56 protein-coding genes and 1 pseudogene are annotated in these 56,472 nt (G+C 67.4%); 38 read left to right on the forward strand and 19 right to left on the reverse strand.

Annotated elements, in window-relative coordinates; genetic code table 11:
* Window positions 1-205: pseudogene (locus ON22_RS32060) on the forward strand (DUF1707 SHOCT-like domain-containing protein); the annotation flags it as partial.
* An 87-nt stretch (window positions 206-292) separates the two neighbouring features.
* On the opposite strand, the gene ON22_RS32065 reads toward ON22_RS32060, so the two are convergent.
* The 5 genes from ON22_RS32065 to ON22_RS32085 are packed head-to-tail and all read right to left on the reverse strand — an operon-like array spanning window position 293 to window position 5,620.
* Window positions 293-1,405, reverse strand: a complete 1,113-nt coding sequence (locus tag ON22_RS32065) for an ABC transporter ATP-binding protein (protein ID WP_033242712.1) — start codon at window positions 1,403-1,405, stop codon at window positions 293-295.
* A gap of 33 nt (window positions 1,406-1,438) precedes the next feature.
* Window positions 1,439-2,311, reverse strand: coding sequence for a carbohydrate ABC transporter permease (locus ON22_RS32070; protein ID WP_033242713.1), 873 nt, complete (start codon window positions 2,309-2,311; stop codon window positions 1,439-1,441).
* Window positions 2,311-3,276, reverse strand: coding sequence for a carbohydrate ABC transporter permease (locus ON22_RS32075; protein WP_033242714.1), 966 nt, complete (start codon window positions 3,274-3,276; stop codon window positions 2,311-2,313). The genes ON22_RS32070 and ON22_RS32075 overlap by 1 nt, the downstream gene beginning before the upstream one ends.
* 2 nt (window positions 3,277-3,278) lie before the next feature.
* Window positions 3,279-4,631 (reverse strand): ABC transporter substrate-binding protein, encoded by a 1,353-nt coding sequence (locus tag ON22_RS32080; RefSeq protein WP_051158357.1) that lies wholly within the window; start codon window positions 4,629-4,631, stop codon window positions 3,279-3,281.
* Entirely contained in the window at window positions 4,631-5,620 is a 990-nt protein-coding gene (locus tag ON22_RS32085) for a sugar-binding transcriptional regulator (protein ID WP_231508277.1), read from the reverse strand. The genes ON22_RS32080 and ON22_RS32085 overlap by 1 nt, the downstream gene beginning before the upstream one ends.
* Before the next feature lie 223 nt (window positions 5,621-5,843).
* Between ON22_RS32085 and ON22_RS32090 the strand changes: the two genes are divergently transcribed.
* A complete protein-coding gene (locus tag ON22_RS32090; RefSeq protein ID WP_086007840.1) occupies window positions 5,844-7,349 on the forward strand; it encodes a mannitol dehydrogenase family protein in 1,506 nt (501 codons plus the stop codon).
* Window positions 7,350-7,498: 149 nt separating this feature from the next.
* The gene (locus ON22_RS32095; protein ID WP_156052228.1) at window positions 7,499-7,759 is read left to right on the forward strand and encodes a hypothetical protein; all 261 of its coding nucleotides are present in this window, start codon (window positions 7,499-7,501) and stop codon (window positions 7,757-7,759) included.
* 35 nt (window positions 7,760-7,794) lie between these two features.
* Here ON22_RS32095 and ON22_RS32100 read toward each other — a convergent pair whose 3' ends face one another.
* Window positions 7,795-8,358 carry a TetR/AcrR family transcriptional regulator gene (locus tag ON22_RS32100; protein WP_033242718.1) on the reverse strand — a complete coding sequence of 188 codons (564 nt, stop codon included), beginning with the start codon at window positions 8,356-8,358 and terminating at the stop codon, window positions 7,795-7,797.
* A gap of 105 nt (window positions 8,359-8,463) precedes the next feature.
* Here ON22_RS32100 and ON22_RS32105 point away from each other — a divergent pair, with 105 nt between their 5' ends.
* From ON22_RS32105 to ON22_RS32120, 4 genes are all read left to right on the forward strand, one after another.
* The gene (locus tag ON22_RS32105) at window positions 8,464-9,384 is read left to right on the forward strand and encodes an NmrA family NAD(P)-binding protein (RefSeq protein ID WP_033242719.1); all 921 of its coding nucleotides are present in this window, start codon (window positions 8,464-8,466) and stop codon (window positions 9,382-9,384) included.
* Between the two features lie 276 nt (window positions 9,385-9,660).
* Window positions 9,661-11,322 (forward strand): TlrC/CarA/OleB/SrmB family ABC-F type ribosomal protection protein, encoded by a 1,662-nt coding sequence (locus ON22_RS32110; protein ID WP_033242720.1) that lies wholly within the window; start codon window positions 9,661-9,663, stop codon window positions 11,320-11,322.
* A 135-nt stretch (window positions 11,323-11,457) separates the two neighbouring features.
* Window positions 11,458-11,829 (forward strand): YciI family protein, encoded by a 372-nt coding sequence (locus ON22_RS32115; protein ID WP_033243027.1) that lies wholly within the window; start codon window positions 11,458-11,460, stop codon window positions 11,827-11,829.
* On the forward strand, window positions 11,817-13,037 hold the full coding sequence (locus ON22_RS32120; protein WP_081595988.1) for an RNA polymerase sigma factor: 1,221 nt from the start codon (window positions 11,817-11,819) through the stop codon (window positions 13,035-13,037). The genes ON22_RS32115 and ON22_RS32120 overlap by 13 nt, the downstream gene beginning before the upstream one ends.
* Window positions 13,038-13,226: 189 nt before the next feature.
* Here the strand turns inward: ON22_RS32120 and ON22_RS32125 are convergent, their stop codons facing one another.
* Both ON22_RS32125 and ON22_RS32130 read right to left on the reverse strand, forming a co-directional pair.
* Window positions 13,227-14,492 carry a DUF2252 domain-containing protein gene (locus ON22_RS32125; RefSeq protein WP_081596004.1) on the reverse strand — a complete coding sequence of 422 codons (1,266 nt, stop codon included), beginning with the start codon at window positions 14,490-14,492 and terminating at the stop codon, window positions 13,227-13,229.
* 295 nt (window positions 14,493-14,787) lie between these two features.
* On the reverse strand, window positions 14,788-15,411 hold the full coding sequence (locus tag ON22_RS32130) for a TetR/AcrR family transcriptional regulator (RefSeq protein WP_033242721.1): 624 nt from the start codon (window positions 15,409-15,411) through the stop codon (window positions 14,788-14,790).
* Between the two features lie 295 nt (window positions 15,412-15,706).
* Between ON22_RS32130 and ON22_RS32135 the strand changes: the two genes are divergently transcribed.
* From ON22_RS32135 to ON22_RS37060, 7 genes are all read left to right on the forward strand, one after another.
* Complete coding sequence (locus ON22_RS32135; protein WP_033242722.1) at window positions 15,707-16,699, forward strand: phosphotriesterase family protein; 993 nt, start codon at window positions 15,707-15,709, stop codon at window positions 16,697-16,699.
* A gap of 41 nt (window positions 16,700-16,740) precedes the next feature.
* Window positions 16,741-17,691 (forward strand): phosphotriesterase family protein, encoded by a 951-nt coding sequence (locus ON22_RS32140; RefSeq protein ID WP_033242723.1) that lies wholly within the window; start codon window positions 16,741-16,743, stop codon window positions 17,689-17,691.
* A gap of 89 nt (window positions 17,692-17,780) precedes the next feature.
* On the forward strand, window positions 17,781-18,893 hold the full coding sequence (locus ON22_RS32145) for an FAD-dependent oxidoreductase (RefSeq protein ID WP_033242724.1): 1,113 nt from the start codon (window positions 17,781-17,783) through the stop codon (window positions 18,891-18,893).
* Between the two features lie 13 nt (window positions 18,894-18,906).
* Entirely contained in the window at window positions 18,907-19,854 is a 948-nt protein-coding gene (locus tag ON22_RS32150; protein WP_033242725.1) for an alpha/beta hydrolase, read from the forward strand.
* Window positions 19,851-20,792 carry an MBL fold metallo-hydrolase gene (locus tag ON22_RS32155; RefSeq protein ID WP_033242726.1) on the forward strand — a complete coding sequence of 314 codons (942 nt, stop codon included), beginning with the start codon at window positions 19,851-19,853 and terminating at the stop codon, window positions 20,790-20,792. The genes ON22_RS32150 and ON22_RS32155 overlap by 4 nt, the downstream gene beginning before the upstream one ends.
* A 23-nt stretch (window positions 20,793-20,815) precedes the next feature.
* Window positions 20,816-22,537 (forward strand): CocE/NonD family hydrolase, encoded by a 1,722-nt coding sequence (locus tag ON22_RS32160; protein WP_033242727.1) that lies wholly within the window; start codon window positions 20,816-20,818, stop codon window positions 22,535-22,537.
* 265 nt (window positions 22,538-22,802) lie between these two features.
* Window positions 22,803-22,964, forward strand: a complete 162-nt coding sequence (locus ON22_RS37060) for a hypothetical protein (RefSeq protein WP_156052229.1) — start codon at window positions 22,803-22,805, stop codon at window positions 22,962-22,964.
* Here ON22_RS37060 and ON22_RS32165 read toward each other — a convergent pair.
* Window positions 22,926-23,201: a helix-turn-helix domain-containing protein gene (locus ON22_RS32165; protein WP_033243030.1), complete on the reverse strand. Its 276-nt coding sequence runs from the start codon at window positions 23,199-23,201 to the stop codon at window positions 22,926-22,928. The genes ON22_RS37060 and ON22_RS32165 overlap by 39 nt on opposite strands.
* A gap of 267 nt (window positions 23,202-23,468) precedes the next feature.
* Here ON22_RS32165 and ON22_RS32170 point away from each other — a divergent pair, with 267 nt between their 5' ends.
* Window positions 23,469-24,272 (forward strand): peptidoglycan recognition protein family protein, encoded by an 804-nt coding sequence (locus tag ON22_RS32170; protein ID WP_081595989.1) that lies wholly within the window; start codon window positions 23,469-23,471, stop codon window positions 24,270-24,272.
* Between the two features lie 35 nt (window positions 24,273-24,307).
* A complete protein-coding gene (locus ON22_RS32175; RefSeq protein WP_033242728.1) occupies window positions 24,308-24,676 on the forward strand; it encodes a hypothetical protein in 369 nt (122 codons plus the stop codon).
* Between the two features lie 160 nt (window positions 24,677-24,836).
* Here the strand turns inward: ON22_RS32175 and ON22_RS32180 are convergent, their stop codons facing one another.
* Window positions 24,837-25,910, reverse strand: a complete 1,074-nt coding sequence (locus ON22_RS32180) for a fatty acid desaturase family protein (RefSeq protein WP_081595990.1) — start codon at window positions 25,908-25,910, stop codon at window positions 24,837-24,839.
* 237 nt (window positions 25,911-26,147) lie between these two features.
* On the opposite strand from ON22_RS32180, the gene ON22_RS32190 reads away from it, so the two are divergent.
* Window positions 26,148-26,888 (forward strand): hypothetical protein, encoded by a 741-nt coding sequence (locus tag ON22_RS32190; RefSeq protein WP_051158360.1) that lies wholly within the window; start codon window positions 26,148-26,150, stop codon window positions 26,886-26,888.
* A gap of 111 nt (window positions 26,889-26,999) precedes the next feature.
* On the opposite strand, the gene ON22_RS32195 is transcribed toward ON22_RS32190, so the two are convergent.
* Window positions 27,000-28,343, reverse strand: coding sequence for an NAD(P)/FAD-dependent oxidoreductase (locus tag ON22_RS32195; RefSeq protein WP_231508279.1), 1,344 nt, complete (start codon window positions 28,341-28,343; stop codon window positions 27,000-27,002).
* Between the two features lie 127 nt (window positions 28,344-28,470).
* Entirely contained in the window at window positions 28,471-29,082 is a 612-nt protein-coding gene (locus ON22_RS32200) for a TetR/AcrR family transcriptional regulator (protein ID WP_033242730.1), read from the reverse strand.
* A 99-nt stretch (window positions 29,083-29,181) separates the two neighbouring features.
* On the opposite strand from ON22_RS32200, the gene ON22_RS32205 reads away from it, so the two are divergent.
* From ON22_RS32205 to ON22_RS32250, 10 genes are all read left to right on the forward strand, one after another.
* Complete coding sequence (locus tag ON22_RS32205) at window positions 29,182-30,588, forward strand: cytochrome P450 (protein WP_081595991.1); 1,407 nt, start codon at window positions 29,182-29,184, stop codon at window positions 30,586-30,588.
* Between the two features lie 112 nt (window positions 30,589-30,700).
* The gene (locus ON22_RS32210) at window positions 30,701-31,108 is read left to right on the forward strand and encodes a Fur family transcriptional regulator (RefSeq protein ID WP_197039640.1); all 408 of its coding nucleotides are present in this window, start codon (window positions 30,701-30,703) and stop codon (window positions 31,106-31,108) included.
* 31 nt (window positions 31,109-31,139) lie between these two features.
* On the forward strand, window positions 31,140-33,371 hold the full coding sequence (gene katG, locus ON22_RS32215) for a catalase/peroxidase HPI (RefSeq protein WP_033242732.1): 2,232 nt from the start codon (window positions 31,140-31,142) through the stop codon (window positions 33,369-33,371).
* Between the two features lie 221 nt (window positions 33,372-33,592).
* Window positions 33,593-34,459 (forward strand): universal stress protein, encoded by an 867-nt coding sequence (locus ON22_RS32220; protein WP_033242733.1) that lies wholly within the window; start codon window positions 33,593-33,595, stop codon window positions 34,457-34,459.
* A 185-nt stretch (window positions 34,460-34,644) separates the two neighbouring features.
* Window positions 34,645-35,676: an ABC transporter ATP-binding protein gene (locus ON22_RS32225; protein ID WP_081596006.1), complete on the forward strand. Its 1,032-nt coding sequence runs from the start codon at window positions 34,645-34,647 to the stop codon at window positions 35,674-35,676.
* Window positions 35,673-36,488, forward strand: a complete 816-nt coding sequence (locus tag ON22_RS32230) for an ABC transporter permease (protein WP_033242734.1) — start codon at window positions 35,673-35,675, stop codon at window positions 36,486-36,488. Before ON22_RS32225 ends, ON22_RS32230 begins: the two co-directional genes overlap by 4 nt.
* Before the next feature lie 5 nt (window positions 36,489-36,493).
* On the forward strand, window positions 36,494-37,648 hold the full coding sequence (locus ON22_RS32235; RefSeq protein ID WP_033243037.1) for a sensor histidine kinase: 1,155 nt from the start codon (window positions 36,494-36,496) through the stop codon (window positions 37,646-37,648).
* The gene (locus ON22_RS32240; protein ID WP_033242735.1) at window positions 37,645-38,265 is read left to right on the forward strand and encodes a response regulator transcription factor; all 621 of its coding nucleotides are present in this window, start codon (window positions 37,645-37,647) and stop codon (window positions 38,263-38,265) included. Before ON22_RS32235 ends, ON22_RS32240 begins: the two co-directional genes overlap by 4 nt.
* A 101-nt stretch (window positions 38,266-38,366) precedes the next feature.
* Window positions 38,367-39,311 (forward strand): zinc-binding dehydrogenase, encoded by a 945-nt coding sequence (locus tag ON22_RS32245; RefSeq protein WP_033242736.1) that lies wholly within the window; start codon window positions 38,367-38,369, stop codon window positions 39,309-39,311.
* Complete coding sequence (locus ON22_RS32250; protein ID WP_033242737.1) at window positions 39,304-40,080, forward strand: SDR family NAD(P)-dependent oxidoreductase; 777 nt, start codon at window positions 39,304-39,306, stop codon at window positions 40,078-40,080. The genes ON22_RS32245 and ON22_RS32250 overlap by 8 nt, the downstream gene beginning before the upstream one ends.
* 9 nt (window positions 40,081-40,089) lie before the next feature.
* Here ON22_RS32250 and ON22_RS32255 read toward each other — a convergent pair whose 3' ends face one another.
* From ON22_RS32255 to ON22_RS32265, 3 genes are read right to left on the reverse strand one after another with little or no spacing between them, the layout of a single operon-like run.
* Window positions 40,090-41,277, reverse strand: coding sequence for a thiolase C-terminal domain-containing protein (locus tag ON22_RS32255; protein WP_033242738.1), 1,188 nt, complete (start codon window positions 41,275-41,277; stop codon window positions 40,090-40,092).
* 5 nt (window positions 41,278-41,282) lie between these two features.
* On the reverse strand, window positions 41,283-41,705 hold the full coding sequence (locus tag ON22_RS32260; protein ID WP_033242739.1) for a Zn-ribbon domain-containing OB-fold protein: 423 nt from the start codon (window positions 41,703-41,705) through the stop codon (window positions 41,283-41,285).
* A 1-nt stretch (window position 41,706) separates the two neighbouring features.
* Window positions 41,707-42,438, reverse strand: coding sequence for a FadR/GntR family transcriptional regulator (locus tag ON22_RS32265; RefSeq protein ID WP_033242740.1), 732 nt, complete (start codon window positions 42,436-42,438; stop codon window positions 41,707-41,709).
* A gap of 131 nt (window positions 42,439-42,569) precedes the next feature.
* Between ON22_RS32265 and ON22_RS32270 the strand changes: the two genes are divergently transcribed.
* The 4 genes from ON22_RS32270 (at window position 42,570) to ON22_RS32285 (ending at window position 46,090) form a co-directional block, all read left to right on the forward strand.
* The gene (locus ON22_RS32270) at window positions 42,570-43,040 is read left to right on the forward strand and encodes a nuclear transport factor 2 family protein (RefSeq protein WP_033242741.1); all 471 of its coding nucleotides are present in this window, start codon (window positions 42,570-42,572) and stop codon (window positions 43,038-43,040) included.
* Window positions 43,041-43,281: 241 nt separating this feature from the next.
* Entirely contained in the window at window positions 43,282-44,313 is a 1,032-nt protein-coding gene (locus tag ON22_RS32275) for an LLM class flavin-dependent oxidoreductase (protein ID WP_051158362.1), read from the forward strand.
* Window positions 44,313-45,752, forward strand: coding sequence for an MFS transporter (locus tag ON22_RS32280; protein ID WP_033242742.1), 1,440 nt, complete (start codon window positions 44,313-44,315; stop codon window positions 45,750-45,752). The genes ON22_RS32275 and ON22_RS32280 overlap by 1 nt, the downstream gene beginning before the upstream one ends.
* 137 nt (window positions 45,753-45,889) lie before the next feature.
* Complete coding sequence (locus ON22_RS32285; protein WP_033242743.1) at window positions 45,890-46,090, forward strand: ferredoxin; 201 nt, start codon at window positions 45,890-45,892, stop codon at window positions 46,088-46,090.
* Window positions 46,091-46,160: 70 nt separating this feature from the next.
* On the opposite strand, the gene ON22_RS32290 is transcribed toward ON22_RS32285, so the two are convergent.
* Complete coding sequence (locus ON22_RS32290) at window positions 46,161-47,393, reverse strand: cytochrome P450 (RefSeq protein WP_051158382.1); 1,233 nt, start codon at window positions 47,391-47,393, stop codon at window positions 46,161-46,163.
* Window positions 47,394-47,531: 138 nt separating this feature from the next.
* Here ON22_RS32290 and ON22_RS32295 point away from each other — a divergent pair, with 138 nt between their 5' ends.
* The 5 genes from ON22_RS32295 (at window position 47,532) to ON22_RS32315 (ending at window position 51,664) form a co-directional block, all read left to right on the forward strand.
* Entirely contained in the window at window positions 47,532-48,305 is a 774-nt protein-coding gene (locus ON22_RS32295; RefSeq protein WP_033242745.1) for an SDR family NAD(P)-dependent oxidoreductase, read from the forward strand.
* Window positions 48,302-49,183, forward strand: a complete 882-nt coding sequence (locus tag ON22_RS32300) for a DUF6282 family protein (RefSeq protein ID WP_033242746.1) — start codon at window positions 48,302-48,304, stop codon at window positions 49,181-49,183. The genes ON22_RS32295 and ON22_RS32300 overlap by 4 nt, the downstream gene beginning before the upstream one ends.
* A 20-nt stretch (window positions 49,184-49,203) precedes the next feature.
* Window positions 49,204-50,034, forward strand: a complete 831-nt coding sequence (locus ON22_RS32305) for a mycofactocin-coupled SDR family oxidoreductase (protein ID WP_033242747.1) — start codon at window positions 49,204-49,206, stop codon at window positions 50,032-50,034.
* 12 nt (window positions 50,035-50,046) lie between these two features.
* Window positions 50,047-50,799 carry an SDR family NAD(P)-dependent oxidoreductase gene (locus ON22_RS32310; protein WP_033243039.1) on the forward strand — a complete coding sequence of 251 codons (753 nt, stop codon included), beginning with the start codon at window positions 50,047-50,049 and terminating at the stop codon, window positions 50,797-50,799.
* Between the two features lie 100 nt (window positions 50,800-50,899).
* Window positions 50,900-51,664, forward strand: coding sequence for a crotonase/enoyl-CoA hydratase family protein (locus tag ON22_RS32315; RefSeq protein WP_033242748.1), 765 nt, complete (start codon window positions 50,900-50,902; stop codon window positions 51,662-51,664).
* 54 nt (window positions 51,665-51,718) lie between these two features.
* On the opposite strand, the gene ON22_RS32320 is transcribed toward ON22_RS32315, so the two are convergent.
* The 3 genes from ON22_RS32320 to ON22_RS32330 all read right to left on the reverse strand — a co-directional run bounded on the left by ON22_RS32320 (window position 51,719) and on the right by ON22_RS32330 (window position 54,645).
* Complete coding sequence (locus ON22_RS32320; protein ID WP_231508285.1) at window positions 51,719-52,684, reverse strand: ADP-ribosylglycohydrolase family protein; 966 nt, start codon at window positions 52,682-52,684, stop codon at window positions 51,719-51,721.
* Window positions 52,685-53,102: 418 nt separating this feature from the next.
* On the reverse strand, window positions 53,103-53,810 hold the full coding sequence (locus tag ON22_RS32325; protein WP_033242749.1) for an SDR family oxidoreductase: 708 nt from the start codon (window positions 53,808-53,810) through the stop codon (window positions 53,103-53,105).
* 214 nt (window positions 53,811-54,024) lie between these two features.
* Entirely contained in the window at window positions 54,025-54,645 is a 621-nt protein-coding gene (locus tag ON22_RS32330; RefSeq protein WP_051158364.1) for a TetR/AcrR family transcriptional regulator, read from the reverse strand.
* A 49-nt stretch (window positions 54,646-54,694) separates the two neighbouring features.
* Here ON22_RS32330 and ON22_RS32335 point away from each other — a divergent pair, with 49 nt between their 5' ends.
* A complete protein-coding gene (locus ON22_RS32335; RefSeq protein WP_051158365.1) occupies window positions 54,695-56,080 on the forward strand; it encodes an oxygenase MpaB family protein in 1,386 nt (461 codons plus the stop codon).
* Entirely contained in the window at window positions 56,077-56,373 is a 297-nt protein-coding gene (locus ON22_RS36165; RefSeq protein WP_157170455.1) for a 2Fe-2S iron-sulfur cluster-binding protein, read from the forward strand. The genes ON22_RS32335 and ON22_RS36165 overlap by 4 nt, the downstream gene beginning before the upstream one ends.
* Window positions 56,374-56,472 lie beyond the last annotated feature (99 nt).

Below are 56,472 nucleotides of genomic sequence, written 5' to 3' on the forward strand. Positions count from 1 at the left end.
GGACTGGGATCACGCCTGGCTGGTCTGGCCGTCGCTGATCGTCACCCTGAGTATCCCCCGGGTGGTCCTGCGGTTCAGCGATGCCGACGAGGAGATCTACGAGGAGTTGAAGGAATCCGATGCGGCCGCGCGCAAGAAGCGGCTGGGCAAGGCCGCCGAGCGGATCCGCGAGCTCGAGACCGGACGCGATCAGGACCGGGACTGACTGTTGGCCGGCGTCACCGCAGGCCCAGGGGCTCGCCGCCTGGGCGGCAAGCCATCATCAGGGTGGTGCCCGGTAACCCGCCGGCTGTCAGTCACCGATTCGCTCGCCGGATACCGGATGGAAGAGGTGGACGGTGGCGTCCGGGCGGACCGCCATCGTCGCGTTCTCCGCGAGTTTCGCCGGTGACCTGCTCGCCGACCGGGCCACGAAGGTGATCGGTAATCCGTTGGGTGCGGGGTTGGATCCGCTGGTGCCGCGTGCGTAGACGTAGGATTCGCTGCCCAGCTCCTCGACCAGTTCGACGACCACGGCGAAGCCGGTGCCGTCCCGGCGTAATTCGAGCTGCTCCGGGCGGATCCCTACAGTGACCGTGTCCAACCCGGCGCCGGCCAGCACAGTCATGGCGGCGCGGGGCAGTTCCAGGGTGGTCGTCCCCACCTCGACTCCGCCGGCGGTGAGGGAGGCGGTGAACAGGTTCATGGCGGGGGAGCCGATGAATCCGGCGACGAAGGCGTTCGCGGGGCGGTCGTACAGTTCGGTCGGCGTGCTGAACTGCTGGAGCCGGCCGGATTTCAGCACCGCCACGCGGTCGCCCATCGTCATGGCCTCGACCTGGTCGTGGGTGACGTAGACGGTGGTGGTGCCGAGGCGGCGTTGTAGTGCGGCGATCTGGGTGCGGGTCTGGACCCGGAGTTTCGCATCGAGGTTGCTGAGTGGTTCGTCCATGCAGAACACGCGCGGTTCGCGGACGATAGCGCGGCCCATGGCGACTCGTTGCCGTTGTCCGCCGGAGAGTTTGCCCGGTTTGCGGTCGAGGTATTCGGTGAGGTCGAGGAGTTTCGCGGCCTCGGCGACGCGGCGTTTGCGTTCTTCGTGCGATATGCCGCGCATTTTGAGCGCGAAGCCCATGTTCTCGCCGACCGTTTTGTTCGGGTACAGCGCGTAGTTCTGGAACACCATCGCGATATCCCGGTCTTTCGGGGCGACCCCGACCATATCTTCGTTGTCGATCGTGATGGTGCCGCCGTCGATATCTTCGAGCCCGGCGAGCATACGCAGGGCTGTGCTCTTCCCGGACCCGGAGGGGCCGACGAGGACGACGAATTCACCGTCGCCGATATCGAGATTCAGTGAATCGACCGCGAGCTGGTCGGCGCCCTGGTAGACGCACGACGCGTTCTTGTACGAGATCTCGGCCATAACGGTTACTCCTGATTCTGCAAGGCGGGGAGGTTATTTGATCGCGCCGAACGACAGGCCGCGCACGAGTTTGTTCTGCGCGATCCACCCGGCCAGTACCACGGGTAGTGCGGTCAGCACCGCCGCCGCCGAGAGTTGCGCCCAGTACAGGCCCTGACCGGTGATGAAGCCGACCAGGAACACCGGGACGGTCTGCGCCTGAACGGCCGTCAGGTTCACCGCGAAGAAGAATTCGTTCCAGGAGAAGATGATGCAGATCAGCGCTGTCGCGGCGATCCCGGGGGACACCAGCGGCAGGATCACTTCCCGGACCGAGGTCCACAGGCCGGCCCCGTCCATACTCGCGGCTTCGAGTAGTTCGCCGGGAACCTCGAGGAAGAACGAGCGCATCATCCACACCGCGATCGGCAGATTCATGGCCGTGTAGAGGATGACCAGGGTCCAGATATTGTCGAGCATCCCGATATCGCCGACGATCACGTACAGCGGAATGATCGCCGCGACCACCGGCAGCATTTTGGTGCTGATGAAGAAGAACAGCGCGTCCCTGGTTTTACGCACCGGCCGCAGGGACAGGGCGAACGCCGCGGGGATTCCCAGCAGCAGGACCAGAAGTGTCGAGATACCGGTCGCGAAAACAGAATTCAGTAGCGTCGTCCCGATACCGCTGTCCAGGACATCGCGGAACTGCTGCAGTGTCGGGGTGAAGAACAGTTTCGGCGGATCGGTATAGGCGTCGCCTTCCTCCTTGAATGCCGTGAGCACCATCCATAGGACGGGAAAGAAGAAGCCGAGCGCGATCACCCAGGCCAGAACCGCCCACACCGAGTCACGGGCCCGGCGCCGGGTGGGCCGCACAGGTGTCGGCGCGGTGTCGTCGATACGTGCGGTCGCCGCGGTACTCATCAGGCCGCCTCCTCGTTCCCGGTGAAACTCTTGAAGATCAGGCGTAGCGCCAGGGTCGAGACGATGATGGTCGCGACCACGGTGACCACGCCCATGGCGGCCGCCTGCCCGATATCGAAGCCGAGGAACGCGCGCTGATAGATGTAGTAGGGCAGGTTGGCGCTGGCCACACCCGGCCCGCCGGAGGTCATCATGTACACGGCATCGAAGGTGTTGACCAGATAGATCGCACCGAGGACGGCACCCAGTTCGATGAAGCGGCGCAGATGCGGCAGGGTCAGCTCGCGGAAGATCGCGAACGCGCCGGCACCGTCGACCCGGGCCGCCTCGACGATATCGCGGGGCATGGACTGCAATCCGGCGAGGATGAGCAGCATCATGAACGGTGTCCACTGCCAGACCAGATTCGCCATCACCGCCGGGAGCGGGAATCGGCTGATCCAATCGATCTCGCCGACGCCGAACGGTTGCAGAGCGAAATTGACCAGGCCGAAGACCGGGTCGAGCATTGTCGTCTTCCAGATCAGGGCGGCGGCGACGGGGGTGACCAGGAACGGGGTGATCAGCAGTGTGCGCACGATTCCGCGCCCGAAGAACTTCCGGTCCAGCAGCAATGCCAGCAGCAGTCCGAGGATCACCGAGATCACGACGGTACCGGCGATCATGAGTACCGTATTCATTGCGACGGTGCGGAATTGGCTGTCGGAGAAGACATCGATGTAGTTGCCGAGGCCGTTGAACTCCTGTGAGCCGGGGCGCACCAGGTTCCACGATTGGGTCGAGTAGTAGACCGTCACCAGGAACGGGATCTGGGTGACGACGATCATGAAGATCAGCGCGGGCAGCAGCGGACCGCGGCGCCGCCAGCCTTCCGCGCGGGAGACGGCGCGGCGTCCCGACGGCGGTTTCGCCTTTTCGGGGCCCGGGTCGGCCGGGGGAGCCTCTGCTGTGGTGGTGCTCGACATGGCTACTGCGCCTCCCGGTAGGTCTCGCCGACGACCTCGGCGTACTGCTGCGCCTGTTCGAGTGCGTCACCGACGCTGATCCGTCCGGCGATCGCGGCGCTGATCTGCTGACTGACCCGGGTGCCGAGATCCTGGAACTCGGGAATCGTCAAGAACTGCACCCCCGTATAGGGGACGGGTGCGACAGTCGGGTTCTCGGGATCGGCCTTCTCCATGGCCGCCAAGGTGGGCGGGCCGTAGGCGGCGGCCGCCTTTTCGTACTCCGGAATCGCATAGGTGGACAGCCGGCTGCCCGGCGGCACCCGCTCCCAGCCGAGTTCGGTGCCGACCATCTCGAGATAGTCCTTATCGGTCATCCAGGACACGAACTTCCAAGCCGCATCGGGTTTATCGCTGGTGGTCGGAATGCCCAGCGACCACGAATACAGCCAGCCGTTATCGGATTTCACCGCGGCGGGAGCGGGTGCGTAGCCGATTTTGCCGACGACCCGGCTCGCCGCGGGATCCTCGAGGACCGAGACCGCGGAGGTCGAGTCGTACCACATGGCCGTGCGGCCCTGGGCGAGCTGTGTTGCGCATTCGCTGAATCCGCTCGTCGCCGCGCCCGATTGTCCGTGGCTACGGACCAGATCGACGTAGAACTGCACCGCACGGACGGTCTCGGGGCTGGTGAGCTGCGCGTTCCAGTTCTCGTCGTACCAGCGGCCGCCGAAGGCGTTGATCACCGTGTTGAGCGGGGCGAGTATTTCGCCCCAGCCGGGTTTGCCGCGCAGGCAGATACCGGAGGTCTCGCCGGGCGCGTCCAGGGCGGCGGCGTATCCGGCGACCTGCTCCCAGGTGGGTTCGGCCGGCATCTCCAGGCCGGCCTGTTCGAACAGGTCCTTGCGGTACATGAGGAACGACGATTCACCGTAGAACGGGACCGAATACATACTGCCCTCGTGGGACAGCGATCGGCGCAGTGTAGGGATGAAATCTTCTTCGTCGTAGCCCGGTGTCCGGTCGGCGTATTCGGAAAGGTCGGTGAGCCAGCCGTTTTCCGCCCACTGCGGGGTTTCGTAATTGCTGATCATCACCACATCGAATTCGCCGCCGCCGGTGGCGACCGATGCGGTGATCTTGGCGCGCGCTTCGTTCTCCGACAGCGAGACGAATTTCAGTTCGATACCGGGGTTCTCGCGTTCGAAGCGGTCGGACAGGGCAATGGCGTCCTGCATCTGCGAGTTCGAGATGATCGCGATGGTCACCGCATCGGCGCCGCCGCCGACGAACGAGCCGGCGCCCGCGCAACCGGACAAGGTCAGCGTCATCGTCGCCGCGATTGCGGCGGCGAGATATTTCGAACGAATCCTCATCAGGGCGCTGCCTCCTTGTGTTCTACCAGCCACCGCGCGGTATCGATATCGGTGACCACGATGTCGGCCAGGCCTGCGTTGAGTGCGCCGAGAATCGCCTCGTGCTTGGTTTCACCGCCGGAGACCAGCACGGCGGCCGGGCACGCGCGTACCGCGTCGAGTGGGACCGATACTGTGCGGGCGGTGAGTGAACTGTCGATATCGGCGCCCTCGCGGGTGTAGAACCGCCCGCCCATCTCGCCGACGGCACCCAGTCTGCGTAGTTCGTCCAGTAGTGCGGTATCGAGATAGCTGCCCTCGAACAGAGTCGTCGCGGTGGAGACCGGCCCGATTCCGAAGATCATCACATCGGCGTTGCGGCCGACCTCGAGCGCGCGGCTCATCAGCGAATCGTTGTGCAGCGCGGTGACCGTCGCCGCGTCGGCGTACAGCGGCGCGTGCAGCCGGACCGGCTCGGCCTGCAACAGCTGCGCGCAGGTACCGAGGGTGAAGTCGACACCGGTTTGATAGTCCGTGGTGGTCATCGACCCGTCCAGCTGGACCACAGTCGCGCAGCGCGCCGCCCGTGGTTTGAGGGCCTGCGCTACGGCGACGGTCTCCGGCCCCCAGGTGAACCCGAGAGTGTCGCGTTCGCGTAGCCGGCGCGCGAGCACACTCACCGCGGCCCGGCCCAGCGCGTAGTACCCGGCCGGTGAGCCATCGGGTACCGCGTTGGTGACGACGGCTTCGGTGAGACCGAAGATCTGCTCGAGTTCGCGTTCGAGTTCGGTGTGCACGGTGGCGCCGAGCTCGTCCGGGACGCTGATCTCGATGCGGATCAGTCCTTGCGCGCGGGCCCGGGCGATGAGCCGGCCCGCCGTGGGCCGCGATACTCCGAGTTTCGCGGCGATCTCGGCCTGGGTGGCGCCCTCCAGGTGGTACAGGGTTGCCGCGCGCAGGGCCAGCCGGACATCTTCGGATGCGAGCGGGCGGGGCGGCTCGGTGGTCACGGGCACTCCTCGGTGAGCGGGCCGGTCGACAGCCGGATCGGGGAACAGGCCGGATCGGGGCAGGCGTCCCAGCGGAGGCGCGCGGTGAGCCGATACGTCCGTGAGCAGATGATCAGACCATGAACGGGTGCTCACACAAGGTAACATTCCGGTTGTGACGTACACAACAGAAATCCGTCGGAGGGCTTGACGAGTGGGTTCCGAAAGCTCGGGAAGGAATGCGATGCAAGGACAGTCCGTGCTGTCCGGACCGGTGCGGTTGTGCGCCGCGGCGATCGAGCAACTCGCCGAGGTCGTCTCCGTACCGTCCTACGACCGATCCGGTATCGACACCGGCATCGTGCATTTCGGTGTCGGCGGGTTCCATCGGGCCCACCAGGCGATGTATCTGGATCGCCTGCTCGAACTCGGCGAAGCTCGCGACTGGGGAATATGCGGGGTCGGGGTCCTGCCGTCCGATCGGCGGATGCGCGATGTCATGCACGAGCAGGACTGCCTGTACACGCTGTCGGTCACCCATCCCGACGGGACCTGGGAAACCCGGGTCGTCGGGTCGATCGTGGAATACCTGTACGCGCCCGACGATCCGGAGGCCGTACTGGCGAAACTCGCCGACGAACGCACCCGCATAGTCTCGCTGACGATCACCGAAGGCGGTTACAACTTCTCGGCAACGACCGGTGAATTCGATGCGCACAACCCGGCTGTGGTCGCGGACCTCGCACCCGGGGCCGTCCCGGCGACCACCTTCGGGCTGGTCGTCGAAGCGCTGGCCCGGCGCCGGGAGCGTGGACTGGCGCCGTTCACGATCATGTCCTGCGACAATATCGAGGGTAACGGGCAGATCGCTCGCGCCGTCTTCACCGCATTCGCCCGGCTGAGCGATCCGGGCCTGGCGGACTGGATCGACCGGACCGGTGCGTTCCCCGATTCCATGGTCGACCGGATCACCCCGGCCTCGACTGCCGCAACAGCGGCGGAAGTGGCGCGACGCTACGGGATCGACGACAGCTGGCCCGTGGTGACCGAACCGTTCACCCAGTGGGTGCTGGAGGACGAGTTCACGCTCGGCAGGCCTGCCTACGAAAAGGTGGGTGTCCAGACCGTTGCCGATGTCGCGCCGTACGAGCTGATGAAGCTCCGCCTGCTGAACGCGAGCCATCAGGCGCTGGGCTATCTCGGCTACCTCAGTGGGTACCGGCTGGTCCACGAGGCCGCGCAGGATCCGGTGTTCGAGCGATTCCTGTTGCGGTACATGGACACCGAGGCGACACCGACCCTGCGTCCGGTGCCGGGCGTCGACCTGGACGTGTACAAACGCACCCTGATCGAACGGTTCGCCAACCCGGCCATCGGCGATACCATTGCCCGCCTGTGCGCCGAATCGTCGGACCGCATCCCCAAATGGCTGCTGCCGGTGGTGCGGAGCCGGTTACGCGACGGTGGTGACATCACCTGTGCCGCGGCGGTGGTCGCCGGCTGGGCCCGGTATGCCGAGGGCGTGGACGAACAAGGGGAGCCGATCGATATCGTCGATCCGCTGCGGGAGCGTCTCGGCGCGCTGGCCCGGGAGCAGCACGCGCAACCCACGGCCTTCCTCACCGAACGCGCCGTATTCGGTGATCTCGTCGACCGGCCGGCCTTCGTCACGGCCTACCTGGCCGCATTGCGGTCGCTGCACGAGAACGGCGCGCATGCGACGGTCGCGGCATCAGTCGAGCAGTGGTGAACCGTCGGTGAGATCGCGAACGGCCGCGTAGCGTTCCCGGATATGAGGGTCGGCGAGACCACCGGCCGCGGCCGCCGCCGCGTGGGACGTTGCGGGCGGCATCGGCAAAAACATGTATGCCGGAGGGTGCGCAGGTTCACACTGGGAGCGTGGACATGGATGGTCTGGGACTGTTCGCGGGCGCCGATACGGTGGTCGGCGAACAGTTGTCATTGGAACGCCGGGCGGCGGGTCTCACCTGCCTGGAGCTCGACAATGCCGCGTTCCTGCTGCCGGGTACGACCATGCATGCCGAACGGGGCGGAAAGCTGTCGCGCAGATCGCTGGAGGCGATCGCCCTGGTGCTCGGGTTCGACCCGGGGGAGTTCTCGCAGGCTTGTGAGCGAGAGGTTCGGCGCCGGTCGAGTTGAGCCCCGTGCGGGATGGGCGGGGTCCGGCGCCGGAGTCAGGGCCGCGGGCTCAATCCTGTGATGGCGAGGCGGAACAGGCGGTGTGCGCGGCCGGCGGGGTCGGGGAGGGCTTCGGTAGCCAGGGTGATGCCGATGACGAGTGTGATCAACTCGGTGATGGTGGCGTCCGCGACGACCGTCCCGTCGCGGATCGCGCGATGGAGGAGCGGGTCGCCGGCCTCGTGGATCGTTGCCGCGCAGGAATTCTCCTGTAGCGAATCGGGATCGAGGTCGTAGGACAGCGCGGCCGCCAGGCCCCGGGCCTCGACGCAGTACGTCACGACATCGCTCAGCCATTCCAGGAGTGCTGCCCGGCTGTCGGCGGCGCCGGCCAGTTCCCCGGCGCGTACACGCAGGACCTCGACGCGTTCGTGGGAGACCGCTTCCAGCAGGGCGCGGCGGGTGGGGAAGTGGCGGCGCACGGTGGCCGAGCCGACGCCGGCGGTGCGGGCGATCTGCTCCAGTGAGGCCGCGGATCCGTGGGCGGCGACCTCCGCCTCGGCGACCGCGAGGATACGCGCGTAGTTGCGCCGGGCGTCGGCGCGTTGCTGATCCGGCATCGCTTTTCCTCTCGGGATTGCTAAGTGGCGGGGCCCGCCGTATTCTAGCGGAAGCTAAACGGCGGGCCCCGCCGTTTAGTGTTTCGCTGTGATGGAGGAGAACTCATGTCTGTAGAAACCGCGCCTGTCCTGGTAACCGGCGCCACCGGCAAACAAGGTGGCGCCACCGCCCGCGCGCTGCTCGCGGCCGGTGTGCCGGTTCGCGCCCTGGTCCGCGATCCGGCCACTGGACCGGCGCGTGCTGTCGCCGCGCTGGGGGCCGAACTGGTCGCGGGCGATCTAGGTGACCGGGAGTCGATTACCCGGGCCGCGGAAGGTGCCCGCTCGGTCTTCTCGATCCAGCAGGCGCCGCCGACGGCAGCCGGGTTCGACTTCGCCGGGGAATTCGACCAGGCCGTCAACCTGATCGAGGGTGCGCGCGCCGCCGGGGTAACGCAGTTCGTGCACACCTCGGTTTCCGGTGCGGGCCGGCATACCGAAATACCGGGCTGGTCGGAGGGGCGCTGGGAGGCGGTCGCGCCGTCACTGAACACCAAGCACGCCATCGAAGGGCAGGTTCGCGCTGCCGGTTTCGCCCGGTGGACCATTCTCAAACCGGGTTTCTTCATGGAGAATTTCCTTCCCGACATGGCGTTCCTTTTCCCCCGCGGGATCTCCGGTGGGTTGGTGAGTGTGCTGAAACCGGATACGCGGCTGTCGCTGGCCGCGGTGGCCGATATCGGGCGGGCGGCGGCCGCGGCCGTTGCCGACCCGGAACGATTCGATCGGGTGGAACTGGAACTGGCGAGCGACTATCTGTCGATGTCCGAAATCGCCGAGGTCCTCTCGGACGCTCTCGGTACGCCGCTGACCGCCCCGGATATGACCGTGGAGCAGGCAGTGGCCGCCGGTATGCCCCCGATGGGTGCCTCCCATGCGTTCATGAACGTCGAAGGCCAGCCGGCTCGGCCGGAATATGCGCGGGCTCTGGGGATTCCGCTCACCGGATTCGCGAGCTGGGCACAGCAGCATATGCGGAGCTCATAAGTCCGCGGCGGTAGCGGTGGCTCCTGCGCCGGAAAGCCCTCCGGGTCGGGCGCATCGGGGCAGGGGATTGACAGCCCGGTCTCTCACCGATAATGTCAATCGCCTCATGGGTACTTTGTTGTTCTTCCTGTAATCACGCCCCCGACGCGTCGAGCGCCACTCCGCAGGTGAGTGCGCCTCCGCGTTCTTCACCCACCACCTTCCGGCTACGGCCGGTTCATCGCTCGTGCGTGGGTTCCCGTGATCACGGCCGCGTGGCCGAGAACAGGAGGACGTATGCTCACCGCTGCTCAACTCACCCTCTCCGAAATCACCAAACGCTACGGTGACCGCACCGTTCTGGACCGCGTCTCGCTGACGATCCGCCCCGGCGAAACCGTCGGTATCGTCGGCGACAACGGGTCCGGTAAAACGACACTGCTGCGACTGCTCGCCGGGCAGGAACAGCCGGACAACGGCGAGGTCTGTGTTTCGGCGCCCGGCGGGACCGGATATCTACCGCAAACACTTGCACTGCCGGCCACCGCAACGGTCGCCGACGCGATCGACCTGGCGCTGGCCGATATCCGCGAACTCGAAAACCTTTTGCGCAGTGTGGAAACCGAACTGTCCGGTAACGGACCGCTGGAGCCGGTGCTGGGTCGCTATGCGGAGTTGCTGGCGCGGTACGAAGCGCGCGGCGGATACCAGGCCGACCAGCGTGTGGATACCGCGCTCGCCGGGCTCGGACTTCCGGGCCTGGTCCGGGACCGCCTGCTGGGCACCCTGTCCGGCGGGCAACGGTCCCGGCTCGCACTGGCGGCCACCCTGGCGGCCGCGCCGCAACTGCTCCTGCTCGACGAACCCACCAACGACCTCGACGACGCCGCGGTGGGCTGGCTCGAACGGTACCTGCGCGGCCACCGCGGCACCGTCGTCGCGGTGACACACGATCGGGTGTTCCTCGAACGCATCACAAAGGTGGTGCTCGAGGTCGCGGACGGGCAGGTCGCCCGGTTCGGCGACGGATACGACGGCTACCTGCGGGCCAAAGCGGCGCAACGGCGGCGGATGGCGGAAGAACACCAGCGATGGAAGGAGGAGCTGGCTCGTAATCGCCGCCTGGCGGAGTCGAATGTGGCGCGGCTGGACGCCATCCCGCGCAAGCTTCCGCTGGCGGTGTTCGCGGCGGGACCGTTCCGGGCGCGCGGCCGCGACCACGGCGCCCGCGGACGGATCCGCAACGCCAAGGAACGCCTCGAACGGCTCACCGGCAACCCGGTCGCCGCGCCACCGGACCCGCTGAATTTCACGCCGGACCTCGACGGCCACGTGCGGGTTCCGGAGGGGCCGGTCGCCGAGATGACGGATGTTCGAGTCCGCGGCCGGCTCGAGGTCGGCGAGGTGTCCCTCACCGCCGGTGCGCGACTGCTGATCACCGGCCCCAACGGTGCCGGGAAAACGACACTGTTGCGGTTGCTCGCCGGGGAGCTGGTACCCGACAGCGGTTCGGTGCAGGTGACCGGCCGTGTGGGCTTTCTCCGACAGGAGGAGGTTCCGTGGCCCGCGGAGATGACCGTGCTGCAGGCGTTCGCCTACGGACGCCCCTGGCATCCGGCGGAGCATGCCGACGAGCTGCTGCGGTTGGGACTGTTCCGGCCGGAAGACCTGGGTATGCGTGTCGGTGACCTGTCCTTTGGGCAGCGCCGGCGGATCGAGCTGGCGCGTCTGGTGAGCGATCCGGTCGATCTGCTGCTGCTCGACGAACCGACCAACCACCTGTCCCCGGCACTGGTGGAAGAACTGGAGGAGGCACTCACCGGCTATCGGGGCGCACTGGTGGTGGTCACGCACGACCGCCGGATACGCGAACGCTTCGAGGGCACCCGGCTCGAGATCCGGGACGGGGTGTGCGGGGGTGTCGCGGCCCCGGAAGCTCCGATAGCCCTGATTGCGTGAGCTGGTTCGCGGGTGCAGATCATGTCTGCGCAACTTTTCGCGCAGAAGTGTCGATTCGTTCGGTGCCGGATCGTCATCTCTGCGCAAGGGTGAATGCACGGATACCGGATCCGGCCCCTGAGGAAGGACAAACCGATGCGATACGCGTTTTTGATCCACAACGAGGAGCCGGGCGAAGGGGAGATCCCCGCGGCGGCGATCGAGGAAATGCAGCGGGCATTCGACGCCTACGGGCGGGCCTTGCAGGAGGCCGGGGTCCTGGTCGGTGGCGATATCCTGTTTCCGCAAGCGGCGACGACCACCGTGACCAGGCGGACGGGGACATTGCAGGTGCAGGACGGCCCGTTCGCCGCGACGAAGGAAGCACTGGCCGGGGTGTCCGTCATCGATGTCCCCGATCTGGACGCCGCGCTCGGCTGGGCCGAGAAATGCCCGGCCACGACCTACGCGACGCTGGAGGTGCGGCCCGTGGCCACCTCGTGTATCGCCGGAGAATGGACGGCGTGAACCGTACGGAGGCGATGGTGCGGGCCGCCGACGCGGCCCGCACCTCCTACGGCCGGTTGCTGGCCTTGCTCGCCGCCCGCTGCGGTGATGTCACCATGGCGGAGGATGCTCTGGCCGATGCCTTCGAGCGGGCGGTACGGCACTGGCCGGTCGAGGGTGTTCCCGCCAACCCCGACGCCTGGTTGCTCACCGTGGCCCGCAACCGCATCCGCGATGTGGTCACCGGGGCACCCGCCCGCCGCACCGTCGCGCTCGACCCGGCGCTCCACGATCCGGGCCTGCTGGACCGGATCGACCCGGATGCGCTGGAGGACCGCCGGCTCGAGCTGATGTTCGTCTGCGCCCATCCGGCCATCGACCCGGCCACCCGCACTCCGTTGATGCTCAACACCCTGCTGGGATGCACCGCCGAACAGATCGGCCGGGCCTTCACAGTGCCCACCGCGACGATGGCGGCACGCCTCACCCGCGCCAAGAAGCGAATCCGGCAGGCACGTATACCGTTCCGCATACCCGAACGTGCGGAGTTACCGGCGCGGGTGGACGCGGTGCTGGAAACCGTCTACGGCGCCTTCGCCATCGACTGGCACACCACCGGCCGCGAACGGAACGATTCGCTGACCGGGGAGGCACTCCACCTGGCCGAGGTACTCACCCAGGTCCTGCCCGACGATCCCGAGGCGCACGGTCTCGCCGCCCTCATCGACCTGTGCACGGCCCGCGCGGACGCCCGCACCGATGCCCTGGGTAACTACATACCGCTGGAGCGTCAGGACCGCGGTCGCTGGGACGCCGAACTCGTCGCGCGCGGCCACGCCCATCTCCGCCACGCGTATTCTTTCGCCACCCTCGGCCGGTACCAGCTCGAGGCCGCTATCCAGGCGGCCGAAGGCTCCGGTGCCGATCCCGCCGTTCTCCTCGACGCCCATCGCGCGCTGCACAGTTTCGCCCCGACGCTCGGCAGCGCGACCTCACTCGCCGCCGCAACCGCCCGCGTACACGGGCCCGCCGCTGGGCTGGCGATCCTGGACGCCGAGATCGGCGACCCGCGATTCCAGCCCGCCTGGGCGGTCCGAGCCCACCTGTGCGGTCTGCTCGGCCACTCCGGCCAGGCGTACGCCGCCTACACCAAGGCGATCGACCTGTCACACGACACCGCCGAACGGCGGTTCCTCACGCAGGCGCGTGATGCTCTGAGCGGAGAGTAGCGCGAATTCCGCTGCTCCCCGGCCCGGCCGCCGACGACCGGTTGGCGGCGGATCACCTCCGCGGCGGCGCGCTGTCGTGCGGAACAGGAGGAGGCCCGGACCCCGTGTACCTCGGAGAATTCCGTTAGCGGAGCGCGCCACCACCCTGTTGCCCCCCGTCCAGGTATGTCCCGACCGGCGAGGGGTAGGTCAGGCGTCGCGAGTCGATCGCTCGAGGCCGGGGATCTCGCCGTTGCGGAAGGCGTCGATGAAGAGTTCGTGGTCCGCGCGGGTGCGGCGGGCGTAGCTCTGACCGAAATCCACCATATCGCGGACGAATTCCGTCTCGTGGGAGCCGATGGCCGCCATGATCGCTTCTTCGCTCTGGAAATCGACCAGGGTCTGCTCGGAGTCGGCGTCGGAGACGCAGTGCATTCCCGCGGTGGCCTGGCCGAGATACTCGATGACCGGGCGCATCTCGGCGGGTTCGGTGAGGTCGGACCAGTCGAGGTCGCTCACATACGGGGACAGTTCGGAGACGATATAGCCCTCGTCGCCGATCTCGGTATAGCCGAGCCACGGATCGGCGTGGGCCTGGAGCGCGCGCTGGGATACCGCGGTGCGGTGCCCGTGGTGGTGGAAGTATTTCCGGATCCGCTCATCGCGCACGATCCGGCTGGGCGCGGCCACATTCCCCTGTTTCATGGACAGGATCACATCGTTCTCCAGGGCCTCGGTCTGCCCCTCCACGAGGATGTTGTACGCGGGCAGCCCCGCCGACCCGATCCCGAAACCCTTGCGGCCCACGACATCTTTGACTTCGTAGGTGATGCTGCGGAAGCGTTTGTGCTCCGGGATGGTGTCGAGGTACCGGGTGAACGCGTCGAGTACCAGTGCGCGTTCGTCCTCGCCCAGAGTCCGGACGCCTTTGCCCGGCCGGAACCGGCGCTCGTAGTTCTCGACGACCGTGGTGCCGGCCAGCAGTGCGGTGCGCGTATTCATCCGGGCATCCAGCAACACATCGTGTACCGGGCCCGTGGTGTTGCGCAGATGCAGTTTGAAATCCTGTTCGTCGCGGCTGCCGTCGTGGAAGGCGCGCACCATGCGCACATACGACCGCGCATAGGTCGCGATCAACTCCTCGATATCGGCATCGGATACCGCCTTCCGGCGGGCCAGCAGCGCCACACTGGCGCAGAACCGTTTGATATCCCAGGTGAATGCACCGAGGTAGGCCTCGTCGAAATCGTTGACATCGAAAACGAACTGACCCGCGGAATCCATATAGGTCCCGAAATTCTCCGCATGCAGATCGGCCTGGATCCAGATCCGGCCGGTGCGTTCGTCGGCCCACGGATCCTCGACGGCCGCCATATCGTGGTAGAAGAGGCAGGCCGAACCGCGGTAGAAGGCGAACGGATTATCGGCCATCTTGCGGAACTTCTTGCGGAAGGCGTCCGGATCGGTGGCGATCATGTCACCGAAGGCGCCGGTGAAGACCTCGACGATCTCGGCCTTACGGTCGTGCGTGGTGTGCTCGCTCGTCCCGGAATGCGTAGCCACGGTGTGGGCCGGTCCTCTCGTCGTGCCGTCGTTGCCGCCACGGGCCGGGCGGTACCGGCTTCGATCGTGCCAGAACCGGATCTGCCACGCCCGCTGTGCCGCGGCCGCGGGGCGGCACCGCGGTAGCAGCAGGCAGCGGGTTCATCGCCGCTGCCGGATATTTCGACCCGGTCGTAGTCACGGCACTTCTCCGAACCAGCTTCCGCTGTTACGTGCCGGTGGTCTCTCCTATCGACCCGAACCAGCTCTCGGTGAGAACGTCCAGCATCTCCGCATACTCGACCCCCCACTGTCCGGAGGTCCAGTTCCGGGCGACGTGGTCGAGTTCGGTGATCGCGAGGACGCTGCGGAATCGCCGGGTGCCGGCGGGGAAACGGTCCGCGCGGTTCAGGCCGTCCTCGATATCGCCGATCGCCTCGTTCAGCCAGGCGTCGAACAGTTCGCGGATCTCCGGATCGACAGCGGCGGCCTCGAAGGCCGTGGTGGTGTAGGGGCGAATCGTTTCCCAGCGTTGTGCGCTGGCGGCGAGCCAGGCACGGATCCGCTCGCGTGACCCGTCTTCGACGACGGCGACCAGTTCACGTTCGGTCGTTCCGTGTTCCGCAGACGGTATCCGGTTGAGGGCCGCATTGAGCCGCTCAGCGATGAGGGCTTTCATCAGATCGACCTTCGAGGGGAAGTACGCGTAGAAGGTGACCCGCGTCGTCCCGGCGGCGGAGGCGATCTCGTCGACCTTGGTCGCCGTGTACCCCTTCGATACGAACAGCTCCACACCGGCATCGAGCAGGAGCTTTCGCGTCATCTCCTTCTGTGCCTCACGAAGCCTCGCCATGCGGGTCAGCGTAGAGCACGGTGACTACCTTCCGTGCCCGCCGGTTGCCGTGAGTACAGACCGGTAGGCGTCCTTGCGTCACGTAAGCCGGATGGATCTTACGCATACGGAGAAAAGCATACGCGGTATCTGTATGATTGACATGATGTAAAGTTTTGTGGCACCGTTCATGGAGACGGCGTGACCGCAGTCACCGGCCCTGACCGAGGGCCCTGAGCCGGAGGCGCCATCGGAGCACGAGGCAGCCGCTCGACAGAGAAGACATCGACGTGATCCACGTCGGCATCGAAAGGACATGCCAGTGATCGGCGACCGGACTGCTGTGCGCAATACCGTGACCACCGTGCTCGGCCCCGTTCCCGCGCATGAGCTGGGCGTTGTGGCCGTGCACGAGTCCCTGCTCTCGGTTCTGCCGGGAGCGGAGTACGCCTTCGATATCACCCTCGATCGCGCCGAGATCTTCGAAACACTGGCCGCGAAGCTGCGGGAATTCCGCGCGCGGGGCGGCGGCACGATCGTCGACAGCACCGGGATGTTCCACGGCCGGGATGTGCGCCTGTACGAGGCGCTGTCGCGGGCAACCGGTGTGCATATCGTCGCCTCCACCGGGATGGGCCCGGAGGAGATGCTCGGCGGCTACTTCCTCACCCCGCAGACCAACCCGCCGACACCGTGGCCGGCCGGGAAATTCGCCGATCTGTTCACCGGCGAGATCACCGAGGGCATGGTGGTACCTCGCATCGAACGCCGTGGCGCCGCGGGTCTCGTGGTGACCGCCGCGACGCGGACGGGAACGACGGCAACCGACGAAAGCCTGCTGCGCGGCGCGGCCAGGGCCGCTCTGGCCACCGGCGTGGCGGTCTCGCTGCGCTACGGCGCGGACGCAGTGCGCGATCTCGGAATCGTCCTCGACGAGCACCTACCGGCCGATCGTGTCGTGGTCGGCGGGCTGGACCGTGCGGACGCGGTGGCAGCAGACGCCGCGCGGGAGATCGTCGGCCGGGGGGCGTACATCGCCGTGGACAACGTGGGCACCGAAGGCGACGGCCATCTCCGCGACGACGAGCGGGCGGCTCTGGTACTCGATCTGGTTGCCGCGGGCCACGCGAACCGGATCCTGCTGTCGGGTAACGCGGTCGGAGTCGCAAAAGGGCATCCGGGGCGCGATATCCCGTTCGGCTACGTCCTTTCGGCGTTCGTTCCACTGCTCGCGGCGCAGGGCCTGAGCGAGGCGGATCGTCGCCAGATCCTGGTGGACAACCCACGCGAGCTGCTGTCGGTGCGCTGAGTGCCGGCCATCGAAATCCGTCTTTTCCGAAGGTGAGTGTTGTGTCGAGAGTCAATACCGTGCTGGGCTCGATCCCGGCCGAAGAACTGGGAATCGTGGCCGTCCACGAGCACATCGGATACGGCATGCCCGGCTCCGAGCTGGACACGCGATGGTGGAAAACCCCCGAACAGCGATATGCCGAAACCGTGCCGAAGCTGCGGAAGTTCCACGAGTACGGCGGCGGCACCTTCGTCGATGTCACCGGTATCTGCAACGGCCGCGATATCGACTACTACAAATCGCTGTCCGCGAAAACCGGCGTCCATATCGTGGCCTGCACCGGTTTCGTCGGGGGCGATACCGCGCTGCCGTTCTTCGCCCGGGCGAGCGTGGATTACCTGACCGAGCATTTCGTGCACGAGATCACCGCCGGTATCGGCGATACCGGCAGCCGCGCCGGAGTCATCAAGGTCGGGGTGAGCCGCGGCGGCCGGATGACCGAACTGGACAAACGGATCTACCGTGCCGCCGCCCGTGCCGCACTGCGCACCGGTGTGCCCATCCTGACCCATCTCGCCATCGACGCCGAGAACGCGATCGCGATCTTCCACGAGGAGAACCTCCCGCTGGACCGCGTCCTGTTCGGCCACGCCGACGACGGGGTGAACGCCGAGAAGACCCGCGATACCTGGATCGCCGAACAGGGCGGCCGGGTCGGCTTCGACACCTTCGGCTACGAAACCGAACTCGAGGATCCGCCGTTCTGGGCCCGCCCCCGCAAGGAGCGTCTGGACCATTTCCTGCGGTTCATCGACGGCCATCTGGACAAGGCCCTCGCCTCCGCCGATGCCAACTGCAGCCCGCTGGGCTGGCCGGGCGTGAAGGGCCACACCGTGAACTACCTCTTCGAAGACCTCATCCCCGACCTGCGGGCCGCGGGAGTCGACGAGGCCACCATCACCACGTTGTTCGTCGACAATCCCGCCGCGTTCCTGACCATCCAGGCCTGAACCGTGAACGCGGCGGCCGCATGCCCACTGCGCCGTCGCGCACACGTATCCGTCCGGCGCACCGCCGCGCCCGTCCAGAGAGAAGAACCATGCAAGCCGCCGACCTGAAGAAACTGAAGATTGCCGTCGTCGGAGCCGGATACGGTGGCGCGGCCGCGGCCAAAGCGCTGAGTGTGCTCGGGGCCCAGGTGAATGTGTACGAGCGGGCCACCGAGATCCGGGAGGTGGGCGCGGGAATCGGCTTGCGCCCCGGCACGATGGACCTTTTCCGGCGGTGGGGGATCTTCGACGCGATCGCCGCCGTGAGTTCGCGCAGCGACTATTTCGAAATCCGCACCGCCACCGGTGACGAGATCATGCGGGAGGAATGGCCGGGCCGTACCGAGCAGACCACCACTCATCTGATCCACCGCGGCGATTTCATCGATGCGCTGCTCGGTGCGCTGCCGCCGGGCATCGTGCACCTCGGGCATACGCTGGACACCGTGGTGGACCGAGGTGACCACTCGGTGCTCACCTTCGCCAATGGTGCAACCGTCGAAGCCGACCTGGTGATCGGCGCCGACGGCATCAAATCCGTGGTACGGCACCAGCTGTTCAGCGATGAGGATCCGGTGTTCTCCGGGGAGCACGCCTATCGTGCGGTGATCTCCATCGACGATGCCTACGGAATGGTCGTCGACGACAACCTCCGGATGTACATCGGCAAGGGTACGAAGGTCTATCTGCTGCCGTTGCGGCACCGCAACCAGGTGTCCTTCGACATCACGGCGCTGTGCGACGACGGAACCTGGGCGCCGCGGGTCACCCGGGACGATATCGTCGCCACCGTCGAGGGATTCGACGAGCGGATCGTGAATATCGCGCGCGAACTGGATATGGGCACCGTGAACGTGCGCGCCGTCTACGATATCGACCCCGTCGAGACCTGGCATTCCGAGTCGGTCGTCCTGGTGGGCGATGCGGCCCATTCGATGCTGCACCACCAGGGACAGGGCGCGAATTCGGCGATCCTGGACGGCGGCGCACTCGCCGACGCCCTGTCCACAGCGGATTCGGTCGCGGCGGCGCTGGCGTCGTATCAGGCGACCCGCAAACCGGTAACCGATGAACTGCAGCGTATTTCGCGCCGCGGCTGGACCGAGGACGAGGTCGACGACGTGTTCCCCGGCCAGAAAACCCCCGCGCAGGCCGCGGAATAAGGAGGACACAGCTATGCCACTGCATCCCGAAATCGCCCGGGTGATCGCCGAACTGCCCGCACCGCCGGACGGCCCGCTGGACCCGGCGGCCATGCGCGCGGGGGAGGAGGCCCAGGTCGTACCGCTCGAGCAGCGCATCCCGATCTCGGCCGTCGACGACGCGACCGCGACGACCCCGGCGGGGGAGGTGCCCGTGCGGATCTACACGCCGGTCGAATCTGCCGGAGTCACCGCGGGCTACGGCGTACTCGTGTACTTCCACGGCGGCGCCTACTTCCTCGGCAGTCTCGAAACCCACGACCACATCGCGCGGCATCTGGCGCAGGCGACCGGGTACAAGGTCGTCTCCGTCGGCTACCGGCGCGCGCCCGAAAACCCTTATCCCGCTGGGCTTCAGGACTGCTACGGCGTGGTGCGCTGGGCCGCCGGGGCGGGTGCGCACCACCTGGGCTGGGACGGCGCCACGCTCGCGCTGGCGGGCGACAGTTCGGGCGGTGGGATGGCCGCCGCGGTCGCCGCGCTGGCCCACGACGACGGATTCGACCGCATCACCCATCAGGTGCTGTTCTATCCCTCCGTCGACCTGGACTTCGACCTCGGCCGCTACCCCTCTCTCCGGGAGAACGCGCAAGGCTACGGTCTCGAAACCGCGGCGCTGAAACCCTTCAACGCCTTCTATACCGACAGCGGCGCCGACCCCGCGGACCCGCTTGTCTCGCCGATCAAACGCGCCGACCTCTCAGGGCTCCCGCCCGCGCTGATCGTCACCGCCGAATACGATCCGATGCGCGACGAAGGCGAACGCTACGGCGAGCGGCTCGAACAGGCCGGGGTCGCGGTGCAGGTGACGCGCTACGCGGGCGCCAACCACGGTTTCGTGCAGAACTTCTCATGGCTTCCCGAATACCGGCGAGTCTTCGAGGAGACCGCCGCATTCCTGACCGGCCGGAGTACCCCGTGACCCGGGACGTCGCAGTCCATCCGCTCTTCTCGCCGTGGGGGCGGTTCGGCCTCTACAGCTTCTTCATCGACGCACCCGAACCGGCGATCGTCGACACCGGTATCGCGACCTCACCGGCCGAGGCCATGGCCCCGGCGTTGGCCGAACTCGGCCGCGATATCGCCGATGTGCGCTGGATCCTGCTGACCCACGGCCATATCGACCATATCGGCGGGGCCTACGCCCTGTGGGAACTGACTGGGCGCCGCGCCCGAGTGGTGATCCACGCGGCCGACGCGCCACTGCTGCGGTCGCGGGAGGCGCATATCGGCGAGTACTCGGCAGGCCGGGGGCGGTATCTGAACGATCCGGAGGGTGTGGCGAAACAGATCCGGGTCACGAATGCAGTCATCTCCGGTGAAATGGAGCCGGCGGTACCGGTCGAGGGCGGTGAGATTCTGTCGCTGGGCGGAGAGGTCACGGTGTCGGTGCATTCCGTTCCGGGACATACACCGGGATCGGTCGCCTACGTCCTCGACGGACAGAACGATGTATTCGCCGGTGACGCCGTGCAGGTCCACGGCGCCGCCAACGGTTTCCCCGGCTACGCGGACCCGGACAGGTACCGCGCGAGCCTGCGCTACCTACGCGACGAGATAAGGCCGCGGCGCCTGTATCTCGGGCATCCGTACCGTCGCGCGAACGGCGAACCCTACGGGGTCGAACTGGACAGCGACCAGGCGCGCGAAGCGCTCGACCAGAGTCTCGATATCGAGAGCCGCGTCCACGAATCCACTTATCGATGCCTGTGTGCGGGGTTGCCGGATACCGGCTCGGTGTACTCGCCGTTCACACCGGTCGCCGAAGATCTCGGATACCACGGCGACCCCACTCTCGAACCCTCGCCGTTCTTCACCTCGATGCACGGCTATCGCACGCGGTTCGACCAGAAGCCCTGAAACAGAAGAGGAGCCACCGACTCATGGCCGAGTTCCACACTTTCGACGCCGGCGGGCAGACCATCCATATCCGGAAGGATCTGCGGGTGCCGATGCGCGACGGAGTCGAGCTGGTCGCCGACACCTACCAGGGGGTCACCGATACGCCGCGGCCCGCGTTGGTCGCGCTGAGCCCGTACGGCAAGGAGTTGCAGGCGCTCGCCCTCACCACGCCACCGCAGCGACGCCCCAGCCCGATGTGGGACGGCTGTATCGAGGCCGGTGATATCGCCCGCGTCGTCGGCGCGGGCTACGTGCACGTGATCGGTGATCTGCGCGGGTCCGGCGGGTCCGGGGGCGAACATATCGGCAACTACAACGCCGGTGGGGTACCGCTCGGGCAGGATGCCTACGATTTCATCGAATGGGTCGCCGAACAGCCCTGGTGTGACGGCAATGTCGGCATGATCGGCATCTCCTACTTCGGCTCCATGCAGATCCTCGCCGCCGCCGAGCGTCCACCGCATCTGAAGGCGATCTTCGTTTCCGGCGGCCACTACGATTTCTACGAGACCACGTACCACGGCGGCATCATGTGGTTCATGCCGCGCGCCGCGCGCGAGGGACGCGGTGGCGATTCGGGCTGGGCGTTCACCGACAAGACCGGATCGCGCATGCTGGAAACGTATTCGCCCGAGGAGATCCGCGCCCGCGTCGCCGCCCGTCTCGCGGACCCGGATGTGGCTGCCTGGCCGAATCTGGTGCATGTACTGAACTATCCGAAGCACCACGAAGCCTGGTTCGACATCGTCATGAACGAACTGGACGGCGAATGGTACGAGGAGCGCAACCCGGTCAACCTGGCCGCGAATATAGAAATCCCCGTCTATCTGCAGATCGATCAGGGACGCGGCTGGACGATGGACGGCACCATCGAGTTGTTCCACCGGCTGAACGGCCCGAAGAAACTCGATATCGGCCCGTACCCGCCCATGCAGTCACGGCCCTTCGTCGAGGAACACGACAAGATGTTCCGCTGGTACGACTACTGGCTCAAGGGTATCGACAACGGCGTAATGGACGAACCCGCCGTAACGGTCTTCGTGGAGGGTGCATGCGAGCGCGTGAACGCCGACCGGTGGCCGCCGAAGGATGCCGATTGCACGTCGCTGTACCTGCGCCCGCGCGGCAAACTCACGCCCGAACCCGAACCGATGGGCGCGCGGTACGCGGCGCCCGACGGTTTCTATCAGGCGCCGCTCACTGTCACCGACAAGGTGGAGATACTGCGCTGGCACACTGAGCCTTTCGCCGAAGCCGCTGAGTTCATCGGCACCGGTGCCGCGCATATATTCGCCGAAATAGACCAGGATGATACGAATTTCATCCTTCGGCTGTGGGACGAGGCCCCCGGCGGCAAACGCCAACTTCTCACCACCGGCTACCTGAAAGCTTCACACCGCGAACTCGACGAGCGCACCACCGAAGGCGATCCGTACCATCCGCATACCCGAGCGGTACCGGTCGAGCCGGGCGTGATCGAGGAGTACGTACTGCGCCTGTACCCGTTCGCGGCCGCGCTGCTCCCCGGCCATCGTCTCGTGGCGGAATTGTCCTGCGACGAACCACTGGCCGACGACCACAATGCACTGTTACCGCCGGATGCGTTCCACCTGCCGGTCGGCCGCCCGGTCACCCACAAGATCTATCGCGACGCCGCCCACCCCTCCCGGCTCGTCCTACCGCTGACGAGATTTGCTCGGTGATGTCCCGGCGGGTGTGCCTATGCGGGTAACGGCGTGTTGCACGGCGGTTCGCATCGTTGCACGAAACCCGTTGCTCTGAGGTTCCTTCCGGGCCTGGGCGGATCGCGCGGGAGAAATTACACTCGGCGTCGGGTTCGGGTGAAGAGCCTGTGCCCGGCTCAATGCGTGGGCCCTCATGGAGGGCGTCGAGTAGGAACTGTCGGGCTCGGTGGGGAATGCGGGATCGACCTCGCGAGCGTGGATCGGTAGGAACTGGAAAACGCTCATGGGCAAAGAAGCTCGGGACCCCACCGCGGCGCTGTCGGACCGTCTGGACGATGATCCCGCCACGACCACGGTTTCGTCGTTCGTCGTCGAGGCACGCCGCCGCGGTGTGGACCCGTCGCAGTTACTGGATGCCGATTTCTTTCTCCGCGGCACCGACTAGCTCGCTGGGCCGGATCCCGAACGCCCGGCAGATCTTGTACAGCTGCGTCACGGTCATCGCCCGTTCGCCGTGTTCGAGCCGGGCGATGGTCTTCTTGTTGTAGCCGGTGGCCTCGGCCAGGGTCTCCTGGGTCCAGCCGCGGCGGGCACGCATTGCGCGTACCTCCGCGCCCAGCGCTGCGTCCAGCCTCGCCTCCTCGGCGGTCGCGTCCTCCGACTCGGCGGGCGTCGCATTCATGTCGACCATTCTGGGAGGGGGCAGGGTGTTAATCAAGTGCCCGATAGCTTCGGCACGGCGTCTTCGCACCTCAGCCGAAAGGGACCGTATGGGGGTCTGAAGGGACTGTTCTGGGTTGAAAAAGCACCGTGCCGGGCATACTCTGAAGGTAGAGCGGTTGACTATCACCCCAGTTCAGAAGCCCTGAACTATATCGGTTGCCGCCGGATGACAAGACGCTACCGGATTCGCGGTGCGGTTCGACCCGTACGAGGGCAAGGAGGTCCGATGAGCTGGAACGGCGACCCGATATGGCTGGCCGATGTACTCCGCGACGCCGGTCTGACGGTGATCGAACACGACGGCTGGCGCGAACGCGGCCACGGCGATTTCCTCGATATCCGCGGAGTCCTATGCCATCACACCGCCGGAGGCGGGCCGGAGGACTGGCGCATCGTGCAGGACGGACGTCCCGGGCTACCGGGACCACTCGCACAACTGGTGCTCGAAAAGGACGGCAGCTACCGGGTGATCGCGGTCGGGGTCTGCTGGCACGCCGGCCGCGGCAGCCGGCCGGGCTGGCCCACCGACAATGCGAACTACCACACGATCGGTATCGAAGCCGTTTCGCGCGGCACTCCACCCTGGGATTGGACGCCGGCCCAGCTCGACGCCTACAAACGCGGCTGTGCCGCGATCCTGCGCCGCCTCGGCCGCGGCTCCGGCGATTGCGTGGCCCACCACGAGTACTCCAGCGAGGGAAAGATCGACCCGGCGGGAATCGATATGAACGCCTTCCGCCGGGAGGTACAGGCACTACTGGACGGAAGAGGCGAAGATATGGCCTTCCTCGACGAAAAGATCACGAACCACCACGGTGACCAGGTCACCGTCCGGACCATGCTGCATTACCTCGACAAACATGTCGGGCTCGCGCTGGACCAGCTCGCCGGATCGGGCACCGCCCGCGGCGCGGATTTCCCGGGCTGGGAGTTCCTGGGGGACCGGACGACCGCCGAAGCGCTCGGCGTTATCGGGGCGGCCCTGAAAATCCCCGGCTTCCGCGACCCCACGAGCGACCGGCGCGCCTGAGGCGGTGCGTCGATCCGGCCGGAGAGGAGGACAGCGTGATCACCGAACTGGCTTCTGTCCTCGGCGGCCTGGTCACCGGCGTCGGCGGTGTCTGCGCGGCCGGGTTGCTCAGCCGGCGCAAGCGCCGTGCCGATGCGGTTCAGGTACTCACTCAGGCGGCCGCGCAGATGGTCGAACCGCTGTCACGGCAGATCGCGGCCATGACAGCCGAATTGGAGGCACACCGGCGTGTGGTCGCCGATTCCGAACAGCGCTGCCGTCTCGCCGCGACCCAGCACACGTCCTGGGATGTCGTGGTCCGCTCGTCGCTGCTGAATCTGGGTGTCGACGTGCCGCCCCCGCCGCCGATGACCGACGACCGGTCCGATCCGCCACGTCGTGTGGACCCGCGACAGCGGCCGTAACCGGATCACCAGGGATATAGCGGAACAGCGGCGGTGGTCCGGGTCGTCTGGGGCAGGGTGCGATAGCTCGTCATTCGCCTGGCTCCGGTTCGAGACATGCCACCGTCACTGTTGACCAGCTGCGGCCGGGAATGGCCCCGCACGGTGTGCCCACCGCTGATCAGGCGGGCACGGCGGACGTACGGGTGGATCGTCCGACGGTGTTCAGATGCCCGATGGACTGGGCGTAGGAGGCGAGGACCCCGGTTTCGCAGTAGGGCACCCCGAGATCGGCGCAGTACGCGGCGACGATCGGCTGGGCGCGGCGCAGGTTGGGGCGGGGCATGGACGGGAACAGATGATGCTCGATCTGGTAGTTGAGGCCGCCGAAAGCGGTATCGACGACGAATCCCCCGCGGACATTGCGTGCGGTGAGCACCTGGCGCCGCAGATAGTCGGTGTTGTCACCGGCCGGGAGAACCTCCATACCCTTGTGGTTGGGCGCGAAGGTGGAACCCATGTACAGGCCGAACAGGCCCTGCTGCACCAGGGTGAAAACGACGGCCTGCAGCGGCGGCAACACCAGGAAGACCACGGTCAGGTATCCGGCGGCGTGTGCGAACAACGTCGCGGCTTCCAGCCCGCGCCGGGGGATATCGCGGCGCACGATGGCCCGGACACTGGAGAAATGCAGGCTCCAGCCTTCGAGCAGCAGCATCGGGAAGAACAACCAGCCCTGGTACCGGAAGATCACCCGGCGCAGACCCCGGCCCGTGCGGGCACGCAGGCTCGAATGCGCGAGTACCCCCATGACGTCGGGGTCCGCGTCCTCGGTGTTGGGATGCGCGTGGTGACGGTTGTGGTTACTGGTCCACCAGCCGATACCGACCCCGATCGCGAGGTTCCCGAAAAGGATTCCGAGCAGATAGTCCCGGTTGCGGCGCCCGGTGATCTGACGATGCCCGGCATCGTGCCCGAGGAAGGCCAGTTGCGCGAAGACCGCTGCCAGGAACGCCGCGGTACCGAGCTGCCACCACGATTCGCCGATCAGGACGAAAGCGGTCCACCCGGCGACCAGCGCGAGCAGAACGGCCGCGCCCTTCCAGACGTAATACCGCGGCCGGCGGTCCAGCAGCCCCGCGTCGCGTACCTGCCGCAGCAACCCGGAATAGTCGCTGCTCCGGGTGGTGCGGGCCGGGCGTGGTTCGTCGACCCGGTCGGCGGGAACAGCGTAGTCGGCGGCTTTTGCCGTCATGTGGTAACCGATCTCTGCACAGGTGTCGTTTCGCCGGTGGATCATCCGTGACCGCCGCCGGCCGACCATCGCGGTCGACTGTGCGCTCACCCTACCGTCGCCGCTGCGCATTCCCGGTCCCGGTCGCCCGAATCGGCGGGTGACCGCGGCACCGTGCGAAACAGGCCTGTTCGTTTCCCGGTGGAGCGGGTATGCGCGATCCACCGGCAGTGTCCCGACACCGGAACGAGGCGAGTGATGAGCTATCGCACCCTGATCCTGGCGACCTTGATCGCCGCCGCCTGTTCCGGCCCGGCGCCGGCGATCGCGCAACCGTTACCGCCACCGGGGGCTCCGGCCGAAAGCGTGCCGGCGCGGAGCGCGCTCTCGGTGCGCGGGCCGAACGGGTTTCGCTGGGGGACGCCGAACGAGTTCGAAACCCGAAGCGCGTTATCGATGGTCAAGCTCTACCTGGCCGATTACGCCCTGCGGCATGGTGACGGTTCCCCCGCGGACCGGATGCATGCGGAACGCATGATCCGACTGTCCGACGATGCCGCCGCCGAGGCCGTGGCAGCCGAGTACCCGCAGGCCATCGGCGCGGTCGCCGCGGAATACGGCCTGGCGCAGACCAGTGCGGGCGCGGGCTGGAACACCGCCACGACCAGTACGGCCGACCTCGCCGATTTCCTCGCCGCGAAACAAGCGACCGATCCCACCTCGCCGATCCTCGGATGGATGGCGAGTGCGCCACCCACCGCCGCCGACGGCACCCAGCAGAACTGGGGTACCGCGCGATTGCCGGGCGTCCAGGGCAGTAAATGGGGCTGGTCGGACCTTCCGCCGGCGGAGGTCGTTTCGGCCTCCTTCGGTCCGGGGTTCACCGTTGCGGCCCACACCCGCGGCAGCGCGCAAGACCAGACCGCCGATGTCGAACGGGCGCTCGCCGAGGTTCTCGCCCGGGTCGTCGGTGGTGCGATCCCGGTTACGGTGCGGTAGGACAATCGCCCCGATATCGGCGTCGCGACTACCGAACGGCACCCTCGACAACCCGACACCGGCTGGAACGCCCCGATTACGTGGGCGGCTTCCGATAGCGGGCCACCCGGTCTATACCTGGTGCCGGATACCTTCGCTGGCGTGGAAGCTGGCTTCCTCGGGACTGACCAGACCGAGCAGGGGCAGGGGGCGCGGGGTGACGGCGTTGGTCAGATAGGTCAGGGTGATCGCCCACCGGTTGAGCCCGCGCGGCACCGCGAATGTGTGGTAGGCCCGGGTGACCGCTTTGGCGGGCAGCCCCGAGAGGCGGAGCCCGAGCGGGTTGGCGACGGCGAAACGCGGGCCCAGGTCCACCACCAGCCCCATATCGCGGTGTTTGTACGGCACCGGTGCCCCGATTCCCAGGCTCGCGGCCACATTGCGGGCGAGGATTTTGCCCTGACGGGTGGCATGCTGGGCGGTGGGTGGCGTGATCTTTCCCGGCTGTGTCAGATCCGGGACCGCGGCCGCGTCACCGCCGGCGAATACGTCGGGATGGCCGGGGACCCGCAGATCGTCGTTCACGCTCAACCGGCCGCGTTCCATCGGCAGATCGAGGGTGCTCAGCACCGGCGCCCCGGTGACACCGGTGACCCAGGCGACGGTGTGGGTCGGCACGGTCGTACCGTCGGTGAGCACCACGCGATCGCCGGTGAGCTCTTTCAGCGACATCCCGAGGCGGATATCGATCCCGCGGCCACGCAGCACGGACAGCACCTGATCGCTCAGTTTCTCGCCGACCTCCGGCATCACCCGGTCGGCCATATCGAGCAGCAGGAAACGGATCTCGGACGGATCGAAACCGCGGCGGGCGGCGTAGGTGTCGGCGAGGGCGCGGAGCTGGGCGACCAATTCGGTCCCGGCGTAGGACGCGCCGACCACGACGACGGTGCGCCGGGCCTGCCGGATTTCGGAATCGTCCTCGTGGTCGGCGAGTTCGAGTTGCCGGATCAACTGCTCACGCAGATACAGCGCTTCGGCGACGGTTTTCAGGCCGCGGCCGTGTTCGGGCAGCCCGGGGACATCGAACAACCGGGTGACCGATCCCGGGGTGAGCACCAGCCGGTCCCAGGTCAGTTCGCGTGTGCCGTGGTGATCGCTGGTCACGGTGAGCGTCTTGTCGTCCAGGTCGATCGATTTCGCGGTTGCGACGATCAACCGCACCCGTGGCAGGGCGTCGGTCAGCGAGACGGCGACGAACCGGGGATCGATGAGCCCGCCGGCGACATCCGGTAGCAGTGGCGTGTACAGCATGTAGTCGGTGGGGGAGACGAGGACGACCTCGGTATCGTCGCCTGCCGCGGCGAGTGTCCGGCAGAGTTTGCGGGCACAGGTGAATCCGGCGAATCCGCTGCCCACGATGACCACCCGCCGTGGTTCGGCTCCGCTGTCGGCGCTCTTCTGATGGTCCGGCACGGTCGCCCTCCTTCGTCGTTCGGTTTCCGGCGCGGTTCCCGGAACCCGGCGGTCGAAACGTGCACGGCCCGTCCGAACGGGCACAACAGTGGATCTCGGAGACGGGGGCGGTACGGGCAGGTGCCGGTCAGCGATAGAGGCCGAGCAGTACACGGACCGCGGCATCGACGATCTCGTCGGCGGATACCCGCAGGGTGCCGTCCAGCCATGCCGTTACGAGTTCGGCCATACCGCCGATGAAGAACAGCCCGGCGGTTTCGTCGGTGGTCTCCCCGCGGTGGGAGGTGCCGAAATGTTCCCGCGCCTCGAGCGCCGATTCGTGTGCCAGATGGCGCAGCAGCTGGGTGCGGCGTTGCCGCAGTTTCGGGACGGCGACGGCTTCGATGATGGCGACCCGGCCCTTACGGGGGTCGTCCTGGAGGAGCTGGACGAACGCGCGGACCGAGGCGCGGACCCGGGTCTCCGGATCCGGTCCGGCGTTATCGGCGGCGCGGCGGCTGATGTCCTCGATCTCGGCGGCGATATGGTCCAGCGCCGCCTCGAGCACCGCGTCCAGGCCGGAAAAACTCTCGTAGAAATAGCGCTCGCTCAGGCCGGCTTCGGCGCATACGGCGGTCATCGTGGTCCGGGTTTCCGGGTCCGCCCAGACGGTCAGCGCGGCGTCGAGCAATCGGCTGCGCCGTTCGGCGGCGCGATCGGCGGCGCTGACGCCCCGATACACACCAGATTGCACAGCCACGTTTTCAGCATGCCACAGGCCCGCCGAATCAAAGGTTGACAGGACGTCCTTCCTGAATCAGGCTGGACGTGACAGAGACCACACGACACGAGGTGAACCATGACGGCCGAGGCCCTGGGACCACACGAGGAAACGGCATCGGCGCAGGCCGCGGCACCCCGGCCGATTCCGGTCCAGCACCGCGACGACCGGGGCCTGCCCCTGATCGGCCAGGTTTTCGAATACGCCAAGGACCCGGTGGCGCTGTGCCGCAGCCGCTGGGAGCGCTACGGCCCGGTCGCGCCGTTCCGTGCCCTCGGGAAATCGGCGGTCATGCTCCTCGGGGCGGACGCCTGCGGTGAAGCCTTCCAGAACAAGGACAAGGCGCTGGCCAACGGGCCGGCGTGGTCGGAGCTGGTGGGACCCTTCTTCCATCGCGGCCTCATGCTGATCGATTTCGAAGAGCATCACGGCCATCGGCGGATCATGCAGCAGGCATTCACCCGGCCCCGTCTCGACGCCTACACCCGCCGACTGCACCCCGCCATCGAACAGGGCGTGGCGGGCTGGGAACCGGGCAAGGAATTCCCGTCGTACTGGAAGCTCAAGCAGCTCACCCTCGATATCGCCGCCGATCTGTTCATGGGCGGCGCCGAGGACACCAGCCAGGCCGAAATGGACCGCGTCAACAAAGCGTTCATCGCCTGCGTCCAGGCCGCCGCCGGGATCGTACGTGCCGACATCCCCTTCACCCGGTGGGGCCGGGCCTACCGCGGCCGCAAGGTGCTCGAGGATTTCCTGCGCCACTACCTGCCCGCCAAACGCGCCGAGCAGACCGACGATATCTTCTCGGTGCTCTGCCACGTCGAAACCGAGGACGGCGAACGGTTCTCCGACGACGATGTCGTGAACCATATGATCTTCCTGATGATGGCGGCCCACGACACCTCCACCATCACCACGTCCACGATCCTGCAGTACCTCGGCCAGCATCCGGAATGGCAGCAGCGTTGCCGCGAGGAATCGCTTGCGCTCGGACCGGAGCCGTCGATGGCGGAACTCGAGGGATTGGTCTCGATCGACCTGGTGATGCGCGAGGCGCTGCGCCTGCGCGCCCCGGTGCCGGTCCTGGTGCGATACGCGGTGAAGGACACCGTGATCCAGGGGGTCCGGATCCCGGCCGGAACCGATGTCATCGTGGGTGTCCAGTTCACCCATATGATGGAGGACTACTGGACCGACCCGGCGGCCTTCGACCCCGCCCGTTTCGGCCCGGAACGCCGCGAGGACAAAACGCACCGCTTCGCGTGGGAGCCGTTCGGCGGCGGTGTGCACAAATGTATCGGCCTGTACTTCGGCGGCCTCGAGGTGAAGGCGATCATGCATCGCCTGCTGCGCGACTACCACTGGACGCTCGACCCGGCGTATGTCCCGCCGATGGACTACCACTCCCTGCCCTTCCCCAAGGACGGTCTGCCGATCACTCTGCTGGAGAACCGGGCGACGAGTTCGGCGTCCACGGGGTGACCCGACCCCGGCAGGGATGAACGCCACAACGCCACCAGGTCGTCTATCCTTGACCGATTCCAGAAAACGGACGAGACTTTCCGGTGTGCAAACGGCCGAGGATTTCCAGCAGATGCTGCGGGGGGTTTCGCTACGCGTCACCGCGCCGCGGGTCGCGGTGCTGAACGCTGTGCACGACAACCCGCACGCCGATACGGATTCGATCATCCGCGTCGTGCGATCCCGCCTGTCGGCCGTATCCCACCAGGCGGTGTACGACTCGTTGCGTACGCTCACCGCGGCCGGCCTGCTCCGCTGTATTCAGCCGTCCGGTTCGGTGGCCAGGTATGAGACCCGCGTCGGCGACAACCACCACCATGTCGTCTGCCGGGGATGTGGGTCGATCGCCGATGTCGATTGTTCGGCCGGTGCCTCCCCGTGCCTGACGGCGTCCGACGATCACGGCTTCGCAATCGACGAGGCCGAGGTCATCTATTGGGGTCTGTGCCCCGAATGCGCGAAAGAGAACCGTTTTCGATAGCAGCCCGCACCACTCGTCAGGAAGGAATATCGTGACCTCCGATAGCCGTCCACCCGCTCCTGAGACCGGGACTTCGAGTAACAGCGAAAGCGAAAATCCGGCGATTCCGTCGCCGACCCCCGCAACCGACAACCGGCCCCGCACCAACAAGGACTGGTGGCCGAACCAGGTCGACGTCTCCGTTCTGCACGCCCATTCCTCCAAGTCCAACCCGCTCGGCGCGGATTTCGACTACGCGAAAGAATTCGCGAAACTCGACGTCGAGGCGTTGAAGGCCGATGTCGCGGCGATCCTGACCGATTCGCAGGACTGGTGGCCCGCCGACTTCGGCAACTACGGCGGCCTGTTCATCCGGATGAGCTGGCATGCCGCGGGCACCTACCGGATCGCCGACGGCCGCGGCGGCGGTGGCCAGGGCGCACAGCGGTTCGCACCACTCAACAGCTGGCCCGACAACGCCAGCCTCGACAAGGCGCGCCGGCTGCTGTGGCCGGTCAAGCAGAAGTACGGCACCCAGATCTCCTGGGCCGACCTGCTGGTGTTCGCCGGTAACGTCGCCCTCGATTCGATGGGATTCCAGACCTTCGGTTTCGGGTTCGGCCGCCCCGATATCTGGGAACCGGAGGAGATCTACTGGGGTCCCGAGGACACCTGGCTCGGCGACGAACGCTACAGCGGCGACCGCGAACTCTCCGGCCCGCTCGCCAACGTCCAGATGGGCCTGATCTATGTGAACCCGGAGGGACCCAACGGCCGGCCCGACCCGGTGGCGGCCGCCCGCGATATCCGGGAAACCTTCGGCCGGATGGCCATGAACGATGTGGAGACCGCCGCGCTGATCGTCGGCGGCCACAGTTTCGGCAAAACCCACGGTGCCGGCGATCCGGACCTGGTCGGCCCCGAACCCGAAGCCGCACCGATCGAACAGCAGGGTCTGGGCTGGAAGAGCTCCCACGGCACCGGCACCGGCCGCGATGCGATCACCGGCGGCCCGGAGGTCATCTGGACCGCCACACCCACCCAGTGGAGCAACGGTTTCCTGAAGAACCTGTACGGCTACGAATGGGAACTGACCAAGAGTCCGGCGGGTGCGTGGCAGTGGAAACCGAAGGACGGGGCGGGCGAAGGCACCATCCCGGACCCGTTCGACGGCCCGGCCCGCGCGCCGAGCATGCTCACCACCGATATCGCCCTGCGCGAGGACCCGATCTACCGGGAGATCACCAGTCGCTGGCTGGAACATCCCGAGGAACTCGCCGAACAGTTCGCCAAAGCCTGGTACAAGCTGCTGCACCGCGATATGGGCCCGATCAGCCGGTATCTCGGACCCTGGGTGCCCGAACCGCAGCTGTGGCAGGACCCGGTACCGCCGGTGGACCACGAACTGATCGACGAAGCCGATATCGCCGCGCTGAAGCGCAAGATCCTCGATTCCGGCCTGTCGGTCGCACAACTCGTCAAAACCGCCTGGGCCTCGGCGGCGAGCTTCCGCAGCACCGATAAGCGCGGCGGCGCCAACGGTGCCCGGATCCGGCTCGAACCGCAGAAGAACTGGGAGGTCAACGAACCGGCCGAACTCGCGCAGGTCCTGCCCGTCCTCGAGCGGATCCAGCAGGACTTCAACAGTTCCGCCACCGGTGGTAAGCGGGTTTCGCTGGCCGACCTGATCGTCCTCGCCGGGGCAGCGGGCGTCCAGCAGGCGGCAAAGGACGCCGGCTACGACATCACGGTGCCGTTCTCGCCCGGACGTACGGACGCCACCCAGGAGAACACCGATGTGGAAGCGGCCGCGGTACTCGAACCGCGAGCCGACGGCTTCCGCAACTACGTGCGGGCAGGGGAGAAGGCCCCACTGGAAACCCTGCTCGTCGACCGCGCCTACATGCTGGATCTGACCGCTCCGGAACTGACGGTCCTGCTCGGTGGCCTGCGGGCGCTCGGCATCAATCACGGTGGTAGCGCGCACGGTGTGTTCACCGACCGCCCCGGCGTGCTGACCACCGATTTCTTCGTCAACCTCCTCGATCAGGGCACCGAGTGGAAGGCCTCGGAATCGGCGGAGAACGTGTACGAGGGCTTCGACCGGCGAACCGGTGAGCGCAAGTGGACCGCCACCGCCAACGATCTGGTCTTCGGATCCCACTCCGTGCTGCGTTCGGTGGCCGAGGTCTACGCCCAGCGCGATGCCGGACCACGTTTCGTCCGGGATTTCGTCTCGGCGTGGGTCAAGGTCGCCGAAAACGATCGGTTCGATCTCCGCTGATCATGCAGTCCTGAACCGGGCCGGTCCGTGAAGGACCGGCCCGGTTGTGCTTGCCGGGCGGGTAGAACGCGCAGCCGGTGCGGTCGCGATTGCGCCACAACCCGGACACGGGTCCGGCGCTTGCGTGCCGGGGTCGCGGTACCGCCCATATCCTCGACGAAGGACGACGCGGCCCCGCGATTCCGCCGCACCGAGCAGGGCGAGGCGAGAGGCACTCCGATATGGCCACACATTCCGAACCGCCGATCATCGTCGGTATCGACGGTTCGCCCACATCCCTGGACGCGCTGCGCTGGGCCGCCCGCCGCGCGGCGCTGCATCGCTGCCCACTCCACCTCGTCCACGCGATCGGCGCCCCGGTCACCTTCGGCCCGGAGATCAGCGTCGTCGGCCTGGACAATCAGGCGCTGCGCGCCGACGGTGAGACGATCCTCGCCGCCGCCGAGGAAACCGCCCGCGAAACCGCGGCCGATCTCGAGATCACCACCACCGTCGCCGACCTCGGCGCCACCACGGTCCTGATCGACCTCTCCGCGGACGCCCGCATGGTCGTCGTGGGCACCCGCGGCCTCGGCACCCTCGGCCGGCTCCTCCTCGGCTCGGTGAGCACCTCACTCGCCCGCCACGCCCACTGCCCGGTGGCGGTGATCCCCGATACCGAGGAACCGGCCCGCGATCTCGGGCAGCGCCCGGTGGTGGTCGGCGTGGACGGTTCCCCGCGCGGCCAGGAAGCCGTCGATATCGCGTTCGAGGAAGCCGCCCGCGGATATGTCGGAGTGATCGCGGTGACCACTTGGTCGGAATCGTTCCGCTACATCTCCCGCGACGAAATGCAGGAACAAGCCCGCGCATTACAGGCCGAGAGCCTGGCCGGCCGCGCCGAGCGTTACCCCGACGTGGCGGTCACCTCGGTCGTCGCCGAGGACCGGCCCGCCCGCCGGATCCTGGCCGAATCCGAGAACGCGCAGCTCATCGTCGTCGGAAGTCACGGCCGCGGCGGTTTCGCCGGTATGACACTCGGGTCGGTCGGCCAAGCGGTCCTGCACAGCACCCGGGTTCCTCTCCTCATCGCCCGCTCCCGCGACTGATCGCCCGATCCGCCGACAGCGCTCGCGACCGTGGTCATCGCGAGCGCCGGCATACCCGGCCGCCCTCGCAGTGCCGGCCGGTGGCTGGTCATGACTTTTGTCAGTACTTGCCCGTGAACTATTCATCGCGGATCGATGACTGGTCGTACTACTGGTGGCCGGCCGTCTCCGTGAGGGTGGGAGGTATGAAAAGAACGGAGTACGGATCGCCGGATCCGGGTGCCGAGCGGTCGTATGGAGTCTCTGCGGCCACCCGGCCCGCCGCACCGGGACCGGTGCACGATGTCATCAGCGCGCGTGGCCTGCGCCGGACCTACGGCCAGGGTAAGGACGCGTTCGAAGCGGTCCGCGGCGTGGACCTCGAAGTCGCCGAGGGGGAGGTTTTCGGGCTGCTGGGTACCAACGGCGCCGGGAAGACCTCGACCCTGGACATTCTCGAGGGACTCACCGCACCGTCCGCGGGGGACGTGCGGGTGTTCGGACTGGATCCGCGGCGCGATCGCGCGCAGGTCCGCGCGCAGGTGGGGATCATGCTGCAATCCGGCGGATTACCGGCCGAACTGACCGTCGGCGAAACGCTCGAGATGTGGCGTGGGACATGCACCGCCCCCACCACCGCCGAAGTGGTGCTCGCGCAGGTCGGGCTCACCGGCCACGCCGACGTGCGGGTCGGCTCGCTGTCCGGCGGTGAACGCCGCCGCGTCGATATGGCCTGTGCCCTGCTGGGACAGCCGCGTTTGCTGTTTCTCGACGAACCGACCACCGGACTCGACCCCGAGAGCCGCCGCGCCACCTGGCAGTTGCTCGCGGATCTGAAAGCGGCCGGCGTGACGATGGTGCTCACGACGCACTATCTGGACGAGGCCGAGGCGTTGGCCGACCGTATCGCGATCATGCACAAGGGCACGATCGCGCGCCGCGGAACCCTGCGCGAGATCGTCGACGGCCATCCCGCCCGGATCGTCTTCGACCACCCCGGGTTACCGCTACCCCCACTGCCCACCGCCGTCGTCGACGCAAGAGAACGGGTCACCGTCAGCACCCACGATCTCCAGGGGCATCTGCTCGAACTTCTCGGCTGGGCACGTGCGCACGGTATCCGCCTGGCCGGTCTGGACGCCCGGGCCGCCTCACTCGAATCGGTATTCCTCGATATCGCCGCCGAATCCGCCGGCGGATCGGTGGACGAGCCGCAACTGATCGGAGCGACCCGATGACCGCCACCGCGACTCCGCCCGCCGGTTTTCGCCGCCGCCCGCTGATGGCACTCGGGAAGGCCGAATATCTGCAGTTCCGCCGGAACAAGACGCTGGTCTACACGGCAACCGTCTTCCCGATCGGGCTGCCGCTGGCTCTCTACTTCATCGCCCGCAGGGATGCGGAACCCACCGCAGCGATGGCGGCGACAGCGTTCGAGATGTTCGCTCTGCTGGCGCTGCTGTTCATGCAGTACTACTCGGTGCTGTCCATGGTGACGACCCGCCGCGGCGAGGGTGTCCTGAAACGGCTACGGACAGGTGAGGCCGCCGACTGGCAGATCCAGACCGCACCGGGCGTTCCCGGTGCCGTGGTGACACTGTTCTGTACGGTCGTCATCGCCGCGGTGATCTACGGTACCGGCGCACCCGCACCGGTGAATCCGTTCGCGATCGTCCTCGCACTGGTGGGCGGGATCGTCCTGTTCACGCTGCTCGCGCTGGCCACCAGTGCCGTGACGAAGAACGCCGAGGCGGCCCAGATCACCTCGCTGCCGGTGATGACGGTCGCGATGCTCGGTCTCGGCTCGATCCGCGGGATACTGCCGGACCGGCTGGCCGACCTCGCCGATTGGACTCCGTTCGCTGCCGTATCCGATCTGGTGTTCCTCGGTGCCGCGGGCCGGACGGCCATCGGTTCCGCCGACGATCCGGCACTCGACTTCGCGGGTACCTTCACCGCACTCGGTCGGCCGTTTGCGACACTGGCGATATGGACGGTCCTGGCGCTCGTGCTGACTCGCCGGAGTTTCCGCTGGGACGACCGGGGGTGAACCGGGTGGCCGCATGGTGGCGCGCGCTGCCGGGTCCGGCCAAGTTCAGGCTGTACATGCGGCTGTCGCTACAAGGGTCGATTCTGGGGATCGTCCTGGCGATAGTCGTCGTCGCGCCGCAACCGTTGCCGGCGGCCGGTATCGCGGTCGCCGGTATCGCGGCGGCCGCGGCGATCGAGGCACGCCCCGAATTCGCCACGTGGGCAACGGCCGCCACACGACAGTGGATGTTCCGCACAGCGACAGCGGTGCTGGCAGCGGTGTGGGCGATCTATGCTCTGGTGCCTGCGCCGGATGCGGCCGAGACGGCACCCCTGGCGGGCACCAGGGCGGTATGCCTCGTCACCGTGTTCCTGGCAGCCTTCGCTGTGATCCCGTACTTCCGGTACCGATGGTTGATCCTGGCGGCACTGGCCTTCGCCACCGGTGCGGCGTTGCGTTCCGGTACGAGTGTGCGCCCGGACCTCGCCTTCGTTGCCTCGGTCGGCGCGATGACCTTTCTCGGTGGGGCTTTCGTCCTCGGCACGATGCTGATCAGCATATGGGGGATCCGGATGGTCGACGAGCTGGAGCGGACGAAGGATATCGAGGCCGAACTGCAGTTGGCGCAGGAGCGCTTGCGGTTCGCCCGTGATCTGCACGATGTCGTCGGCCGCGGATTTTCCGCGATCGCCGTGAAAAGCGAATTGGCGGTAGCGCTGTCGAAGGCCGGCGAAACCGGCCGGGCGGCCGGCGAAATGGACAGTGTGCGATCCCTGGCCGTCGAATCGATGGGGCAGATGCGGGCGTTGGTGCGCGGTTACCGGGATATCGACCTGCGCGAGGAGGTGGCGGGTGCGCGGTCGCTGTTGTCCGCGGTGGAGTGTGCACTCGTCGTCGAAGGCGATCCCGCTGCCGTTCCCGCGCGATACCACGAGGTCGCCGCGTGGGTGGTGCGCGAGGGTACGACGAATATCGTCGAGCATTCCGCCGCCACCTCGGCGACGCTGACTCTCGGTACGGCGGGAATATCGCTGCGTAACAACCGGCCACACGCCACGCTGGGCGAACGGTCGGGGTTGCGTGGCCTGGCCGAACGGCTCGACCTGGTCGGTGCGACTCTGGATGCCGGTCCGATAGCCGGCGAGTTCGTTCTCGAAATCCACTGGGAGAAAAAGTGATCCCTGTTTTCCTGGCCGACGATGAAACGCTGATCCGCGCGGCGCTGGCGACGATGCTCGACCTGGAGGCCGATCTCGAGGTCGTCGGGCACGTCGGCTCCGGCGCTGAACTCATCGCTGCGTGGCGGCAGCGCTCCGAGAAGGGGGATCCGGTCGGGGTGGCGGTCATCGATCTGCAGATGCCCGGTTTGGACGGGATCGCGACCGCCGGGGAGCTGCAGCGCCTCACTCCGGGCGCGGGCACGGTGATCGTCACCAGCCACGGCCGGCCCGGATATCTCAAGCGGGCACTGGCCGGCGGCGTGCGTGGTTTCCTGCCCAAGACTACTTCGGCGGGCACCCTCGCGGAGGTTATCCGTACCGTCCACGGCGGCGGCCGATACGTGGACCCGGAATTGGCCGCGGAAGCCATCAGCGCCGGCGATACGGTCCTCACCGCGCGTGAGGCGGATGTTCTCGAATATGCCGCCGACGGTGCCTCCGTCGACGAAATCGCCCGCCGTGCGCACTTGTCGCCGGGGACCACCCGCAATTATCTGTCCGCGGCGATGGCCAAACTCGGTGTGTCCAATCGCTACGAAGCGGCGTTGAAGGCCCGTGAGAAGGGCTGGATCTGAGCCGATTTCTTGCCCCTTCGTCGATCCCTCCTTATATTGAAGATAATTATGCACATAGTTATGCGGCTGTGGGGCGGACCACGGGGAATCGGGAGACGGGTATGCGGGCATGGCAGTTCGAACGTGTGGGAACTCCACTCGTGCTCCGGGAGGTACCGGCGCCGCGGCCGGCGGCAGGGGAGGTGCTGATCGAGATCAAGGCGGCCGGGCTCTGTCATACCGATGTCGGGATCCTGCACGAGCCGAAGTGGACCGAGCGGATCGGACCATTCCCGCTGACACTCGGGCACGAGGTAGCCGGGGTGATCACCGAGGTCGGTGCCGGAGTCGAGGGATATGGGCCCGGTGACCGGGTGGGTGTATTCGCCGCCGGGCGGACCCGGCCCGGACAGGGACGCGACGGCGGATACTCCTTCCAGTGCACCGCGCTACCCGAAGACCTGGTGCCGATACCTGAGGGAGTCGGGTTCGAACAGGCCGCACTCGGCACCGACGCCGGCTGCGCGGCCTACCACGCCCTGGTTCGCCGGGGCGGCGTGCGCGCGGGTGACAAGGTCGGGATCATCGGCCTCGGCGGGCTCGGCCAGGTGGCGGCCCGGGTCGCGGCGGTGAAAGGGGCCACCGTATTCGTCGCGGAGAAGAAGCAATCCCTGTGGCCGCTGGCGAAAGAGCTCGGTGCGCAGGCGGTATCCGGCGATATCGCCGAGTTCGCCGGGGAGAACCTCGACCTGATCGTCGATTTCGCCGGGTTCGGCACCACCACGGCCGCCGCCATCGAGACCGTGCGCGAGTTCGGCACCGTCGTGCAGGTCGGGATGGGTGAACTGACCGCCGAGATATCGACCGGTACCTTGATTTTCAAGCAGATCACGCTCATCGGGTCGCGCGGTGGTTCGGTGGCCGATATCGCGGCCGTCTACGACCTGGTCGCCGCGGGGGAGTTGAAACCGCAGGTCGTGCCGATCACCTTCGACGAGATCCCCGCGGGCCTGGAACGGCTGCGCCGGGGCGAGGTCGACGGCCGGCTGGTGGCCGTCTATGACTGAGCCGGTCGCGATCGTCACCGGCGGTGCGAGCGGAATCGGTGCGGCCTGCGCCGAACGTTTGTCCGCCGACGGGTTCCGTGTCCTGATCGCCGATGTGCAGGAGAGGCAGGGCCGGGCGCTCGCGCGCCGGCTGGGTGGTGAGTTCGTGCCCACCGATGTGACCCGGGAGGCCGATATCGAGGCACTGGTGGACCGGGCCGGGGCTCCGGATGTGTTCTTCGCCAACGCCGGGATCTTCGGTGCGCTCGGGCCTATCGAGCAGACCGATACGGCGGAGGCGGACCGGACGATCGCCGTCAACCTGCGCGGTACCCTGCTGTGCCTCAAGCACGCGGTCCGGGTGATGCGGCCACGCCGGCGCGGTTCGATCATCGTCACCGCCAGCCCGGGTGGAGTCGTCGGCGGTGTGGGGCCGCACGTCTACAGCGCGACCAAAGCCGGTGTGGCCGGTCTGGTGCGAGCGGTCGCCGCCGAGGTGCGCGACTACGGGATCCGGGTCAATTCCGTGGTCCCGGGCGCGATCGTCTCCCCGATGACCGCTGGCGTCCTCGCCGGTGACCCGGCCGATCTCGCCGCGGCAACGCAGGCGATGACGCCCAGTCCGCTGGTCGGCCGTCCGGGCGCGCCCGCGGATGTGGCCGGGGCAGTGTCGTTCCTGGCCGGTGCGGACTCCGCATTCATCACCGGTACGGAGCTGTTCGCGGACGCCGGGTACACCCACGCCCCGGGCCCGGCGAGCTTCGCGAAGGGGAAGTTCGCCGGGCCCTGAGCCCGGAGGTCAGCTGTCCCGGCTGAAAACGAACGCGGTCGACTTGGCCAGTCCGTTGGATACGGTGACCAGCGCCCGCGATGCCTCGGGCACTTGGCGTTCCCCGCCCCGGCCGGTCACCTGCAGCACTGCTTCGGCGAGGTGTGTCATCCCGTGCAGACGGCCCTCGCCGAGCGCGCCGCCGCCGGTGTTGACCGGCAGCTTCCCGGTGAGAGTCGTATGCCCGTCCCGCGCGAACGGTACGGCTTCACCGCGGCCGGTGAAACCCATCCCCTCGAGCCAGGTGTAGACGAAAACGCTGAATCCGTCGTACAGCTGGGCATTGTCGATATCGGAGGGCCCGAGTCCGCTGGTGCGCCACAGTGTCCGGGCGATCTGCCCGGCGCCCTCGACGAGATCTTCGAGGGTCATCACCGCACCTGTCGGCGCGGTGTGGGTGCCGGCGGCGAATCCGGTGAGCAGGGCCGGCGGCTGCCGCAGATCCCGCGCACGTTCTGTCGAGGTCAGCAGGAGCGCGACCGCGCCGTCGACGGGAATATCGCAGTCCAGGATGGACATCGGGTCGGCGATCATCCGGGCGTTCAGATAATCCTCGGCCGACAGGGTGGTACCCCGCCAGTACGCACGGGGGTTCTTCTGTGCGTTGTCGCGGTTGGCGACCAGGTACGGCGCCAGGTCCGCTCGGGTGAATCCGTTCAGGTCGAGGTAGCGGCGCAGCACGGTCGCGGCCCAGGCCGGTGGGTTGCTGAAGCCGAAGGGCGCCTGGAACTGATCGGGCCCGGCGGCGATCGTGCTGTCGTAGTTGACGTATTTCCCCTTGGGCACATGCAGCGACCGGTAGACCAGCGCATGTGTGCACACGCCGGAGTGGATCGCCATCGCGGCATCCATCACGCTCTGCGTCACCATGCCGTTGGTGGACCCGGTCCAGGTGATCCGGGGTGTGATCCCCAGCAGTTGCGGCAGGTGATACGGCGTGACGACATCGATTCCCTCGCCGGTACCCTTCGTTCCGCCGTAGCGCGGCATGGACGGCGAGGTCGCGACACCGTCCACATCCGAGCGTTCCAGGCCGGCATCGGCGAGCGCGCGATCACACGCTTCCACCGTCAGCGCCGCCAGGGTGCGCGGCAGGCGCCGCCCGAGCTCGCTGTACCCGACGCCCGCGACGGCGACCTTGTCCCGCAGTTCCCACATATCTCTCACGCTCCCGCCGGCCGGAACTGCGGTAGGACGCAGACCTCGGAGATCTTCTCGAAACTCACTTCGACCTCGGCGCCGATCCGCACCTCGGCCGGGTCGATGCCGAACAGGTTGGCCACCATCAGCAACCTGGGCTGTTCCACCAGTTCCACGACGACGACCACGAGCGGCACCAGCGTCGCGAAACCGGGGCCGGGGGGATCTTCCAGAACGGTGTAGCTGTGCACTGTTCCGCGGCCGGAGACCGGCTCGTAGCGGAGATCCTCGCTACCGCAGCCGGGACACGTCAGGCTCGGGGCGTGGTTGAACCGGGAACACCGGGCACACCGCTGAATACTGAGTGTCCGCGCGCGGAGGCTGTCCCAGAAGCCCTCGGTCATATCGTCGGGGAAAGGCACCGGGCGGGTGCTTGCTGTTGTCATCTCACATCTTCCAGGTCACGGTCGCCGCCAGCGCCTCGGCGTAGTTCTTCTTGGTGTAGTCGGCCAGCGCCTGCATATGTGTGGTCATCAGTTCCTCGGCGCGGCCCGGATCGCGATCGGAGATCGCAGTGGCGATGGAGGTATGGATCTCGACGGTCAGCTTGCGCTGCCGGGCCGGGTATTCGACGCCGACCGCGGCGCCGTCGAGAATGTCGAACAGCGCGATGAAAAGCGAAGCGAAGACGAGGTTCCCCGAACCCTGGGCCACGGTGGTGTGGAAGCGCCGGGTCTGGCTGAGGAATCCCGTGTGGTCGTTCAGGTTGTCCTGTTCGAGTGCGATGATCTCGGACAGCGTCGCGATATCCGTCTCGTCCATCCGCTCGGCGGCGAGCCGGGCCATATGGGGTTCGAGCGCGGCGCGGGTCTCGATCACCGTCTGGAACGGGGCCTGCTGGAACTGCAGGAGCAAGCTCAGCGAGGTGGCCAGTGCGGAGCTGTCGGGCTGCTGCAGAATCGGGCCGCCGCTGGGGCCGGGCTTGAGTGTGATGACGCCCTGGAGTTCGAGGAACCGCAGGGATTCGCGCAGCGTCCCGCGGCCGACATCGTAGGCCTCCAGCATGGCTTTCTCCGGAGGGAGGCGATCCCCGACCCGGTTACCCCGGCGGTTGATGTCGTCGACGATGCGCTGTGCCACGAGCAGCGCAGTCTTCTTCGGTCGTTCGGTAGCGGTCATCTGTTCTCCCCTGACGTGGCGGTTGTGCTTACTGTGCCCACACCTTACATTCAATGCTATTCATGTGCAGAGATTAGCGCTCGAGGTTCGTGGTGCGTCAATGGCGGCCGGATGAGCATGAGGAGGCGGTCATGAGTGGCAGTGAACTGGCCGAACTGCGCGAAAATGTGCGCAGGCTGCAGGCGGCCGAAGCTGCCCGCGACCACGTGCATACCTACGCGCGAACGCTCGACGAACCGGACCCCGAGACCGTGACGGCACTGTTCGCACCCGACGCCGCGCTCACCACTCCGTCACGGACTGTCAGGGGAGCCGCGGAGATCCGGAATTTCTTCGAAACGGCCTTTGCTGCCGATCCGTCGGTGAAGCGCCATTTCGTTGCCAATGTGCGCACCGCCTGGCTCGGCGATTCTCGGGTGCGTGTGCAATCCCAGTTCTTCTTCACCGGAAGCGGGACCGGGCGTTCGATTATCGGCTGGGGTGGTTACGACGATGTTGTGGATGTCGGCGGCGACCGGCCGTGCTTCGCAGAGAAAAGTGTGACGGTCGAGGTGAGTACCGATCTGGCGAACGGATGGGCGGGTGGCGTCCCGGGGCGCTGACATTCCGAAGTCGCCGGCATGGCGCCGCCCGGAAAAGGCCTGTGTCGCTCGCTGTCCGGTGGGTCGGCCGAGATTTACCAATTTCCTTCATAACCATGCGCATGGTTGCTATGGTCATCCTAGATCTGCCGAGCTGGGCGGACCCGAGGGGGCGAGGAAGAGAGCAGGCCGGATTCATCACCGGCGGCCGGGGCGGTGATCGCGAAAACCTTTGCCGCCCTTCTATCGAACGGAGTGCGACGTGAAGCTGGCCCTACGCTATGACATGCGGGCGCCCGATATCGGAGTGAGCAGTCCCGAGCAGTACACCGCGGCGCTAGAACACGCTGCCTGGGCGGACGACCTCGGATTCGACACGGTGTATCTCGCCGAACATCACGGCGCCGACGACGGCTACTGTGCGGCGCCGATGATCCTGGGCTCGGCGATACTCGGCCGGACCCGCCGGCTGCGGGTACACCTGTCCGCGCTCGTCGCCGTGCTGCACCACCCGCTGCGGCTGGCCGAAGACCTCGCGGGGCTGGACCTGGTCGGTGGCGGGCGGCTCGAGGTCACGCTCGGTCTCGGCTACCGCGACGGCGAATACCGCATGTTCGGTGTCGACCGCCGCCGGCGCGTGCAGCGACTCGAGGAAATCGTCGAGGTGCTGCGGCAGGCCTGGACCGGTGAGGAATTCGAATTCCGTGGCGAACGGGTACTGGTCCGGCCCCGGCCCGCGCGTCCCGCGGGCCCGGAACTCTATATCGGCGGGTCGGCCGAGGCCTCGGCGCTCCGTGCGGCCCGGATCGGTGACGGGTACCGCCCGGCCGGTGCCGAAAAGGACCGGCTGTACGAAATCTATGCCACCGAGCGCAGACGTCTCGGTAAACCGGTGCCCCCGCGCGGCCCGGTGAGCGGCCCGCTGTTCCTGTTCGTCTCCGATGATCCGGCACGCGACTGGGAAATCGTCGCACCCCATGTGCTGTACACGACGAACGCCAACGCGACCTGGGCCCGGGAGCGCGTCGTGGGCACCACGGCCTACCGTCCCGCCGCGGGATTGGCCGACCTGCAGGCGGACCCGAACATTCGCGTGGTCACGCCCGAGGAATGCGTAGCGCTCTGCGAGAAGCTGGGCCCGGACGCGGAACTGGTGTTCCAGCCGCTGATGGGCGGGCTCCCGCTGGAAGCGGGGTGGCGCAGTCTGCGCCTGTTCGAAACCGAGGTGCTGCCCCGGCTCGTCACGCTGGGATATCGCCCGGCAGCCCCGGAACGCACCGGAGAGGCGGCGTGATGACCACTACCGTCGAAGGTTCGCACAACAGCGAAATACCCGCCGTGATGCCGCGCGGCCTGGTCGTGATGATCGGCTACTGCGTCATCCTGGCAACCCTCGTCACGACCATCCCGCTCAAGTTGCTCAGCCCGATCGGCGCGGAATTCGGGGCAACCGGCGGCCTGCTCAACTGGGGCGTCATCATCGGTTCGCTCAGCGGGGCGATCGGCACCGCCCTACTCCCACCGGTCGCGTCGCTGTTCGGGCAGCGGCGGACGACCGTGGTGACGATGAGCCTGCTGACTGCCGGCAGCGTTCTCGGCGCCGTTGCACCGAATATGACGGTGCTACTGGTCGGCAGGTTCATCGGCGGGTTCACCCTCGGTGCGATCGCACTCGCGCTGGCCATCGCCCGCACCAACCTGTCCGGGCGGACACTGAGTGTCGTACTGTCCTGGATTGCGGCCGCGGAAGGTGTCGCGGCCGGGCTCTCGTTCGCCGTCGGCGGCCTGCTGACCGATACCGTGCAGGTCGACTGGCGGGTGGTGTTCTGGGTACTTGCCGCGCTCGGCGCTCTGGGGATCGCCGGCGCGCTCGCCACCATCCCGCGTCAGGACGGGCCCGGCCGCGGGCAGGTCGACTGGTTCGGCGGAATCTTGCTGACCGCGGCCCTCGCGCTGATCCTGGTACCGCTCAGCATGGGGTCGAACTGGGGTTGGACCTCACCAACGGTCCTCGTCCCGTTGCTGTGCGGCGTTGTGGCGGTGGTGGTCTGGTGGATCGTCGAATCGCGGAGTCCCGCGCCGCTGGTGAACACCCGGGCGCTGCGGAATATGAACTTCCTGCGTGGCTGGCTGGTGTTCTTCCTCGCCGGAATGCTCGCGTGGATCATGAACTTCACCCTGCCGAAATTCACCGAAACCCCGGCATCGGCCGGCTTCGGTTTCGGGTACAGCGCACTGACCAGCGGTCTGCTGATGCTGATGTTCTGCGTCGGCATCGTGGTGGGCAGCGCGTCGGCCGGGCGGCTGAGCCGGTTCGTTCCGGCACGGGTGATGTGCCTGCTGGCGTTCACCGGGTGCACGATCGGGATGCTGTTGCTGGCGTTCGTGCACGATTCGGCATGGCAGCTGTGGGTGTGGCCGGTCATCATCGGTCTCTCCTACGGGCTGGCCTCGGCCAGTGCCTATCTGACCTTCATCACGGCACTGCGCGCCGAGGAGGTCGCGACGGCGGCGAGTATCGGGCAGATCAGCGCGCCGCTCGGCGGCGCCATCGGCAGTGCCGCGATCAGCGGCGTGCTCACGGCCGAGGTGATCAGGATCGGCCAGGCGGACGTTCCGGCCGAGCACAGTTTCCAGCTCGGCTGGCTGATCGGCGCGGGGGTCTCGGTGGTCGGGCTGCTGCTCGTGGCGCTCATCCGGGCCCCCAAGTCTGCCACTGCAGAGGCGGTCTGAAGTCCGGCGCCACCATGCTGCGGGCGAACTGGGCCGGTTGCGGCCGGTGTTGTTGCCCGCCTGGTGTTTCGAAGCCGCGCCTGTCCGGTTCTGGCCGGTCGGGCGCGGGACAGACCCGGAAGAAGGTGAGGAAGTCGATGTTCATTTCGATCGAAGCGGGCCGGTGCATGGGGCACGGCCGGTGTTATGCGGTGGCGGAGCGGCTGCTGACCGATGACGACGAGGGTTTCGTGGTGGAACGCGGGCAAACCTGGGAAGTTCCCGGCGATTTGACCGCAGAAGCAGCGGCCGCGGCGCAGGCCTGTCCCGAGACGGCCATCGCCGTCGGCGAGTCCTGACCCTCCGGAACACGGCGGCCCGGCATCCAGTGAAAGGATGCCGGGCCGCCGGGCTGTGGCCGGTCCAGGGTCAGTCCCAGACCAGGGGGACCTGTTGTAGCCGTAGCTGGCTACCGCGCTCGCGCAGGTCCACGCCCGCGGCGAGCCGGTAGTGCGGGATCCGGCGGTGCCATTCGGTGAGCGCGACCACCAGTTCCGCACGTGCCAGATGCATGCCGAGACAGCGGTGGTGGCCGGCGCCGAACCCGAGATGGTGTGCGAGGTTGGGCCGCTCCGGGTCGAAGACGTCCGGGTCCTCGAAGATGCGGGGGTCGTGGTTGGCTGCGGCCAGGCCGAGCCACACCAGATCGCCCTTGCGGATGGGCAGTCCGTGGAAGTCGAGGTCGCGGGCTGCTTCGCGACCGTCCTGGATGATCAGGCTGTAGAGCCGCAGGATTTCCTCGATCGCCTTCGGCCACAGTTCGGGTTCGTCGAGCAGTCGCTGCCGGTCCTCGGGGTGGGTGGCCATGTGCAGGAACGTGTACCCGAGCGCGCTGCGGGTGGTGTCGAGTCCGGCCGCCATGATGCTCATGCACAGGGCGAGGATCGTTTCGTCCGGGATCGGTGCGCCCTGGTATTCCGCGGTGACCAGCCGGGTCACGAGGTCGGTGGCCGGATCGCCGGGGGCCGCGCGGCGTTCGGCGATCGCGACGGCGAAGTATGCGTCGAGTTCCCGGCGGGTCTGCGCGGCGACCCGTTTGGACTCCGGATCGCTGTTGAAGAAGCCGAGGAACTGGCCCTCCACCCAAGGCAGCAATTTTGCGCTGTCCTCGACCGGTAATCCGAGCAATGTGAGGAACAAATCGGTCGGGTAGATCATGCCGAAGCCGGTCGCGATGTCCTCGGCGCCCCGCGGCGCGATCTCGTCGACGAGTGCGACGGCACGCTCCTGTGCCTGGTCGGTGATGCGCCGGACGAGCTTGGGGGCGAAGAACGGGTTAAGGATCCGCCGCAGCTCGGCATGGTCGGGCTGGTTGAGATTCTGCGGTAGCAACTGCCGCGGCGGGGAGCGGTGGAACGCGCTGACCTGGTCGTTGGTGAAGTCGGTATCGCGCTGGAGGGCTTCGCGCACATCGTCGAAGCGGTTCAGTACCCAGAACCCCTCCTCGGTGGAGTCGTTCCACGCGAACCGGGCGGCTTCCCGGTCGGCGTCGAGCAGCCGCTGGGTTTCCAGCGCGGGCCGTTCGACGCGGTAGTCGGTATGGAAGACCGGACAGCCGCCGAGGTCGCGGGTCGTGCCGGAATCGTCTGTCACCTGGGTCATCGGCATCTCCTGTCGAATAGCGCAACTACCAATGCCGAAGGTGTGGCGGCTATGGCGAGCGTCACGGATTGACATTTGCTCGTAATGATATGCATGATTCGAGTAATTACAAGGGTGATCGACCGCAGGAGGCCGCAGGTGCACAGGCTCGAAGACCACACGGCAGTGGTGACCGGCGGAGGTTCCGGGATCGGGGCGGCCTCCGCGCGGAGGCTGGCCGCCGAGGGCGCGGCAGTGGCCGTAGTCGATCTGCACGAGGCCGCCGCGGAGGAGACCGCCGCGGCGATCCGGGAAGCCGGCGGGCAGGCCGCCGCGTTCGGGGCCGATGTGCGAGACCGGGATCGCATGCTCTCGGTGACGGCCGAAATCGTGGCGCAGCTCGGTGAAATCGGTGTGGTGTTCACCGGCGCCGGGGTGTCCGGCGCACGGATCGACAGCCACGAACTCTCCGAAGAGGACTGGCGCGGAGTACTCGATATCAACCTCGGCGGCACATTCTTCACGATCCAGGCGGCGCTGCCGTCGATGCTGCGACGCGGCGGGGGATCGATCGTGACCTGCGGGTCGACCTCGTCGTTCATCGCCACCCAGGGCGGTCTGGCGCCGTACCGCGCATCGAAGGGCGGGGTCAAGATGCTCACCCAGACCCTCGCGATCGAGTATGCGCCGCACGGTATCCGGGTCAACAGCGTATGCCCGGGTGCGGTGAAAACGAACCTCGGCGCCAATACCGCGGCGATCGTGCCGACCACTGCCACGGTGCGCAACCCGTCGAAACCGCTGAACGTGCCGCTCGGCCGATACGGCGAACCCGACGAGATCGCCGCCGTGGTCGCGTTCCTCGCCTCGCCGGACGCCTCGTACGTGACCGGGCAGGCGATTCTCGTCGACGGCGGTGTCACCGCCGAATGACACGCAACTCCGGAACCGCACCCGTCCTGCTCGACGGGGCCATCGATATGCACTGCCATTTCGGCCCGGAGCCGCTGGTCGAGAAGCTCGCGAAACACCCGCACGCGGTCGACCCCATCGAGGCCGCGGGGGAAGCCGCGGCCGGTGGAATGCGGGCCATCGTGCTGAAGGCACACGAGTTCCCGTCCACCGCGGTCGCCGATCTGGCCAACAAGGCGGTGCCGGACGTCTTGTCGATCGCCGGGATGTGCTGCGATCACCCCGTCGGCGGGCTCAACCCCCAGGCCGTGGAGACCGCGCTGCGGGCCGGTGCGCAGGTGGTGTGGTTGCCGACGTTGTCGTCGGTGTCGAACACCGCGCAGGCAATTGAAGCAGCATTCGGTGTACGGGAAGGAATTCCGGTCCTCGGACCCGATGGCGAGCTGGTACCGGAGGTACGCGAGATCATGGATCTCGTCGCGGCGAGCGGTGCGGTACTGGCGACCGGGCATATCACCGTCGACGAGCACTATGCGGTGGCCCGCGCGTTCGCCGGGCGCGGGAATCTGGTCGTCACGCACGCCATGCACGCCAGTGCCGGACCCGGACTCTCGGTGGACCAGGTCGTGGAACTGGCCGGCCTCGGCGCCGTAATCGAATTCGCCGCCCATACCTGTATGGGGAAACCGTCGACGTTCGACCAGGTGATCACGGCCATCGGCCGGATCGGGCCGCAACGCGCGATCGTATCCACCGATTACGGCTGGACCGACACCCTGCCGCATCCGGCTGCGGGCTTACGTGGATACGTCAACGCGCTGTGGGACGAAGGCGTCACCGAAAACGAACTCCGGCTGATGGCCGGCGCTGTCCCAGCGCGTTTGCTGGGTTTGGACTGATAACCATGGAGGTTCTCGGAATGGGACGAGTTTCCGGCAAGGTCGCGTTCATCACGGGCGCGGCGCGCGGACAGGGACGTTCGCATGCGGTGCGGCTCGCGCAGGAAGGCGCCGATATCGTCGCGGTCGACGCGTGCGCGGACGTAGCGTCGCTCGAGTATCCGATGGCCACCGTCGAGGATCTGCGCGAAACCGAGAAACTGGTGCGCGATCTCGGCCGCCGGGTGCTGGCCCGGCAGGTCGATGTGCGGGATCAGGCCGGTCTCGATCAGGTGGCCGGCGAGGCGGTCGAGAGCCTGGGCGCTATCGATATCGTGAGCGCCAATGCCGGTGTGGTCGGTTGCCGCCCGACCTTCGACCTCACCGACACCGAGTGGCAGGATATGGTCGACATCAATATGACCGGTGTCTGGCGCACCGTGAAAGCCGCTGTACCGCATATGATCACGGCCGGACGCGGTGGTTCGGTGATTTTGACCAGTTCGGTGGTCACCCTCGTCGGCGCCGCGAACGTCGCGCACTACAACGCCTCCAAGAGCGGTGTCGTCGGACTGATGCAGACGCTGTCCGCCGAGCTGGGCCGCCACGGTATCCGGGTCAACGCGGTCCACCCGGGCAATGTGGCGACCGACATGCTGTTCAGTAAGTCCACCCTGCGTGTGTTCTGCCCGGATCTGGAGAACCCGACCCCCGAGGACCTGCGTGAACGCGCCCGCGGTTCGGATGTGCTGGGGCAGGGCTGGGTCGAAGCCGAGGACATCAGCAACGCCGTGCTGTATCTGGCATCCGACGAAGCGCGGTTCGTGACCGGCGTATCCCTTCCGGTCGATGCCGGCCGGCGGATCGGCTGAACGGAGATGACCATGGACTACGGAAAACGATTGACCGGCCGGCGGATCCTCATCACCGGGGGAGCAGGCGGTATCGGTGCCGCGGCCGCGCGGCGACTGTCCGCCGAAGGTGCCGCGGTGGCAATCCTCGACCTGGACACCGGCGCGGCCGAACGCCTGGCCGCCGAATTGGGGAGCGCCGCGGCAGTCGAATGCGATGTCACCCGGGAAGAGTCGGTCGGCGCCGCGGTGACCGCAGCGGCCCGGGATCTGGGCGGACTGGACGGCGTGCTCACCTGCGCGGGTATCGCCCGCTCCGGCCTACCGCACGAAATGTCCTTCGAGGACTGGAATTCGGTGATCGCGGTCAACCTCACCGGCACGTTTCTCACGATCCGTGCCGCGGTACCGCATCTGCTCGAGGCGGAGGCCGCGAGTGTGGTCACGATCGGCTCGGTGGCGTCGCTGGTCTCCGCGAATACCAACACCTGTAGCTACGACGCGTCGAAGAGCGGTGTACTCGGGCTGACCCGGTCGCTCGCCGTCGGCTACGCCGACCGCGGTATCCGGGCGAACTGCCTGTGCCCGGGTGTGGTGGACACGCCGCTCGCCCGCCGTGCCCGTGAGGTCGAGGGCGTGACGAGCAATGCGGTCGCGGCCACCCCACTGGGCCGCCGGGCCGAACCGGAGGAGATGGCGGCTGTGATCGCCTTCCTGCTATCCGCGGAGTCGTCCTATCTCACCGGTTCGGTCGTCACCGCCGACGGCGGGCTCACCGCACGATGACCCGGAACGGAACTACTCGATCGAAAAGGACGGATATGGGCCTGCTGGTCCGCGGCGGGCGCGGCCCGGCGACCACGAACCGATCCGGCAGGGAGCCGCAATGAGCGACGAAGTACTGGTCGATGCGCAGGACGGCATTCTCGTCGTCACACTCAACCGTCCGGCGGCGCGTAATGCGGTGAACCTCGCGGTATCCGAGGCGGTCGCCGCGGCGATGACCGAACTCGATACCAGCCCGGACCTCACCGTCGGCGTGCTCACCGGAGCCGGCGGCACATTCTGCGCCGGGATGGACCTGAAGGCCTTCCTGCGTGGCGAATCGCCGGTGATCCCGGGGCGGGGGTTCCTCGGCCTGGTGGAGGCGCCGCCGGAGAAACCGCTGATCGCCGCGGTCGAGGGTTACGCGCTGGCGGGCGGCTGCGAAGCCGTACTGGCCGCGGACCTGGTGGTGGCCTCGCGGACGGCGAAGTTCGGTATTCCCGAGGTCAAACGCGGGCTGGCGGCCGCGGCGGGCGGGCTGATGCGGCTGCCCCGCCGGATCCCGCCCGCTGTTGCGCTGGAGTTGGCGCTCACCGGTGATCTGTTCGACGCCGAACGCGCCTTCGCGCTGGGTCTGGTGAATCGTCTCGCCGACGAAGGACAGGCACTGGATGTGGCCCTCGATCTGGCCCGGTCCATCGCCGCCAACGGGCCGCTCGCCGTGCGCGCGTCCAAAAAGGTCATCCGCGAGAGCGCGGACTGGTCGCAGGAGGAGATGTTCGAGCGGCAACGCGCGATCACCGGTCCGGTATTCGCCTCCGCCGATGCGCAGGAAGGCGCTCGGGCCTTCGCGGAGAAGCGACCGCCGCGCTGGCGCGGGGAGTAGGCCCCCGAACCGGGATCGCCTCGGGGGCGAGGTCGAGGCAGCTTCGGGTCGACGCTAGCGGGTTCCGGTCAGCCAGCGGCCGAGCCGGCCGAACCGGGACTTCGAGCGCCCGTATGTGAGGCTCGCCGGGTCCAGCCACCGGGGCAGGGATTCGCGTGCGGAGAGCCAGGCCGCGGGCACGCCGGCAGGGGAGTCCTTGCCGGTGTAGGCGGCGACGATTCCGCCGACGATGGCGCTCGTGGTGTCGATATCGCCGTCGGCCTCGATACAGGTCGTGATCGCGGCGGGATAGTTGTCGAGATATGTTGCCGCGGCCCACATCGTGAACGGGACCGTGTTCTGCGCGGTGACCCGGGAACCGTTGCCCAGCTCCACCGCGGCCTGCTCGACAGAGGCGCCGAGCAGCGTGCGCGCACGGCCGATCGCCCGGGTCGTTTCCCCGTCGGCGAGGCGGTCCAGGACGGCGGTGAGGAACTCACCCGGCGCGGGTCGCACCCCGCTTGTCCGGGCCCGCCCGGCCTCGCCTGCGGCGAGCGCGACTGCGACCGCGCCGGCCACCCCCTCCGGATGCATATGGGTCACCCGTGCCGAATGGGTTGCTTCGGCAACGATCCGGTCCGGATCTCCGGCGTAGAACGCGCCCAGCGGGGCCACACGCATGGCGGCGCCGTTACCGCATGACCCCTGGCCCTCGTAAACAGACCCGGCCGCCTCCTGCCACGGCACCCCCTCGCGGATCCGGCGCAGGATGCCCACCGAGAAGAAACCGTAGTCGCGGGCCGGATCGCAGCGCCGGGCGAAGGCGGCGGCCAGGCGATCCGGATCGACGGCACCGCGGGTGCCCAGTTCGGCGACCACACTGCAGGCCATTTCGGTATCGTCGGTCCACCCCCACGGCCCCGCGGTGAGGTTTCCGGTCCGGAGATCGGATAGTGAACGGCGCATCACCGGGAATTGTTGTCCCAGCGCATCACCCACGGACAGGCCGTCCAGTGAATCGAGCATCAAGTCGACAGACATCGGGCCCGATCGTAGCCACGCCGGTTGCGTGGCGGCAATGGGCGCCCCGCTTATCCGGCCCCGGGGAACCTCTGCACGCTGCTGCGGCTCTATCCTCGCGCTCTGACACAGAGTGCGCGGTCGCGCCTCTCGGCCCACAGCCCCACCGGCGAGCGTGGGCCGACGGGGTGTGTGGTGGGTCCACCTCGAAGAACGCAATTCAGGGGCGGAAACCCAGGTGAACGCCGATACCGTCCCGTCCGGCGTCGATCTGAACAAGCGAAAGGCCTTGGGCGACAGTGTATATCGTGCAGTTCCGCGCGCCGACCGGCGACTCTTGCCGGCCCGCTGGTTTCGTCTCGACCGGGGGCTCGCACTGACCCGCTGTTCCGCGCTGACCGGCGATTTGGGCGGACCGACGATTTGGTTCGGATGCGGCTCAGGGCAGTGGTGCCGCGGCATATCGGACAGCCGGCTTACCGGGACCGACGACCAGTTCGGTGCCCGGTTCCCCGTCGCGGAGCAACTGCTCGACGGCGGCCGCCACCTCGTCCGCTGCCAGCATCGGGATCCCGGCCGCGCGGAAGTGTTCCCGTCCGCCCGCGGTGAGCGGAGTGTCCACCAGACCGGGGCATACCGCGCTCAGCCGGATGCCTTCGCGTGCAAGGGATCCGTGCAGGGCACGGACAAGACCGATGACCGCGTGTTTGGTCATGGTGTAGATCGGGTCCTGGGGGACGCCTCTGATCCCCGCGTACGAGGCGGTGACGACGATGGACCCGCCGCCTTGCCGGCGCATCACCGGCAGTGCTGCGCGTAGACCCCAGACGACGGCGTGCTGGTTTACGCCCACGACCGCGTGATATCGGTCCAGATCGAGGTCGGCCGGATCCTTGTCCACGGAATTCGTTCCGGCGTTGAGGACGAGCAGGTCGAGCCGTTCGCCGGCGGCGGCCACGGCGGCGCGGGAGACGGCCGGATCGGTGAGATCGCCGACGATTGCCTCGCCGCCGAGTTCCATGGCGATCTGCCGGACGAGCGGGTCACGGTCCACCAGCACACAGCGGACGCCGTCGGCTGCCAGCCGCCGGGCGGTGTGCTCGCCGATTCCGCCGGCCGCCCCGGTGATCACTGCGGTCTCTGCCATAGCCACTCCCTCGGCGCACACCCTGTTCCTCAGGTGAGAATACCCTTCCCGAAACTAAGAATGCAATTCTGGAAGCGAGGGAAGAGGGCGGAGATAGGAATTTCGCGAGCGTGGGTTCGCGTATTCGCACTGCATGTTCGGCGGCCGGACCGGCCGGTCGCGGGCCTGGGCGGGTGCGACGGTATTCGCGTACTGCTCGGCTTCGCCCGTGGATTCACGGTCCGCGGAAGTAGTTCAGGACCATCCGCGTGAGGTTGGTGAGGAAGGCGTCGCGCGGGATGTCGGGCCGGTCGAGGATGTAGCGAACCGTCAGATGCTCCACGGTGCGGACGAGCATCCAGGCGGCGGCCGCAATGTTCGTATCCTGCGGCGGCCGGTATCCGCGCAGTGTCAGCGCGGCGCGGGTGAGTTCGGCGATCTGGTCCTCGAAGTTCACCACGGTATGCCCGACACTGAGTCTGGGGGTCTGCTCGACCACGGCACGCAGTAGTTCCGGTTTGTCACCCAGGGCATCCAGCAGGGCCGAGACGGACTGCCGTAGCGCGATCTCGGGCGGTTCGGTCATGCACTGCAGCACCTGTGCGCGGACCCGGCCGGAGACCTCGCTGTTGTAGCGGTCGATCGCGGCGCCGATCACCGCGTCCTTGTTCGGGAAGTACTGGTACAGCGAGCCGGGGCTGATCCGGGCGGCGGCCGCTATCCGGTTCGTCGATGCTCCCTCGTAACCGTGCGCGATGAGTACGGCCTGGCCGGCGTCGATGATGCGCTCGACCATCTCCCGTGAACGCTGCTGCCGCGGTGTCCGGCGGAGGGTGGCGCGGGGTACGGGCGGCATATCAGAATGCGAATTGAACGCGAGTATTTATTCGTGTCAGCATCCGCTCATGCTGCCACAGGAGCCGATCACGAGCCCTCCGGGCCGGGAATCCGATCTCGTCGACACCGGCAAACGACACCGGTTCGACTACTACTTCCGTCCCGGTATGCCGTTGCGCCCGCCGCCGCCCCGGATCGCCCCGTCCGGGCTGTGGTTCGAATCCCGGAAACAGATGCTCTCGCCGTGGATCGATATCCGGCGGGTCCCGGTGCAGACGCCGCAGGCCCGGATGATGGCCGATCATCTCTGGCAGGGCGACGAACTGATGGACGGTGTGGTGGCTGCCTTCGCCCGGGTGGGCACCGCGGCGGGGCGGCGGATGCTCGACCAGGCGCTCGCGCACGGTATCGATACTGTCGGCGAGCCACCCGCCGAACTCGTCGCGCTGTTCGAACACCTCGACAATCCGCCCGGCTGGTTCGACCCGCAGCGCTGGGAACGGGGGCGCCGGCTGTGGCTCAACGCCTCGATGTCGGGGAAGACCGCCATGCTGATCCAGGACTTCATGGGCACCTTCGTGGGCGCCGAGGTCGCGTCGGCGACCGGTGCGACAGGTCGTTATGTCAACGACCCCTACCGGCGGAACCTGGAGACCGCGAACTGGTTTCGCAGTATGACGGTGGCCGGCGCGCTGGATCGCCGGTCGCGGACGTTCCAGGACACGGTGCGGGTGCGCCTGATGCACGCACAGGTGCGGGCGGGGTTGAAGAAGGCGTGGGGGCCAGACCATTTCGCGCGGCATGGCAACCCGATCTCCAATTCGACGATGATGGGCGCCGCCGTGACCTTCGGGCTGACACCGCTGTGCTTCGACCATGTGCACGGCCGGCGCGCCGATGCGGAACAACTCGACGATGTCATGCACTACTGGGCGGGTATCGCCCATGTGTTCGGTGTCGCCCCGGAACTGATCCCGGCAACAGCCGTGGAAGGGATGCGACTGGTCGACTATATGGTCGCCACCGCGGGAACGGCGCCTGCCTGGACTGCCCGGATGGCCGGTGCGGCGACCAGGGGCTTCGCCGGAGACGGAGCCGTGGCGCGGGCAAAGGTATCCGCCGCCGCGCCGGTTGCGGGAATGATGGCCTACTACAGCAGCGACGTGCTGGTCCGGGAACTGCTGGCGGAAACCCCGCTGCGGAATGTGCCGTTACAACCGTGGAAGGCGGCGACCGGTCTGGTCTCGACCGTGGAGGTCCGGGCGCGGGCGCTGGGCGATACGTTGCCGGGCGCGCAGCGCCGGCTCGCTCGTCGAGCACGCCGGGACGATCCGATGTGGCGGTGGCAGTCGCGGATCGCACGGGCCGCCGCGGTGCGGGCCGGGATCCGCGATACGCCCTACGATCACCACGACGGATCCGCGGACGGGCAGCTACGCAGTATCCGGCGGTGAAGTGGAAGCGACGGCGCGGCCGTCCCGAGCCGCCGCGGGTAGTGATCGTCGAATTACGCCGGTCCGGTGTCGAACTCGTGGTCCCGCCCACGTCGACCGTGCTCGAAGCGCTGGAGCGCAACGGGTTCGCCGTCGCCTCGATGTGCCGTGCCGGAGTGTGCGGGGCATGCGAGCATCGGCCGCTGGAGATCGAAACGACGTCCGTGGCACGCGAAAACCGGCCGGTACCCGAACCGGTACGGCTGTGCGTGACGACCGCCGGAACCGTCACACGGCTGGTACTCGACCTCTAGTAGTCCGCGGGCCGATATCGCGCCGCCGGTGAACCGGCCGGTGGGTGCGGTTGGAGAAAGTCACCAATCTGTCGACGGTCTGTTTCCGACGGCTGTACC

Source organism: Nocardia carnea NBRC 14403 (assembly GCF_000308515.1).
In the GTDB taxonomy this organism is placed as follows: Bacteria; Actinomycetota; Actinomycetes; order Mycobacteriales; family Mycobacteriaceae; genus Nocardia; species Nocardia carnea.

Coding starts and splice junctions, on each gene's coding strand:
- ON22_RS32065 (WP_033242712.1), bottom strand. CDS start 1,405: ATGGCCGAGATCTCGTACAAGAACGCGTCGTGCGTCTACCAGGGCGCC.
- ON22_RS32070 (WP_033242713.1), bottom strand. CDS start 2,311: ATGAGTACCGCGGCGACCGCACGTATCGACGACACCGCGCCGACACCT.
- ON22_RS32075 (WP_033242714.1), bottom strand. CDS start 3,276: ATGTCGAGCACCACCACAGCAGAGGCTCCCCCGGCCGACCCGGGCCCC.
- ON22_RS32080 (WP_051158357.1), bottom strand. CDS start 4,631: ATGAGGATTCGTTCGAAATATCTCGCCGCCGCAATCGCGGCGACGATG.
- ON22_RS32090 (WP_086007840.1), top strand. CDS start 5,844: ATGCAAGGACAGTCCGTGCTGTCCGGACCGGTGCGGTTGTGCGCCGCG.
- ON22_RS32100 (WP_033242718.1), bottom strand. CDS start 8,358: ATGCCGGATCAGCAACGCGCCGACGCCCGGCGCAACTACGCGCGTATC.
- ON22_RS32105 (WP_033242719.1), top strand. CDS start 8,464: ATGTCTGTAGAAACCGCGCCTGTCCTGGTAACCGGCGCCACCGGCAAA.
- ON22_RS32110 (WP_033242720.1), top strand. CDS start 9,661: ATGCTCACCGCTGCTCAACTCACCCTCTCCGAAATCACCAAACGCTAC.
- ON22_RS32115 (WP_033243027.1), top strand. CDS start 11,458: ATGCGATACGCGTTTTTGATCCACAACGAGGAGCCGGGCGAAGGGGAG.
- ON22_RS32120 (WP_081595988.1), top strand. CDS start 11,817: ATGGACGGCGTGAACCGTACGGAGGCGATGGTGCGGGCCGCCGACGCG.
- ON22_RS32125 (WP_081596004.1), bottom strand. CDS start 14,492: ATGATCGCCACCGATCCGGACGCCTTCCGCAAGAAGTTCCGCAAGATG.
- ON22_RS32130 (WP_033242721.1), bottom strand. CDS start 15,411: ATGGCGAGGCTTCGTGAGGCACAGAAGGAGATGACGCGAAAGCTCCTG.
- ON22_RS32135 (WP_033242722.1), top strand. CDS start 15,707: ATGCCAGTGATCGGCGACCGGACTGCTGTGCGCAATACCGTGACCACC.
- ON22_RS32145 (WP_033242724.1), top strand. CDS start 17,781: ATGCAAGCCGCCGACCTGAAGAAACTGAAGATTGCCGTCGTCGGAGCC.
- ON22_RS32150 (WP_033242725.1), top strand. CDS start 18,907: ATGCCACTGCATCCCGAAATCGCCCGGGTGATCGCCGAACTGCCCGCA.
- ON22_RS32160 (WP_033242727.1), top strand. CDS start 20,816: ATGGCCGAGTTCCACACTTTCGACGCCGGCGGGCAGACCATCCATATC.
- ON22_RS37060 (WP_156052229.1), top strand. CDS start 22,803: ATGGGCAAAGAAGCTCGGGACCCCACCGCGGCGCTGTCGGACCGTCTG.
- ON22_RS32165 (WP_033243030.1), bottom strand. CDS start 23,201: ATGAATGCGACGCCCGCCGAGTCGGAGGACGCGACCGCCGAGGAGGCG.
- ON22_RS32170 (WP_081595989.1), top strand. CDS start 23,469: ATGAGCTGGAACGGCGACCCGATATGGCTGGCCGATGTACTCCGCGAC.
- ON22_RS32180 (WP_081595990.1), bottom strand. CDS start 25,910: ATGACGGCAAAAGCCGCCGACTACGCTGTTCCCGCCGACCGGGTCGAC.
- ON22_RS32190 (WP_051158360.1), top strand. CDS start 26,148: ATGAGCTATCGCACCCTGATCCTGGCGACCTTGATCGCCGCCGCCTGT.
- ON22_RS32205 (WP_081595991.1), top strand. CDS start 29,182: ATGACGGCCGAGGCCCTGGGACCACACGAGGAAACGGCATCGGCGCAG.
- ON22_RS32210 (WP_197039640.1), top strand. CDS start 30,701: ATGCTGCGGGGGGTTTCGCTACGCGTCACCGCGCCGCGGGTCGCGGTG.
- ON22_RS32220 (WP_033242733.1), top strand. CDS start 33,593: ATGGCCACACATTCCGAACCGCCGATCATCGTCGGTATCGACGGTTCG.
- ON22_RS32225 (WP_081596006.1), top strand. CDS start 34,645: ATGAAAAGAACGGAGTACGGATCGCCGGATCCGGGTGCCGAGCGGTCG.
- ON22_RS32230 (WP_033242734.1), top strand. CDS start 35,673: ATGACCGCCACCGCGACTCCGCCCGCCGGTTTTCGCCGCCGCCCGCTG.
- ON22_RS32245 (WP_033242736.1), top strand. CDS start 38,367: ATGCGGGCATGGCAGTTCGAACGTGTGGGAACTCCACTCGTGCTCCGG.
- ON22_RS32250 (WP_033242737.1), top strand. CDS start 39,304: ATGACTGAGCCGGTCGCGATCGTCACCGGCGGTGCGAGCGGAATCGGT.
- ON22_RS32255 (WP_033242738.1), bottom strand. CDS start 41,277: ATGTGGGAACTGCGGGACAAGGTCGCCGTCGCGGGCGTCGGGTACAGC.
- ON22_RS32260 (WP_033242739.1), bottom strand. CDS start 41,705: ATGACAACAGCAAGCACCCGCCCGGTGCCTTTCCCCGACGATATGACC.
- ON22_RS32265 (WP_033242740.1), bottom strand. CDS start 42,438: ATGACCGCTACCGAACGACCGAAGAAGACTGCGCTGCTCGTGGCACAG.
- ON22_RS32270 (WP_033242741.1), top strand. CDS start 42,570: ATGAGTGGCAGTGAACTGGCCGAACTGCGCGAAAATGTGCGCAGGCTG.
- ON22_RS32280 (WP_033242742.1), top strand. CDS start 44,313: ATGACCACTACCGTCGAAGGTTCGCACAACAGCGAAATACCCGCCGTG.
- ON22_RS32285 (WP_033242743.1), top strand. CDS start 45,890: ATGTTCATTTCGATCGAAGCGGGCCGGTGCATGGGGCACGGCCGGTGT.
- ON22_RS32290 (WP_051158382.1), bottom strand. CDS start 47,393: ATGACCCAGGTGACAGACGATTCCGGCACGACCCGCGACCTCGGCGGC.
- ON22_RS32300 (WP_033242746.1), top strand. CDS start 48,302: ATGACACGCAACTCCGGAACCGCACCCGTCCTGCTCGACGGGGCCATC.
- ON22_RS32305 (WP_033242747.1), top strand. CDS start 49,204: ATGGGACGAGTTTCCGGCAAGGTCGCGTTCATCACGGGCGCGGCGCGC.
- ON22_RS32310 (WP_033243039.1), top strand. CDS start 50,047: ATGGACTACGGAAAACGATTGACCGGCCGGCGGATCCTCATCACCGGG.
- ON22_RS32315 (WP_033242748.1), top strand. CDS start 50,900: ATGAGCGACGAAGTACTGGTCGATGCGCAGGACGGCATTCTCGTCGTC.
- ON22_RS32320 (WP_231508285.1), bottom strand. CDS start 52,684: ATGTCTGTCGACTTGATGCTCGATTCACTGGACGGCCTGTCCGTGGGT.
- ON22_RS32325 (WP_033242749.1), bottom strand. CDS start 53,810: ATGGCAGAGACCGCAGTGATCACCGGGGCGGCCGGCGGAATCGGCGAG.
- ON22_RS32330 (WP_051158364.1), bottom strand. CDS start 54,645: ATGCCGCCCGTACCCCGCGCCACCCTCCGCCGGACACCGCGGCAGCAG.
- ON22_RS32335 (WP_051158365.1), top strand. CDS start 54,695: ATGCTGCCACAGGAGCCGATCACGAGCCCTCCGGGCCGGGAATCCGAT.